This is a genomic window from Streptomyces mutabilis (assembly GCF_046628145.1).
GTDB classification, from domain to species: domain Bacteria; phylum Actinomycetota; class Actinomycetes; order Streptomycetales; family Streptomycetaceae; genus Streptomyces; species Streptomyces mutabilis.
Genome location: NZ_CP176875.1, coordinates 57672 through 113673, shown reverse-complemented (window position 1 = coordinate 113673; position 56002 = coordinate 57672). Strand labels below are relative to the sequence as shown.

Below are 56002 nucleotides of genomic sequence, written 5' to 3'. Positions count from 1 at the left end.
CGATCGGGCTGTCCGCGCGGGCGCGGCGTGGATCGCCCGCCGGCCGTGCTGGGCGCCGCCCGGACGGCGCGGGCACCGCGCGCGGTGAGCAGCGCACGGAAGTCCAGCAGGGTCCGCTCGTGCGCCGCTCGCGTCCCGCTCACCGCCTGCCGCACCCCGCATGTGCCGCCCCGCCCGGATGAGCTGGGCTTTCCGTGCCCGCCCCCGCTCGTGCGCGGCGGCGGGAGCCGGTGGGGCGGGCCGGGACGGGGCGGTGTCAGGGGTTCGTCAGCCCCGTGTCAGGAGGCGTTGCCAGGGTCCGTGCGGGGCCCTGCCCCGGCCCGACAGCCCGCCGTGTCCACGAGGAGTCGCGGTATGACCCATCAGACCGTGCGTGTGCATCACGACAGCAGCTCGGAGCGACTGCTCGCCCTGAAGGACGCGCTGGGCGAGGCACCCGTGGAGCGGGTGCGCCTGGCCGACCTGACGGCCTCGTTCACCCCGCGTTCCGGCGGGGTGGACGGCGAGTGGGCGCTGGCCCTGGCACACCTGGAGAGCGAGCTGCCGCCGATCGTCGTGCACCGCCCCACCCTGTCCGTCATCGACGGGCTGCACCGGCTGCGGGCCGCGCGCCTGAAGGGCCGTACGCACATCGCGGCGCGCTTCTTCGACGGGTCCCGGCAGGACGCGGCCCTGCTGGCGGTCGCGATGAACGTGGCCCAGGGCCGGCCGCTGTCCCAGAGCGACCGGGCGGCCGCCGCCGAGCGCATCGTCGCCGCGCGGCCCCAGTGGTCGGACCGCGCCATCGCCGTGGTGGCGGGGCTGTCCGCGAAGAAGGTGTCGGAGCTGCGGGCACGCATGGAAGGACTGCCGCGCTGCGAGCGCCGGGTCGGCCTCGACGGGCGGGCCCGGCCGCTGAGCACCGTGCAGGGGCGGGAACTGGCCGGGGAGCTGCTGCGGGCCGACCCCACCGCGTCGCTGCGGACGATCGCGCGGCGCGCGGGGATCTCCCCGGCGACCGTCGCCGACGTACGCGACCGGCTGCTGCGGGGTGACGATCCGGTGCCGCCGCGCCAGCGCGGCCTGGCGGCGGGCGGGCGCGGCGCGCGGGAGGGGCGGGAACCGGGCGGCCGGGACCGGGAGGAGGAGACTCGGTCGGCCGAGGAGCTGATCACCCTCTTCGAGGCGCTGCGGCGGGACCCGTCCCTGCGGCTGAACGAGATGGGCCGCAGCACGCTGCGGATGCTGGAGGCGTGTGCGCTGCTCGCCCGCGACCGGGGACGCATCATCGCCAATCTGCCGCCGCACTGCACCGGGCAGCTGGCGGAGCTGATGCGCGGCTACGCGGACCTGTGCCAGGAGTTCGCCGAGGAACTGGGCGACAGCGCGGTCCGGCCGGGCCCGGCCCGCTGAGGCCGGCCGCCCGCCCGGGGGCTCCGCCGGACGTCCCGGGCCCTTGGGCGGACGTCGGGCCCTTGGGCGGACGACCGGAGCCCGGACCCTGGACGACCGAACCCAGACGACCGGAGCCCGGCCCCGCCTCAGCGGTGACCGAGCCTGAAACCCACTCCCCGTACCGTCACGACCCAGCCGCTGTCGCCGAGTTTGCCGCGCAGGCTGCTGACGTGGGTGTCCACCGTGCGCCGCGACCAGGAGTCCCCCCAGACCTGCTTGAGCAGCTGCTTGCGCGGGACGACCGCGTCGGGGTGCGAGGCCAGCAGGCACAGCAGGTCGAACTCCTTGCGGGTCAGGGCGACCTCGGTCCCGTCCACGCTGACCCGGCGGGAGTTGACGTCGATGCGCAGCGAGCCGTGGCGGATCTCCTCCACGGCGGCCGGCTGCCACTGGGCGCGGCGCATCACGGCCTCGATCCGGGCCATCAGCTCGCGCGTGCCGTAGGGCTTGGTGACGTAGTCGTCGGCGCCGGCCTGGAGACCGAGGACGCAGTCCAGTTCGGACTGGCGGGCGGTGACGATGATGACGGGGACGCGGCTGACCGAACGGATGGCCCGGCACACCTCCAGCCCGTCCAGGTCGGGCAGTTCCAGCGCGAGCAGCACCAGATCCGCGTCCGCGTGCCGCTGAAGGGCCGCGCTGCCCTGGGTGACGCCGACGGGCTCGTGGCCGTGCCGGCGCAGCTGGTCGGCCAGCGGGTCGCCGCGGTCGGGGTCCACGACCAGGACGCGCCACGCCGGGGCCGCCACGGCCGGTGCGGACACGGGCGGTCCCTGGGCCGGCCGGGCCGGCCGCGGGGCGGGTGTCCGCGGCTCCGGCAGCACTTGTGCCGTCATCGTCTGACTCATGCCTTCCCCCAAGGGTCCTGCACGGCCGATGCGCGCTGCCGCGTGAGGCAGCCGGACACGGCCCGCCCCGCGCAGGCGGTCACCGGGCCGTGCCCCCGCCTCCGACCCTACGGACCGGCGGTCGAGTCCCGCTGAAGCGCGAGGCTCGACCGCGTGGAGCGGCGGTGCCGCCCGCGGCGCCGCTACGGGTTGAGCACCCACGCCGAGTTGTGCGGGGTGAAGCCGATGTGCGGGTAGTACTCCGTCGCGGCGGGCGCCGACAGCAGCACGATCTTCGCCGTCGGGGCCTCCTTGCGGGTGGCGTCGATCAGGGCGCGGCCGATGCCGGAGCGCTGGTACCCGTCCGACACCGCGATGTCGGACAGGTAGGTGACGTAGGAGAAGTCGGACACGCTGCGGGCGATGCCGATGAGCGTGCCGTCGGTGTCACGGGCGGCCAGGACGAGGTTGGCGTTGCGCACCATCGCGGCCATCCGCTCCCGGTCGTCGGCCGGACGCCGCTGCCCCAGGCCCGACGAGCGGTACACCTCCAGCACCTCGTCCAGATCCAGGGCGGCGCCTTCCACCCGCTCAATCGTCCAGTTCACGGAGCTTCTCCAATCGGCTGCGCAGTACGTCGTGGTGGGTGAGGAAGCGCTCGGGTCCGAGCGGGGGCAGGTCGATGCCCTCCTGGGCGAGAGTGGCGGCGAAGTGCTCGCCGGTGGCGATCGTGCGGTTCGCCGCGGCCTGCACCGAGCGGTAGGCCCGCTCGCGTTCGGTGCCCTCGCCCAGCAGCTCGGCGAGGACCGACGAACTGTAGACCAGGCCGTCGGTGGCGTCGATGTGGGCGCGCATCCGCTCCGGGTGCACGGTCAGCGACTCCACCAGCTCGGCCGCCTTCGTCGCCTGGAAGTGGCCCACGGACAGGCTGTCGGGCAGGATGACCCGCTCCACCGACTGGTGGGCGAGGTCCCTCTCGTGCCACAGCGCCACGTTCTCCAGGGCGGTGGTGGCGTAGCCGCGCAGCAACCGGGCCAGGCCGCACAGCCGCTCGCTGGTGGTGGGGTTGCGCTTGTGCGGCATGGCGCTGGAGCCCTGGTAGGCGCCGGCCCGGGGCTCCTCGACCTCGCGGACCTCGGTGCGCTGCAACAGCCGCAGCTCCAGGGCGATCTGCTCGATGCACGCGCCGAGCGCGGCGACGGCCTGCAGCAGCTGGGCGTGCCGGTCGCGGGCGACGACCTGGCTGGGCACCGGCTCGACGCCGAGGCCGAGCGACCGGCACACGTGCGCCTCGACGGCGGGGTCGATCAGCGCGTAGGTGCCGACCGAGCCGGAGATCGTACCGACGGCCACGGCGTCGCGGGCGGCGGCCAGCCGGGTCAGGGAGCGGTCGACGGCGAAGGCGTAACCGCCGAGCTTGTGGCCGAACGTGGTGGGCTCGGCGTGCACACCGTGGGTGCGGCCCACCATCACCGTGTCCCAGTGGGCGAGCGCCGTGCCGGTCAGGGCCCGCCGCAGCCGCCGTCCCGCCGCGACGAGCAGGTCGGTGGCGCGGGCCAGGGTGTGGCCGAGGGAGGTGTCGACCAGGTCGTAGCTGGTCATGCCGAGGTGCACCCAGCGCGCGGAGGACTCGGGGATGTTCTCGCAGTACGCGGCGAGGAAGGACAGCACCTCGTGGTCGCGTTCCTTCTCGAACTCGGCGACCCGGGCCGCGAGCGGGACCGGGGCGCGGCGCATGTCCGCGAGCGCTTCGGCGGGTACGTGTCCGAGCCGCACCTGGGCCTCGGTGGCGAGGATCTCGACCTCGGCCCAGGTGGCGTAGCGCGACTGGTCGGCGAAGAGGTCCGCCATCTCGGGCAGGGTGTAACGAGGGATCATCGTCGGCCTTCGTCCGGGGGCTGGTTGAGGGAAAGGACGGGGGACCCGGTGCGGTGGGAGGCGCGTCCACGGCCGCACCGGGCCCGGTTCCGGCGGCGCTCAGTACGCCCCGAAGTACTCGCGCTGCTCCCACTCGGTGACGCGGCCCGGCACGGGGGCGGCCTGCGCGCACCAGCCCTCGAAGCGGCGCAGCTCGCTCTCCTTGAGCTTGGCCAGGCAGGCGGCCAGCGGTGCGCCGAGCAGGTGCCCGGCGCGGCCGGCGGTGAAGGCCCCGAGCGCCTCCCGCAGGGACTGCGGCACCACCTGGCCGGGACCGTCTCCCGGGCCGTCCCCCGAGCCGGCGGCGGCGCCGGCCAGGCCGTCGAGGCCGGCGGACAGCTGGGCGGCGATGTTCAGGTACGGGTTGGCGCACGGCTCGCCCACGCGGTTCTCGATGTGGGTGCCCGCCCCGCTGCCGACCACCCGCAGCATCGCGGTGCGGTCCTCGACGCTGCAGCCGACGCGGGTGGGGGCGAGGGAGTGCTCGGCGGCCAGGCGCCGGTAGCCGTTGACGGTGGGCACGGACAGCATGCACAGCTCGCGCGCCCAGGACAGCAGGCCGTCGGCGTACGCCTTGCCCTGCGGGGACAGCCCGCCGGTGAGGCCCTCGGCGCCGAAGACGTTGCGGCCGGTGGCGTCCTCCACCACGGACTGGTTCAGGTGCCAGCCGCTGGGGTCGGCGGCGTCCAGCAGCGGCTGGGACATGAAGGAGGCGTGGTGACCGAGGCGGGCGCACAGCCGCTTGGTGTGGGTGCGGAACAGCAGCATCGCGTCGGCGGTGTCCAGGGCGGACATGGGGCTGAAGGTGGTCTCCACCTGGCCGGGACCCGACTCGTGCTCCATCGACCTCAGCGGCAGGCCCAGGGCGAGCAGGTCCAGGGCGAGGGGGTCGGTGACGGGGGCGACGGTGTCGTAGGCGGCGTCCAGGTTGAACTGGTAGCCGGCGTTGACGGCGGCCACGCGCGGCGCCCGGCCCTGGAGGCCGAAGCCGTTGCCCTGGTTGCCGGGCTCGTCGTCGAGGCGGCGGGTGAGGTACCACTCGACCTCCAGGCCGAGCACCGGGGAGAGCCCCTGCTCGGCGTAGCGGCGCAGCACCCGGCGCAGGACGGCGCGCGCGGACAGCGGGTGCGGGGTGCCGTCGCGCAGGTACTCGTCGCCGATCACCCAGGCGGTGCGCGGGCCGTCGCCGGGCAGCACCTGGAAGGTCAGCGGGTCGGGCACCAGGACGAAGTTGCCGGCGCCGGCGATCTCGTCGACGCCGATGCCGTGTTCGCCGAGGAAGTCGACGGCGACGGCGTGCCCGGTGTCGAACAGGAACGGGCCGGGACTGAAGTTCATGCCGTCGCGCAGCACACCGCGGAAGACCTGCGCGGTCAGCGTCTTGGAGCGGGCCAGACCGTGCGGGTCGGCGAAGGCGAGCCGCACGAAGTCGACGTCGTCGAGGGCGGCTTCGACGCGTTCGGCGGCGGCGAGCTGCCCGGCGTCCCACAGCCCGTGGTCGGTGACGAACGACGGGTGCCCGACGCCGCCCTCCGCGACGGGGGCGGACCATGACCTGGCATACATGGTTCAGAACGTCCTTTCACCGGTGGTGACGGGGATGGGGCCGGTCGCGGGCGGGTGCGGCAGCGGCGCCAGCATGGCCTCCAGGCGGCGGGCCACCGTCAGGACGAGGTCGTCGGCGCCGACCGGGCCGACCAGCTGCACACCGGCCGGGAGACCGGAGCGGGTCAGCCCGGCGGGCAGGGACACGGCCGGCTGCCCGGTCATGTTGTACGGGTAGGAGGCGGGCGCCCAGGCCAGCCACATCAGGTCGCGCGGGTCGGACGCCCAGTCGGGACCGATGGCGCCGGCCTCGAACGGCTCGATCGGCACGGTCGCCATGGCGAGCAGGTCGTAGCGGTCCATGACCGAGCGCAGGGTGGCGCGCAGGTTCTGGCGCACCTCCTCGGCCTGGATGACCCGCACCCCGCTGAGGGTGCGGCCGTGGCGGACGATCTCCAGGCGTCCCGGGTCGCAGAACGCCTCGTGCTCGGGCGGGGTGCCGGCCGCCTCGGTGGCGGCGAGGATGTCGACGACGGCCGGGTAGAGGTTCTGGCAGCGCACCTCGACGTCCTCGACCCGGTGCCCCTCGGCGACGAGCAGCTCCTTGCCCTGACCGGTGACCCGGCGGATCTCCGGGTCGGTTCCCTCGTACTCGATCCAGCCGATCCTCAGGGCGCGCAGATCGCGGGGGGAGTCCAGGGAACCGAGCCCGGAGTCGGGGTCGGTGGGGTGGGGGCCCGCGATGACCTGGCCGAGCAGCCCGGCATCGGCGACGCTCGCGGCGAGCGGCCCCTGGTGGGCGAGGCGGTCGGCGCCGTTGGGCCAGTAGGGCACCCTGCCGTACGACGGCTTGTAGCCGACGACGCCGCAGAACGCGGCCGGAATCCGGATGGAGCCGGACCCGTCGGTGCCGAGCGCCCCCTCGCACAGTCCCGCGGCGACCGCGGCACCGGCGCCGCCGGAGGAACCGCCGGCGGTCAGGCGGGGGTCGTAGGGGTTGCGGGTCGGCGGGGCGACGCGGCCGACGGTGGAGGCGCTCCAGCCGAACTCGGAGGTGGTGGTCTTGCCGACGACGACGGCGCCGGCCGCGCGCAGCCGGGCCACCGCGGGGGCGTCCTCGCGGGGGCGGTCGTTGGGCAGCAGCGAGCCGCGGGTGGTGGGCAGGTCGCGGGTCTGCAGCAGGTCCTTGACGGAGACCGTGACGCCCAGCAGCGGCTGGTCCCACCAGGCCTCGCGGCCGCGTTCGCGGATGCGCGCGTCGGCCCGCTCGGCGGCCCGCAGGACCTCGTCGCCCGCGACCGCGACGTAGGCGCCCACAGCGTCCTGCTCGCGGATGGCGGTCAGGACGGACCGGACGTGTTCGACGACGGTGATCTCCCCCCGGGAGAGGAGGTCCTTGATGTGGCTGATGCCGAGGGCGGTCATCGAACTCTCCTGTCCTTCAGCGGCGCTCGGGGAGCGGAACGGGGCGGGGTCCGCCGTGCGCGTCAGGACGACGCACGGCGGACCGGTCCGGTCTCGGTGGAGGCCGACGCGGGATCGCCGCCCGCGATGGCCGACCAGTGCCAGGGCGAGTCGAACGCGGTGACCTCGACCGGCGTGCCGGCCGCGGCCAGGGCGGCGGCCAGGCCCGTGGCCCGGCCCACCAGCGCGGAGACCCGGTGCACGGCGAGCAGGTCCTGCTCGTCGAAGGGGGTGCCCGCGCAACGCAGCAGCCGCAGGTCGATGAAGCCGTCGAAGACCCGCCCGGCCACCTCGACGGCCTGCGGGGAGCGGATGGAGAACCGCACCTTGTTGTTGACGTGGCCGTGGTGGTGCTGGTCGGAGTAGAACGCGACGTCGGGGATCGTCGGCGGCACGAAGTGGTCGCGGGCGGCCACCTCGTCGGTGCGGGGCAGGTTGCCCGCGATGAAGTGCCAGGAGTTGTACTGCATGCGCGAGGACATCGCCCAGGCGGCGTCGGCGAGGGCGGCCGCGGAGCCGCCGTAGTGCCGTGCGGCCGACGGGTCGGGGACCACGCAGCAGAAGAAGCGGGTGATGTCCCAGTCGCAGATCTCCGGCCAGCGCTCCTCGCGCAGCGCCTCGATCAGGGCGGGCAGCGACCGCATGCCGCGGCTCATCGTGAAGTCGGCCTCGAACACCTCGGTGACCGCGGCCACCGTCTCGTGCACGAGGTGTTCCAGCCCGGTGCCGAAGCCGCCGGCCGGGCCGGCGAGCCAGCCGGGGGCGGCGGCGAGGTCCTCGCCCAGCTCGTGCAGAGTGGCGCCGGACAGCGGCAGCCGCTCGGTGAGCCGGGCGACCATCGCGTCCTCCCGGGCGCGGGCCCGCTCGCCGGGGGCCTGCGCCACGCGTTCGATCTTGTGCATCAGCGCGCCGTGGATCTCGCGGTACAGCTGGGCTCCGCGTCCGGCCTCGGCGCGCCGGGTGCGCAGCGCCACGGCGAGGTCGTTCAGGGCCGCGACGGTGCGAGCGGCGGCGGGCGCGACCGGCGTGCCGCCGGGGACGCCGTTGTAGCCCCGCCTGATCCGCTCCAGCATGTGGGCGACGTGATCGACGGTCAGCTGGGTGTTGTTGGCCTCCTCGACGCGGCCGAAGCCGGCCGAGCGGATCAGCAGGGTCAGGCAGACGATCAGCTGGACGTCGTGGTCCGACCACAGTTCGAGGGGCAGGCCGCGCAGGCTGCTGAGCACGCAGTCCGGGTGGCCGGGCCACAGCGTCTTGCCGGTGAGGTTGTTGGCCTCGCGGAAGTTGGTGTACTGCCGCTCCTGCTGGTAGAGCACGAACGGCGCGTTGCGCAGCGCCGCTTCACTGACCTGCGCCAGCAGCTCGTCGCGGCCCTCGGGTCCCTGCTCGTCGAGCCAGCGCCGGCAGTCGGCCGTGCTCTCCGCCAGGCGGGCGGCGGCGGCTCGCATCCGCTCCCCGTAGGCGCGCAGGGCGCGCTTCGTCCAGGGCACCCGGCGCACGCCGCCGACCAGGTCGTCCTTGCGCAGCGGCCCCTGGGAGGGCACGCGCAGCACGATCCGGCCGGAGGCGGACAGGCCGATCTCCCCGAGGAACGCGGTCTCCTCGTCGTCCGGCCGCGCGTCGGGGGCGTCCCCGGCCGCGGTCGGGCCCGAGGTGCCCGGCGTGTCCGCAGTGCGCCAGGTCAGGCCGCACAGCGCGTGCAGCGCGGCCTCCTCGGGCGCGGTGAGCGCGCGCAGCTGGACGTCGGCGGGCACATGGCCGTCGAGGGTCAGCAGCACCTCGACGAAGGAGCGCAGGCCGTCCGCCTCCTCGGCGCGCTGCCAGGTCTGCCGCAGCAGGCCGGGGAACCCCGCCTCGGGGTCGAACTCGCGGTCCGGCTTGACGGTGCCCGCGGGAATGCCCAGGCGGCTGGGACGCCGGCTGATCCGCTTGCGCGCGTTGATCTGGCGGCGTGATTCGCCCCGCTCGGTCAGCCCGCTCATTTCGTGTCCTCGGCGGTCAGCTCGATGTGGTTCCACATCGTCTCGTCGGTCGGTGTCCAGTCCTCGTCGACGTAGATGCAGTCGACGGGGCACTCCAGGACGCACGCCGGGCAGCCCGAGCACAGCTCGGGGATGATCACGACGTCGAGGCCGCGGTCGAAGATGGCCCCGAACTCCGCGGGGCAGCTGCGCAGACAGGTGTCACAGGTGATGCACTCGGACTTCTCGATGCGGCGCGGCGGTTTCTTCCAGTTGTCGGGGCGGGTGCGTCGGGCGATCCGCTCGGCCCGCCCGGACAGCGCAGCCGACGAGGCGATCTTTTTCACGGGCAGGGACCCCTCTGGTGAGTCTTCCGGCGCAGCCGGAAACCGGACGCATCCGATGTTCGGGGCACCTCCTCGACCGGGCCCGGAGCCCGGGTGGGGGACCGGTCGAACCACGGGCTCAGGTCCGCGCGGCGGCCGGCGCGGGCGCGGCCGGCCGGCGGGCCCCGCCGCCCGCGCCGGCCAGGTCCAGCAGCAGTTGCTTGACCTCGGTGGCCGCCATCCGGCCGGGCAGGGCGCCGGGGGCGGAGCACAGCACCACCGGGCCGTCGCCGTCGCCCGCCGGGAGGCGGCCGTGGCTGCCGCGGACGGGTGCGGGGTCCAGGGGCACCACGGCCATGCGGTAACGCATGCCGAGTCTCTTGCGGGCCAGGGCGGTGGCCGCCCGGGCCTTCACATAGGGGTCGTGGGGGTCCATGAACAGCTCGGCGGGGTCGTAGCCGGGTTTGCGGTGGATCTCGACGAGCTGCGCGAAGTCGGGCGCGCGGTCGTCGTCGAGCCAGTAGTAGTACGTGAACCAGGCGTCGGGTTCCGCGACGGCGACGAGTTCGCCGGCGCGGGGGTGGTCGAGGCGGTGGGCCTTCTTGCCCTCGTCGTCGAGGAGTTGTCCGATCCCGGGGAGTCCGTCGAGGGCGGCTCGGGTGGCGTCCAGGTCCTCGGGGCGCCGGACGTACACGTGGGCGATCTGGTGGTCGGCGACCGCGAAGGCGCGGGAGGCCATCGGGTCGAGGTACTCCATGCCGTCCTGGGTGTGCACCTCGAGCAGGCCGGCACGGCGCAGGGCGCGGTTGACGTCCACGGGCCGGCTGACGGGGGTGATGCCGTACTCGGACAGCGCGACCACCGTGCGGCCTTGCGCGCGGGCCTCCCGGAGCAGCGGGGCCAGTGCCGTGTCGAGGTCGGCGGCCGCGCGCGCCGAGCGGGGGTCGTCGGGGCCGAAGCGCTGCAGGTCGTAGTCCAGGTGCGGCAGGTAGGCGAGCGTCAGGTGCGGGTCGCGGGAGGTCATCACGTACCGGGTGGCGTCGATGATCCACCGGGAGGAGGCCAGGCCCGCGCCCGGGCCCCAGTAGCTGAACAGCGGGAAGGTGCCCAGGCGTTCGGTCAGCTCGTCGTGCAGGGCCGGGGGCCGGGTGTAGCAGTCGGGCTCCTTGCGGCCGTCGGCGCGGTAGACGGGGCGGGGGGTGACCGTGTAGTCGGTGTCGGCGCCCATGGCGTACCACCAGCAGACGTTGGCGACGGTGTAGCCGGGGTGGGCGCGGCGGGCGGCGTCCCAGACCCGTTCGCCCTCGATCAGCCGGTGGCTCTGCCGCCACAGCAGGACCTCGCCGAGATCGCGGAAGTACCAGCCGTTGCCGACGATGCCGTGCTCGGCGGGGGAGCGGCCGGTGAGGAAGGTGGCCTGCACCGAGCAGGTGACCGCGGGCAGCACGGTGTCCAGCGGGGCGCTCGAACCCCGCTCGCCCAGCGCGGCCAGGTGCGGCATGTGGGCGAGCAGCTTCGGGGTCAGGCCGACGACGTCCAGCACGAGCAGGGGCACGGGCCCTTCGGGGCGGGTCATGGCAGTTCCTTCAGGCCGAGGTCGGTCAGCAGGTCGCGGGCGAGGGACAGTTCGGCGGCGATGCCGTCGGCGAGCCCGTCAGCGTCGCGGGGGCGCGCGTCGGGCGGCAGCACCTGCCAGGTGTACGTCTCCACCTCCAGGTGCCGGGTCAGCGGCCGGTCGCCGCCCACCAGGACGGACAGCGCGCGGCGCAGCACGGGCAGCGTGGAGGTCAGGGGCGGGGCGGGTGCCGCGTGCAGCGGCACGTGGAAGTGGGAGCGCCAGGGGCTGCCGGCGGGCAGCCGGGCGCCGGTCAGGGCGGGAGCGAGGTCGTCGGTGCCGCGCAGGCCGGCGGCGGTGAGGGTGCGGGTCTGGTGCAGGAAGCGCGGCTCGGCGAACGCGGCCAGGGCCTCCCGTGTCCCGGGGCGGTCCGGGTGCTCGGCGTGCAGGGCCGCGGACACCTGGGCCTTGACCACGCCGACGCCGGCCGCGGTCAGCGCGGGCAGGGCGGTCTCCGGCTCCTCGAAGGAGGTGGCCAGGTGGCAGGTGTCGACACAGACGCCGATCCGGTCGTGGCCGACGGCGGTGAGCGGGCCGATCGCGTCGGCGCAGGTCTCCACCACGCAGCCGGGCTCGGGCTCCAGGGCGACGCGGACGGAGCGGCCGGTCGTGCGGGCCAGCTCGTCGAGACGGCCGGCCAGTTCGGTCAGGGCCGCTCGGGCACGGGCCGCGCGCCGGGCGTCGTACGCGGTCCGCCAGGCCAGCGGCAGAGTGGAGACGCTGCCCTCGGTGACGTCGTCGGGCAGCAGGGCGGCCAGGATCCGGGCGAGCGCGAGGGTGTGGGCGTAGCGGCGCGGGTCCGCCCAGTCCGGCCGGTACACCCGGTACTTGACCTCGCCGGCGCCGAACCCCTCGTACGGGAAGCCGTTGAGGGTGACGACCTCCAGCCCGTGCCGGTCGAGGGTGTCGCGCAGGGTGCGCAGGGCGCGCGGGTCGGTGTCCAGGGTGCGGGCGGCACCGGCGGCCAGCCACAGGCCGACGCCGAGCCGGTCCACGCCCAGGCGGCGGCGGACCGGCGCGCAGTGGGCGCCCAGCTGCGCGAGGACGCCGTCGAGGTCCTCGGCGGGGTGCACGTTGGTGCAGTACGCGAGGTGGACGACGCTGCCGTCCGGGTGGCGGAAGCGCACCGGGTCACCGCCCTGCGGGCACGGGGTGCGCCGGGGCGCCGCGCAGGATCGAGTTGCCCTCGTGGGTGGGGCCGGTGGCGGCGACGTCGAGGTCGAGGCGGCCGCTGAGGGAGTAGAAGGCGACCGGGTTGCGCCACAGCACGAGGTCCACCTCGTCCTCGGTGAATCCCGCGGCGAGCATGGCGTCGCCGACCTTGCGGGTCTTCAGCGGGTCGCTCCTGCCCCAGTCGGCGGCCGAGTTGACCAGCACCCGCTCGGGGCCGAACTCCTTCAGCACGGCGACCATGCGCTGCTCGTCCATCTTGGTGTCCGGGTAGACGGAGAAGCCCAGCCAGCAGCCGGCCTCCCGGGCCGCGGCGACGGTGGTCTCGTTGAGGTGGTCCAGCAGCACCCGCCCGGCCGGCAGGGCGGACTCCCGAACGACGTCCAGCGTGCGGTGCAGTCCCGCGAGCTTGTCGCGGTGCGGGGTGTGCACCAGGGCGGGCAGGCCGTGGTCGGCGGCGAGCTGGAGCTGGGCGGCCACGGCGGTGTCCTCGGCGGGGGTCATCGAGTCGTAGCCGATCTCGCCGACGGCCACGACGCGGTCCTTGACGAGATAGCGGGGCAGTTCGTCGAGGACGGGGGCGCACCGCGGGTCGTTCGCCTCCTTGGGGTTGAGGGCGATCGTGCAGTGGTGGGCGATGCCGTACTGGGCGGCGCGGAACGGCTCCCAGCCGAGCAGCGTGTCGAAGTAGTCGAGGAAGGAGGCGGCCGAGGTGCGGGGCTGGCCGAGCCAGAACGCGGGCTCCACCACCGCCCGGACCCCCGCGGCGTGCATGGCCTCGTAGTCGTCGGTGGTCCGGGACGTCATGTGGATGTGCGGGTCGAAGATGCGCATTACCGTTCCTCCTCGGTCAGGGCGAGCATGTGGCGCAGGTCCTCGGGGACCTCTCGCGCGGCGGCGGTGCGTTCGTCCGCGAACGCGCGCAGCATCCGGGCCAGCTCCCCGTCCCCGCGGGCCCGTTCGGCCAGGGCGAAGACGCGGACCACCGGCACCCCGGTGAACAGGCACTTGAGCACCGCGTGCCGCCAGGCGTGGGCGTCCAGGTACCGGGCGGCGCAGGGGCCGACGGCGGCCGCCAGCAGGCCGGTGTCGTTGGTGCGCAGGGCGTCCTCGACCAGCGGCGTGCCGTGCGCCGGCGCGAGGTCCAGCCGCGGCAGGGCCAGCAGTACGGCGCGGCGCTCGACGGTCGTGCCCTGCCGGTACAGCCGGGTCACGGTGGCGGCGTCCGGACGGGCGGCGGCCAGCAGCTCCACCCGGGCGGTGTCGCCGAGGGCACGGCAGCGGCGGCCGGCCTCCGCGAAGCGCAGCTCCCAGTCCCGGTCCCCGGCCGCGGCCGCGGCGCAGGCCCGGGCGAGCCAGTCGCGCGCGTCCTGTTCGGCGCCGGGGGCGGGCCGGGGGACGGCGGGGTCCTTCTCGGCGTGGACGGTGGTCATCCGGTGCCTCCGTTTCGCAGGAACCGCAGGGAGCGCGCGGCGAGTTCGGGGCCGGCGTGCGAGTGGCGGGGCAGTTCGACCACGGTCAGTCCCCGGTAGCCGGCGGCGGTCAGCGCGGCCAGGACGGGCGGGAAGTCGATCTCGCCCTCGCCGAACGGCAGGTGCTCGTGGACACCCCGGCGCATGTCCTCGATCTGCACGTGCTTCAGCCAGGGCGCGGCCTCGCGCACGCAGTCGGCGGGCGGCAGGGGCTCCAGGCACTGGCAGTGGCCGATGTCGAGGGTCAGGCCGAGCGGGGGCGGGTCGCCCAGGTCGGCCCGCAGCCGGTGGAAGCCGGCCAGGTCGCCCAGCAGATGGCCGGGTTCGGGTTCGACCGCGAGCGGGACCCCGGTCGTCTCCGCGACGTCGAGGACCGGTTCGAGGGTGTCCGCCAGCCGCTTCCAGGCGGTGTCCGGGTCGGTCCCGGCCGGCGTCACGCCGCTGAAGCAGTGCACGGCGTGCGCGCCGAGGTCGGCGGCGACGCGCAGGGCGCGGATCAGCAGCCGCACGCGCAGCCCGCGGGCGTCCGCGTCCTCGTCCAGCAGGGTGGGCGCGTGCTTGCGGCGCGAGTCGAGGACGTAGCGGCCGCCGGTCTCCACCGTGACCTGCATTCCGAGCCGGTCCAGGCGGCGCGCGAGGCGGGCGGTGCGCGTGGCCAGGTCCGCCGCCAGCGGGTCGAGGTGCATGTGGTCGAGGGTCAGTCCGACCCCGTCGTAGCCGAGGTCGGCGAGCAGGGCGAGCGCGTCGTCCAGGCGCAGGTCGGTCAGCCCGTTGGTGCCGTAGCCCAGGTTCAGCCGGCTCATGTGGTGCTCACCTTCCGCGCCAGCCGGGCCGCGACCGGGGCCAGCGCCGCGGTCAGCAGCCCGGCCACGGGCGCCCCGGCGCGGGCCGTGAGCGCCGCCTGCAGACAGACGGTGGCCCTGATCCCGGCGCCGACCGCCCGCTGGACGAGCACGGGTGACGGGTTGAGGGCGGCGTGCGCCAGCGGCGGGGCGGCCGTGGCGAGGTAGCCGAGCGCCAGGGCGGTGCGTACGGCGTGCCGGTCCGCGGCCGGGCGGCGCGCGACGGGCAGCAGGCTCGCGGTCACGGCCGCGGTGGCCGCGAGCGCCGTGAGCGGGGCCGCCGGCGAGCCGCCCTCGGTCTCGCGGCGGGAGGCCAGGGTGACGGCACAGGTGTGGCCGGCCAGGGTGGCCGCCGGGACGAGTGCCGGGCGCAGCGGGCGGCCGGTGGCGGCCGCCCCCAACAGCAGGTCCAGTCCGCGCGCGGCGGCCATCGCCGCGGGACCGGCCGGGGTGTGCTTCAGCTTCAGGTCGTACGCCCACACCGTGGCCGCCAGCGGTACGGCGACGGCCAGGGGCCGCCGGCCGGCGCGGGCGGCCAGGGCCAGGCCCGCCGCCGTCAGCGTGCCCGCCGCCGCCAGCGCGGCACGCGGCCGGACGCGGCCCGAGGGCAGCGGGCGGTGCGGGCGCTGCACGGCGTCCTCCTCGTGGTCCGCCCAGTCGTTGAGGGCCATGCCCGCCTCGTACAGGCACACCGAGGCGCCCACCGCGAGGGCGGTCGTCCGCCCGGGCCGCGCCCCGGCGGCCGCGGCGCCGGCCAGCGCGTCGCCGGGCACCGTGAACACCGCGGGCACCCGCAGCAGTTCGGCCCAGGCACGGGCGGTGGCGGCGACGGGGACCGCGGGGCCGCCGGTGCGGCCGCCGGCGACGGACGGGGAGGCGGGGGGCGCCGTGGGGGCGGGCCGGTGGAGGCGGGATCGCAGCCGCCGGACCGCGCCGGTGGAGGTGATGCTCACCGGTGCTCCCCCAGCCGGTCGGCGAAGGCCAGCAGGGCGGCGTACTGCTGGGCCAGGGACGTGCTGTCGCCGTCGGGGTCCTTGAAGTAGAAGCCGAGTTCGGGCCGGGGCCCGGACAGGCCCACCTCGTGGGCGCGGGCCAGCAGCCGCGCCAGGTCCAGCACGAGCGGCGCGGCGAGCGCGGAGTCGCAGCCCTGCCAGATCGTCTGCAGCACCATGCGGGTGCCGAGGAAACCCTCGAAGGCGACGTGGTCCCACGCCGTCTTCCAGTCCCCGAGCGCCGGTACGTCGTCGATGTGCACGTCGCCCTCGGGCCGCGCGCCCAGGTTGTCGACCAGCACCCGCTCCTTGCCGGCGTTCTTCGCGGCGGCGGCCGCCGGGTCGGCGAGCGCGGCCCCGTCGCCGCCGCCGAGCAGGTTCGTACCCGACCAGGCCCGCACCTGGAGGGCCCGCTGGCGGAACATGGGCGCCAGCACCGCCCGCAGCAGGGTCTGGCCGGTCTTGCCGTCCCGGCCCGCGCACGGCAGGCCCGCGAGGGCGGCCGCGTCCGCCAGCCGCGGGTGGTTCATCCCGGCCGAGGGGGTGAAGTTGACGTAGGAGCAGCCGGCGCGCAGGGCCGCCGCCGCGTACAGGGAGCTGGCCGGCCACTCGCCGGGGCCGGGGACGGGCTCGGTGGAGGCGACGTTCACCACGACGGTACGGACGGCGCCGGTGGTGCGCGCGAACTCCCGCAGGTCCGCGGCGAACGCGTCGATCAGCTCCTCGGTGCCGCGCTCGTCGCCGGCCTGCGGTCCGCCGGGCCGCACGCGGCTGTCGGCGGCGGCCAGGTCGCCGTGCACGGCACCGGGCAGCCAGTGCGGCAGCACGCCCTGCGCGGCGAGCTGTTCGGCCCGTTTGGGCAGCGGACCGCTGCCGGTGTCGTGGCCGCCGAAGACCAGGGAGGACAGCTCGGGCAGACCGCTGCGGGCGAACGCGGGCGTCTCGGTGACCAGGCCGGTGGGCGCGAGCAGCCCTCCCGCGAGGGCCGCGCAGCCGGCGACGGTCGTCGTGGCGACCGAGCCCCGGGCACCGACCAGCCACACGCCGGTCGGTGGTGCTGCGGCGGGGGTGTGGGCGTGAACGGACACGGGCGGCCTCCTTGGGCGTCGGATGGGGTCCGCGCAAGCGGATGCCCGGCCAGAATGCCGATCCGTGCGGTCGGCGGCCGTCCCCCTCCGGCCGCTGTCGAGCGGCGGCCGAGCGGTTCCCCACCGGAGGCCCGGCCACCGCCCGACCACCTGGTGCGCGCGCCCCCGGGCACGGCGACGGCCCCGCCGGCGGGGGAACCCGGCGGGGCCGCGAATGGGGACGGCAGCCTCGGAAGGCGGCGCGGTGAGCCTGTGTCAGGCCCGCCCGGCCTCAGTACCAGACGCGTACCAGCTGGCCGTTCGTGCCGACGGAGTGGTTGGTGATGTACACGCAGCCGAAGATGTCGACGCCGAGACCGGAGGGCTGCCGCAGCCGGTCGCCGGTCGGGATGGTGGTGACCTTCTTCGTGCTCAGGTCGATCTCGGACAGCGAGCCCGGCGTCGGCGCCCCGGCCAGCGAGGAGGAGCTGTAGGACAGGGCGAGCAGGTCGCCCTTCCAGTCGAAGGCGATGTCCACGATGTTGGTCAGCCCGGAGACGAGGACCTGCGGCTGCTGGCCCGGCGGCACCTTCCAGATGCGCGAGCCGCCGACCTGCCCGCCACCCATGTCGGCTATGTAGAGCGTGCCGTCGGAGCTCTTGACGATGCCGGTGGGCACCGACTCGGCGGTGCCGTTCTTCGGCAGCACGTACTTGGTGGAGGTGGTGCCGTCGCCCGGACCGGCGACCACGTCGTTCGAGCCGGCGTCGGTGGCCAGGAAGCCCGCGCCGTCCCGCACGAACCGCCACGGGTTGCCGTTGATGTCCCCGCCGTCGGGGTTCAGGGTGGCCTCGTGGGTGACCATGTCGCCGAGGACCTTGTTGTCGCCGGTGCGGAAGACGGTGCCCAGCGTCTTGGCGGAGGCGCCGAGGGAGGAGCGCAGTTCGGGGGTGCCGGGGCCGCCGAAGGCCGACAGCACGGTGTAGCCACTGCCGGCGGTGGTGCCGGCCACGGCCTGGGACGGGCCACTGGCGTTGACGGTGGTGGGGTCGGCCGCGCCGACGGCGACGGAGGGCAGCCCGGTCACCACACGGCTCATGCTGCCGCCGAACGGCACCTTGACGATGGCGCCGGTGGCGCCCAGGCAGCGGGTGCCCGCGGCGCAGCCCGGCAGGCCCTCGCCGGACTCGGCCACCAGCACCGAACCGTCGGACTGCGCGGTGATGCCGCGCGGGTTCTTCAGACCGGAGGCGACGACCGTCAGCGTGGCGGAGGGCTTTTCCTCGGCCCCGGCCTCGGCAGGGACGGCGGCCGTCGTGGCCGTCAGCATCACCGCCGCAGCGGCGGCCGTCGGCAGGACCTTCTTCCAGGAGGCGCGTGAATTCGACATGTCTCTCCTTCGCTGCATGCTTCCCCCGATTTTTCGGAGAGCCGGATGCGAAACCTGCGCCACCATAGGGGAGTCGACGGGGGCGTTTGACCGCTTATTTGCCGCACTTAAACAGAATTAATCCGGGCGCGATCTGAATTCGAGCAGCCCTCCAGTGATTCCCGAAAATTATTCCTACCGTTGACAACCGGGTCCCTTGCCCGTTCGGCGGCTGGGACGGAATGAGCACCTACTGCACGGGAGGAATCGCATGCCGGAACTGCCGCCCCCTTCAGTGGTCCGCGACCTGGAAAAACAGCGGGCGGAACTCCAGAAGCAGGTCAGGGAGATGGCGCCGCCGCCCTTCGCCCTGCTCGAACTGATCATGGGCTCGATGATCACGCAGGCCCTGCGGGCGACCGCCGAGCTGCGTGTGGCCGAGGCGCTGGCGGACGGTCCGCTCGGCCCGGAGGAGCTCGCCGGACGCGTCGGCGCGAACCCGGACGCCCTGGGCCGGGTGCTGCGGCTGCTGGCCTCCCAGGGCGTCTTCGCCGGCCACCCGGACGGCACGTACGGGCTGACCCCGATGGGGGAGGCACTGCGCGCCGACCACCCGATGACGATGCGGGACATCGCGCTGCTGATGGGGCACCCGACCCACTGGGAGGACTGGAGCGCCTTCCTGGAGACGGTGGTCACCGGCGAGCCGAGTCTGCCGAAGCTGCGCGGCATGAGCGCGTTCGAGTACCTGGAGAGCAACCCGGAGTACGGCGCGGTCTTCATCAACGGCATGGGCAACATGTCCGCCACCGAGACCGAACCGGTGGCCGCCGCCTACGACTTCTCCGCCTTCGGCACCGTGCTGGACTTCTGCGGCGGGCAGGGCGGGCTGCTGGCGGGCATCCTGCGCGGATCGCCGCAGACCCGCGGCATCCTGTTCGACCCACGCGTCGAGGCCAACGGGGCCGCCGGGTTCCTCGCCCGGCAGGGGGTCGCCGACCGCTGTACGACCGTGGCCGGTGACATGTTCGGCCCGGTGCCCACCGGCGCCGACGCCTACGTCCTCAAGCACATCGTGCACGACTGGCCCGAGGAGGAGGTGCTGAAGATCCTGCGGAACGTGCGGGCGGCCGTGCGGCCGGGCGGCAAGCTGCTGCTGGTCGAGATGGTCGTGCCGGAGCAGGGCGACGAGCCGCACTCGGGGAAGCTGGTCGACCTGTGGCTGATGCTGCTCGTCGGCGGCCGGGAGCGCACGGCCGGCCAGTACGCCGACCTCCTGTCCCGCGCCGGCTTCCGGCTGGAGCGCGTGGTGGAGACGGCGGCCGCGGTGTCGGTCGTCGAGGCCGTGCCGGTCTGATCGCCCCACCGGGCCCACCGGGCCCACCGGACCCGCCGAGGCCCCGGCCGCCCCCGCAAGGGGAGCGGCCGGGGCCTCGGTCGTGGTTCTGGGCGCGGACCGCGCGTTCGGCCTCGCCGGTGGGCGGGGGCGGGGTCGGCGGGGGGGCGGTTCCCCCCTTCGAACCGGGCGGGAAGTGCCCCTGGGGCCGGTTGGGGGGGGGAAGAGCGTGCGCCGAACGGCCGGGCTGCCGGAGGGCCAGGCGCGCGGGGAAGGGGCACCCGCGGATGCCGTGGCCGTCCGGAGGAGGACGGTACGGGGCAGGCGCGCACCGGCGGCACCGGCCGCCCGGGTCCGGGGGCCGGTGCGCGGGGGATGCGGACAAGGGGCCGGCCGCCCGGAGGCCGGTGCGGGGAGGGGTGCACCGCAGGGCCGGGCGGCCGGAGGGGGGTTGAGGGTCAGCGGGCCGCCGGGCCGAACCAGCGTTCCAGGGCGGGGGCGAGGCCGTCGGCCGCAGAGGTGCCGGCCCAGGCCACGTAGCCGTCGGGGCGGACCAGGACGGCCGTCGCGCCGGCCAGGGCCTCGGTCCCGGCGGCGTCCGCGGCGGCCACGGTCGCCACGTCCACGCGGCCCTGCCAGCCCGCCGCCGCGTCCCGTGCCGCGGCGTCGTCGGCCAGGTCCAGGAGCACGCCCCGCCCGGCGTGCAGCAGTTCGGCGATCCGGGTCTCGCCGCCCTCGCCCACCAGCGTCCGCGGCGGCATCCTGCGGCCCACGAGCGGATGGCCGTCGGTCTCCTGCGCGCCGAGGTCGTAGCGGATGTCGAGGTGGCTGACGATGCCCGCGAGGTGCTTCTTCACGTCGTCGTACCGCAGCAGTTCGGCGAACAGCTCGCGCAGCGGGTCCGCCTGCTCGCCGCCGAGGAAGATGGTGCCCTGGGCGCGGGTGTTCATCAGCAGCCGCCGGCCCACCGGGTGCCGTTCGGCGTGGTAGCTGTCGAGCAGCGCCTCGGGAGCCGCCCCGCGCGTGACCAGGGCCAGCTTCCAGCCGAGGTTGACCGCGTCCTGCACACCGGTGCTCAGTCCCTGCCCGCCGGCCGGGAGGTGGATGTGGGCGGCGTCGCCGGCCAGGAAGACCCGGCCGCGCCGGTACTCGGAGGTCTGGCGGGTGGCGTCGGTGAAGGAGCTGACCCACTTCGCGCCGCCGTGGTGGATGTCCTCCCCGGTGATGTGCTCCCAGGCGTCGGCGACCTCCTCGAAGGGAACGGTCGTGTCGCGGTCGCTGACCGGGGTGCCGTGCGGGCAGGCGATGAGCCGGTTCACGCCGTCACCCAGCGGACCGACCATGACCATGCCCTTGGGCAGCCGCTCACCGAGGTAGCGCGGGCGCAGGTCGCAGCCGACGACGTCGGCGACGTACATCTTGCGGCTGGCCGGGATGCCGGGGAAGTCGAAGCCGGCCGCCTTGCGGATACGGCTGCGCGAGCCGTCGCAGCCCACCAGGTACGAGGCGCGCAGCCGCCGCGGGCCCTCGGGCGTGTCCAGGGCGATCTCGACGGCGTCGCCGTCCAGGAAGCCGTCGGCCAGCTCGGCGAACTCCCAGCCCCGCCGGATGTCCGCGCCGAGTTCGGCGGCCCACTTCTCCAGGACCTCCTCGGTCTTCCACTGCACCACGCCGCGGGCGCCGAAGTGGGAGTCGGGGAGCACGGAGTAGTCGAACTGCACGCCCCCGAAGTGCCCGACCGGCATGGTCTCCAGGCTGCCCCAGCGGGGCAGCAGTCCGCGCTGGTCGAACGTCTCCATCGTGCGGGCGGTGAAGCCCAGGCCGCGCGACTGCATGGTGGGTTCGGTCAGCTTCTCGACCACGATGACGCGTGCTCCGCCGAGGGCGAGTTCCCCGGCGAGCATCAGGCCGGTCGGCCCCGCGCCCACGACGACGACATCGGTGTCCACCGCTGTCCCTTCCATGGTGTTCCCTTTCTGCAGAATCGTCCTTGCGCTTGCGGTGGGGGGAGGGGCCGTTGCGGCCTACCGGTCGGCGGGCGGGCCGAACCAGCGGACCAGGGCTGCCCGCAGCCCTTCGTCGCGCATGTCCTCGCCCACCCAGGCGACATGGCCGTCCGGGCGCAGCAGCACACGGTCGGCGCCGTGCAGGGGGCCGGGGTCCTGAGGGAGGACCGCCACCGCGCTCACCCGGCCCGCCCAGCCGTCGGGCGGCCCGGCCGGATCACCGCCGCGCAGGTCCAGCAGGACGCCTCTGCCGGTGCGCAGCAGCTGGGCGGGGTGGAGCCGGCGCCGGCCGGCGTGCAGCACGGTGTGCGGCATCCGGGCGCCGAGCAGCGGGTGCGCGGGGCCGCCGACGTCGTAGCGCACGTCCAGGCCGCTGATCATGCCCGCGAGGTGGGCCCGCACGCCCTCCTGGCCGATCAGTTCGCCGAGCACCGCGCGCAGGGGTTCCACGGTGCGGTCGCCGAGCAGCATCTGGGCCTGGGCCCGGATGTTGGCCAGCACCCGCCGGCCGACCGCGTGCCGTTCGGTGTGGTAGGTGTCCAGCAGCTCGTCGCCGGCCTCGCCGCCCAGGCACAGGGCCAGCTTCCAGCCGAGGTTGAAGGCGTCCTGGATGCCGAGGTTGAGGGCCTGCCCGCCGATCGGCATCTGCTGGTGGGCGGCGTCGCCCGCGAACAGGACCCGGCCGTGCCGGTACCGGGTGAGCTGGCGGGAGGCGTCGCCGAAGGCGTTGACCCACAGCGGGGTCCCGCCGCTGATGTCCTCGCCGGTGACCCGCTTCCAGACGGTGGCGATCTCCTCGAACGAGGCGTCGGCGGTGCGCTCGCGGGCGGACGAGCCGAACTCGTGCACCATCACCCGGGTCACGCCGTCGGGGCGGCGCGCGGCGATGGCCAGGCCCCGTTCCAGGCGCTCGAAGCGCCGGTTGGGCACGTCGATGCCGTCGACGTCGGCGCGCAGCAGTTCCCGGCCGGCGTCCTGGCCGGGGAAACCGGCGCCGAGCAGGCGGCGCACGGTGCTGTTCTCGCCGTCGCAGGCCACCAGGTAGTGGCAGCGCAGGCGCAGCACGCCGTCCCGGCCGACGGCCTCGGCCTCGACCCGGTCCCCCACCTCGCCGACGGCGACCAGTTCGTGCCCGCACTTCAGCTCGGCGCCCAGCGCCAGCGCCCATTCCTCGAGGACCGCCTCGGTCTTGGTCTGCTGCACCTTCCACTGCCCCGGGTGGGTGCTGGGCAGGGTGAGGTCCAGCGGGACGCCCCCGAAGTGGCCGCGGGGCTCGGCGGGCGGGGACCCGAAGTCGGGCAGCAGCCCCCGGCTGTCGAGGATCTCCATGGTGCGCGCGTGCAGGGTGGAGGCCCGTGACTCGTGGTTGGGGGCGTGCCGCTTCTCCAGGAGCACCACGTCGACGCCGGCGCGGGCCAGTTCACCGGCGAGCATCAGCCCGACGGGACCGGCCCCGACGACGACCACGTCGGCCGCAAGGCGGTCCGCTGCCACGGTCAGGCCTTCTTCTGCTCGGCGTAGGCCTTGGCGTGGGCCAGCGTGGCGCTGCTGTTGGTGGACAGCGCCGTGTGCACGTACGCGCGGGCGTCGGCGACGGTGGCGTCGGCGCCGAGGACGCGTGCGATGTTGTCGGTGTTGAGGGTGACGGTGTGCTGGGAGGAGGCGCTGGTGCCCTCCTCGGTCTCGACGAACGTCCACTCGCCGGTGTGCAGGGTCATCAGCGCGGGCAGCGTGACCTGCTTGTAGGCGATCTTGTGGTGCGGGAAGACGACGCGGTACGACTTGGTGGTGTGCACCGAGCCGTCCTTGGCGCGGGTGTCCATCTCCAGCTCCTGAAGGCCCGGCGTGTCCTCGCCGAGGCGTACGACGGCCACGTGCGGCAGCCGCTCGGCCCACCGGTCGGCCTCGTTGATGAAGTCGAAGACGTCCTTGGCGCTGCCGTCGATCCGCACGGTGTCGGTGAAGGAGAAGGTCAGCTCCTCGGTGTCGGCGGCGTGCACGCGCTCGACGTTCTCCTTGAGCGCCGCCAGCTCGGAGGTGCTGTTCTTGTCCACGGCCCGCTCGATCCACAGCAGGTCGTGCGGGTCGTCGCCGACGGCGCTGTAGTCGTGCAGCAGCCGCACCCGGGAGGCGGCCTCGCCGAGCGGCTCGATGATCCAGGTGCCGCCCATGTGCTTGACGGGCGGCGCCGGGATCTCCTGGCGGAAGGTGATGGTCAGCGCGTCGGCGTCCAGGGTCCGGCGCGAGGTCCAGTCCTTGGGAGTGCCGTTGGCGGTGGCCCAGATCCGGATGCGCTCCTCGTCGCCCTGCTCCTCGAGCCGGTCGACGTGGATGGTGGGCGGGAAGATCCGCGGCCAGTTGGTCACGTCCGCGAGCAGCTCGTAGACCGCGGCGGCCGGGGCGTCGATGGTGATCTCGTGCTCGACCTCACGCGTCGTCATGAGGTTCTCCTCGGAGGGTGTCGGTGGGGCGGAGGTCAGAAGTTGCCCAGACCGCCGCAGACGTTGAGGGCCTGCGAGGTGATGGAGGCGGCGGTGTCGGAGGCCAGGTAGCCGACGAGGCCCGCGACCTCCTCGGGCGTGGAGTAGCGGCCGAGCGGGATCTTGGCCTGGAACTTCTCGAGGATGGCGTCCTCGGAGGTGTCGTAGGCGTTCGCGTAGCCCTGGCGCACGCGCTGGGCCATCGGGGTCTCGACGTAGCCGGGGCAGACCGCGTTGACGGTGATGCCGGTGGGAGCCAGCTCGTTGCCGAGGGCCTTGGTGAAGCCGACGACGCCGTGCTTGGAGGCCGAGTAGGGCGCTCCGAGGACGACGCCCTGCTTGCCGGCCGTGGAGGCGATGTTGATGATGCGGCCGCGGTCCTTGTGCCGCATGCCGCCGGCGTTGAGGACCGCCCGGGTCATCCGGAAGACGCTGGTGAGGTTGGTCTCCACCACGTCCTCCCACAGCTCGTCGGTGAGGTCGGCGGTCACGCCGCCGCCGGACCGGCCCGCGTTGTTGACCAGTACGTCGACGGTGCCGAAGCGGTCGACGGCGGCCCGCACGAAGGCGTCGACGGAGGCGGTGTCCCGCACGTCGAGGACCGTGCCGTCCACCTCCAGGCCCTCGGCCTGGAGGTCCTTGACGGTGGCGGCGACGTTGTCGGCGTTGCGCGCGCCGATGAAGACGCGGTGGCCGGCGGAGGCCAGCAGGCGGGCCGAGGCCAGGCCGATGCCGCTGGTGGCACCGGTGACGAGGGCGACCCTCGCGGTGCTGTTGTCGCTCATGTCGGGCGTCCTCCTTCAGGCGGCCTGGGCCGGCGCGAGCTGCGCGTTGACGACGTCGATGAAGGAGCGCGGCGTGTTGGCCTCGCTGACGGCCTCCTCGTCCAGGGAGATGCCGTACTCGCGCTCGATGAGGCCGCCGGCCTCCAGCAGCGCGAGCGACTCGTAGCCGATGACCTCGAACTCGGTGTCGAGGATGTCGCCGTCCAGGTCGACGCCCTCGGCCACCCCGGCGGCCTCCCGCAGGGTGCGCTTGAGGTCCTCCAGGGTGAACAGCTTGGTGGCCATGCTGGGTCCTTTCGTCTGTGGTTCGGGGTGTGCGGTGACGGGGTGCGCTACACGGCGGCGCGCACGACCATCGCGGAGTTGAAACCGCCGCTGCCGCGGGCCAGGACGAGCGCGGTGCGCACGGGCGCCGGGCGGGGATCGGTGAGAACCAGGTCGAGCGGGTAGTCCGGGCACGGCTCGGTGTGCACGGTCGGGGGGATCACCCCGTCGCGGATCGACAGGAAGGCCGCCGCGAGGTCCAGCGGAGCGGCGCCCGAGTACAGGCGCCCGGTCATGGTCTTCGGCACCGTCACCGGCACCCCGCGGTCCCCGAAGACGGCGCTGAGCGCCTGCGCCTCGACGAGGTCGCCGGCCGGGTCGCCGGCGCCGTCGGCGAAGACCACGTCGACGTCGGCGGCGTCCGCCCCGGCGTCGGCGAGGGCGACCTCGACGGCCTTGCGCAGGCCCGGCTCGCGTCCGCTGCCCGGGCGGGGGTCGATCGTGGCGCCGTAGCCGGCGATCTCGCCGTAGACGCGGGCACCGCGGGCCCGGGCCGCCTCGGCGTCCTCGGCGATGAGGATGGCGCCGCCCTCGCCGGGCACGTAGCCGCGCGCGTCCCGGTCGAAGGGCAGGTAGGCGCGGGTCGGTTCGTCGCTGGTGGACAGCTTGCCGGTGGTCAGCTGGGCGACCCAGCCCCAGGGGCAGATCGAGGCGTCGAGCGCGCCGGTGACGATCAGGGCGGTGCCCTTGCGGATCTGCCGGCGGGCCTGCGCGACGGCGTCCAGGCCGCCCGCGCCCTCGCTGACGACGACTCCGGAGGGGCCCTTCATGCCGTTGCGGATGGAGATCTGGCCGCTGTTGACGGCGTAGAACCAGGCGAAGGACTGGTAGGCGGAGACGTACTGGCTGCCGCGGCTCCACAGGTTCTGCAGCTCGCCCTGGCCGAACTCGAAGCCGCCGGCGGCGGACGCCGTGATGACGCCCATGTCGAACTCCGGCAGTTGCCCGGGGTCGGCGCCGGCGTCCTTGAGGGCCCAGTCGGCGGCGACCAGCGCCAGCCGGGTGACCCGGTCGGTCTGCGGCAGCAGACGGCTGCTCAGGTGGTCCTCGGCGACGAAGCCGGGCACCTCGCCGGCCAGCCGGGCCGGATAGGCGGACGGGTCGAAGCGGGTGATGCGGCCGATGCCGTGCTTGCCGCCCAGCGTCGCCGACCAGTAGTCCTGCGTGCCCAGGCCGTTGGGTGCCGCGACGCCCAGGCCGGTCACCACCACCGAGGCGGTCATACGAGGCTCCTTTCCGCGCTGGTGAGCACCATGGCGCTCTGGAAACCGCCGAAGCCGCTGCCGACGGTCAGGACGGTGTCGACGAGCTGGTCACGGGCGACGACGGGCACGTAGTCGAGGTCGCACTCCGGGTCCGGGGTGTGCAGATTGGCCGTGGGCGGGACCACGTCGTACTCCATGGCCAGCGCGGACGCGGCGATCTCGATGGAACCGATGGCCCCGAGGGAGTGCCCGACCATCGACTTGATGGAGCTGACCGGGGTGCGGTAGGCGTGCTCGCCCAGGCTCCGCTTGAACGCGGCGGTCTCGTGCCGGTCGTTCTGCTTGGTGCCGGACCCGTGGGCGTTGATGTAGTCGACCGACTCCGGGTTCAGCCGGGCCTCGTCCATGGCCCGCTCGATCGCCTCGGCCATCTCCACGCCGTCGGGCCGCAGGCCCGTCATGTGGTAGGCGTTGGAGCGGGTGGCGTACCCGGCGATCTCGGCGTAGACGTGCGCGCCGCGCTTGCGGGCGCTCTCCAGCTCCTCCAGGACGAAGAAGGCGGTGCCCTCCCCGAGGACGAACCCGTTGCGGGTGGCGTCGAAGGGGCGGGAGGCGCACTGCGGTTCGTCGTGGCGGGGGGTGGTCGCCTTGATCGCGTCGAAGCAGGCCATGGTGATCGGCGAGATCGGCGCGTCGGAGGAACCGGCGATCACCACGTCCGCCGAGCCCTCGCGGACCAGCTCCACCGCGTAGCCGACGGAGTCGATGCCGGAGGTGCAGCCGGTGGAGACCACGGTGCTCGGGCCCTCGGCGCCGACCGCCCAGGCGACCTCCGCGGCGAACGAGCTGGGCACCATGTGCCCGTACAGGTGCGGGACGGCGTAGGTGTGGTCCACGACGTCGAGGCGGCCGCCGTCGCTGACGACGCGGTACTCGTCGTCCAGGCCCATCGTCGCGCCGACCGCGCTGCCCACGGTGACCCCGACGCGGTGCGGGTCGACGGCCCCCAGGTCGATGCCGCTGTCGGCGACGGCGCCGCGCGAGGCGACGACCGCGAACTGGGCGGCCCGGTCCAGCCGGCGCACCTCCTGGGGCGTCAGGCCGTGCTCGTAGGGGTCGAAGTCGGCCTCGGCGGCCACCTTCGAGCGGAACGGGGCGGGGTCGAAGAACGTGATGCCCCGGGTGGCGGTACGGCCGTTGCTCAGCAGGTCCCAGAACCTGTCCCGGCCGACACCGCCGGGAGCGATGACCTCGATCCCGGTGATGACAACGCGTCGCCGGTTCACGCGGACGCCTCCCAGGTGTAGAACCGGGTGGCCATGGCGTCGGCCGGCGAGCGCCAGGTCTTTGGGTCGTAGGCCTCGATGAAGGGCTTGAGGTCCTCGCTGATCCCGACGAAGCGCGGGTCGGTCTTGGCGGCCTCGATCAGCTGGCCGCCGTTGTCCTCGTCGAAGTCCTGGAGGTGGAAGTACAGGCCCCGGTAGGAGAACAGCTGGCGGCGCCGCGTTCCCATGCGGTGGGGCATGTCGGTCGCGTCGAAGTCGGCGAACAGCCGCGCCACGTCGTTGCTCGAGGCCTCGGCCATCCGGGCGACAATCAACGTGCTGTGCATAGAGGTTCAGCTCCTCGGCGTTGCATGGGAGATTTCGCGTAGTGGGCGGGGCGGCCGGGGGACCGGTGGGGGAGGCCCCCCTGTGTGCCGACGGTGCGGCCCGGCGGTAGGGCCCGGCCCGCACGGCGCCTGAGGCCGGCCTGAGCCGCGTTCACGGGCGGCCGGTGGGGTGCGGCGGACGCCCGGCCCCGCGAAAGGACCGGGCGTCGGGGTGAGGCGGGGCGTGCCGGCGGGCGGCACGCCGGTTCACTCGTCGCCGGCGGCGCGGGTGAGGACGACCTGGTAGGTGTTGACGTCGACCTCGGTGGTGACCGCGGTGATGCGGGCGTGGGCCTTGCTGCGGCCCTCCGGCCACTTCTCCTGCGGCAGGTCCCGGTGGGCGTCGTAGGCCTCCTTGCTCTCCCACTGCGAGTAGGAGACGACGAAGGAGCCCTCCAGGCCGCGGGCGCGCAGGCCCTTGAGGACGATGTGGCCGCGGAAGCCGGGGGCGTCGACGATGCCCGCCTGGCCGGGGCCGAGGGCGTCGATCAGCTCGTCCTGGTCGCCCTGCGCGACCTTGTGGACGGCGATGACGGTGTAGTTGCCGCGGTTGGGGCAGATCGTCACCTCGCTGCCCGGGCCGTCGGAGGTCAGGGTGTAGGCGATCTCGTTCTGCAGCAGCCGGATGGAGGTGGTGATCTCACCGAAGACCGGCAGGGTGCGGTGCTTGAACTCCTCGCCCTGGTAGCGCTTCTCGAGGTCCTCGCCGCTGCGCCACTGGATGAAGTTGGCGGTGCCGGGGCTGTCGACGCCGGCGTGCACGGTGCTGGACATCCAGCCCTCGTACGTCGCCGCGTTGACGATCTTCGTCATCTCCTGGATGAGCGAGTCCTGCTTCTCGGGCGCGTCGGTGGTGAACAGGTTGAGCACGGTGAGGTGGTTGTCCTCGACGGAGACGGTGGGCATGGGTTTCCTTCGCTTCCTGTGACGGTACGGACGGGGGCCGGCTGAACGGTTTCAGGCGGCGGGGCCGAACCAGCGGGTGAGGGCCTCGGCCAGGCCGTCGGCGCCGGCCCCGGTGGGCGCGACCCAGGCGACGTAGCCGTCGGGGCGGACGAGGATGCCGTCGACGGGCACCTCGCAGTCGAAGTCGGCGGCCACCAGGTCGACCCGGTCGGCCCAGCCCGCCGCCGCCGTGCGCAGCCCGTGGTCGCCGCCGAGTTCGAGCAGCACCGGGCGGCCGGTGTGCTGGAGCGTGAAGCTGGAGACCTTCTCGCCGTCGACGACCAGCTCGCGCTCCGGAAGGCGCCGGCCGAGCAGCGGGTGGTCGCCCTCGCCGACGTCGTGGCGGATGTCCAGGCCGGTGACCATGCCCGCCAGCAGGCGGCGCACGGACTCGTGGTTCTCCACGAGCTCGCCGAACACCTCACGCAGCGGGGCGATGTCGTCGCCGCCGAGGTAGAGGGTGCGCTGGGCCAGGGTGTTGGTCAGGATGCGGGCGCCGACCGGGTGCCGCTCGCCGTGGTAGGTGTCGAGCAGGCCCTCGGGGGCCCGGCCCTTGACCTCCAGCGCCAGCTTCCAGCCCAGGTTCACGGCGTCCTGGACGCCCGCGCTCATGCCCTGGGCCCCGATCGGCAGGTGGATGTGGGCGGCGTCGCCGGCCAGCAGGACCCGGCCCTTGCGGTAGGTGACGGCCTGCCGGCTGACGTCGGTGGTGGAGCTGACCCACAGCGGGGTGGCGCCGCTGATGTCCTCGCCGGAGAGCCGCTCGAAGGTCGCGGCGACCTCCTCGAAGGTGATCGGTTCCCGGCTGGTGCGCAGCGGCTCGGTGCGGTCGAAGTAGATGACGCGGCTGCGGTCCGGGCCGAGCGGCATCACCATGACCATGCCGTCCGCCACCCGCTCGCCGCTGAACCGCGGGCGCAGCTGGATGCCGGCCACGTCCGCGAAGCGGAGCTCGATGGTCGGCTCGGTGCCGGGGAAGTCGATCCCCGCGAGGGTGCGCACGGTGCTGCGGGCGCCGTCGCAGCCCACCACGTAGCGGGCGCGCAGCCGGACGTCGCCGTCCGGGGTGCGGGCGTGGACGGTCACCGCGTCCTCGGCCGTGTCCAGGCCGGTGACCTCGGCCCCGCGGCGCACCTCGGCGCCCAGCTCCCGCGCCCAGTCGCCGAGGACGGCCTCGGTGCGGGCCTGCGGGATGCCGCGGGCGCCGTACGATCCTCCCTCGATCACGCGGTAGTCGAGGCCCACGCCGCCGAAGTGGCCGACGGGAATGACGCCGACCTCACCGAAGCGGGCCATGAGGCCCCGCTGGGCGAATTCCTCGATGGTGCGTGCGGAAAATCCCAGAGCCCTGGACTGTCGCATGGGCTCGCTCAGTTTGTCGAGCACGGTGACCGAGACTCCATTGAGCCTCAATTCACCCGCGAGCATAAGTCCGGTGGGTCCGGCTCCCACCACGATGACGTCAGCGTCGAAGTCGTTCATTTGGCCCTCTTCCCACTGGTGTTCGGCCAGTATTACGAGGGCTGCGGACGGCCGTAAATAGCGTTCGGTACAGGACTTCTACAATGAATGCCAGAGAAACCTGGGGAATGTCAGATCTTTGTCAGGAAGGTTGCCGGGCCGAGGGCGGACGGTGGAATTATCAGGTATGACCTACACCCGCAGCATCGATGAATCTGCAACCAATTCGGCGGAGTCCCCGGAGGAGTCCCGCGCCTCGGTGGCGGCGCTGCTGAACCGCTACCTCGTCTCGCTCGACGACACCGACGACAGGCTCGACGACGCCTGGGCGGACGGACTGTTCACCGAGGACGCGGTCGTCGCCTTCCCGATGAGCCGGCACCAGGGACGCGCCGGCATGGCCGAGTACCACCGCACGGCGCTGTCGGCGTTCGCTGCCACGCAGCACCTGGGTTCCGCCCCGGTGGTGGTGCTGGACGGCGACCGGGCCACCCTGCGGGCCAACCTGATCTCCACGCACGTGCACCACGCGCGGCACACTCCTCCGCTGGGTGAGCTGGCCCCGCTGTTCGCCACCGGTACGTTCGTCACGGGCCGGGCCCGGCGCACCGGCGGGGGCTGGCGGCTGTCGGAGCTGGCCTTCCGGCTGCTGTGGGCGGACGGCTCCCCCGCACCGGCCGCGTGAGGTCCGGGCGGACGGGCCGGCGCCGCCGACGGCCGCCCGGGCCGCCCAGTTCCTGCCGGTCCCGCGGCACCCGCCCGGTACGGGCCGGGAGCCGCGGGGCGCTCACGTGTTGAGGCTGAGCACCCGGTCCACGGCGATCTCGATGACCACCCGGCCGGGCGGGTTGGGCGGCGTGGACCAGTACCGCCGGGCGTACAGCTTCGCCCCCCGCACCACCCGCTCCGGGTCGCGCACGACGGTGCCGGTGCCCTCCAGGGTGGCCCAGGCGAACCCGTCCACCTGGCACAGGGCCACCCGGCTGCCGGGCGCGGCCAGCAGATTGCGGGCCTTGCGGGACGAGGCGACGGTCATCACCCGCGCGAGACCGCTGGACGACTCCCACGTGAACCGCACCGGCGCCACGTGCGGCGACCCGTCGGGCCGGATCGTGGTGAGGGCGGCGACGTGCTGCGTGTCGGTGAGGAACGCCTCCAGGGAGGCGGACACCGCCACGGCGGCCGGGCGCTGCTCGGGCAGAGGCATCGTCTTTCGTCCTTATGTCCTCGGGAACGTCGATCTCGAACTTCGACCGGGAACGTCGAGAGAGCACGGGGGGCCGTCGGCGGAGAGGGCCGAGGGGAACAGCGGGAAGGCGGCCCGTGTCCCCGGCGGGTCAGTCGATGCCGCGGACGATCGTGTCCTCGTCGTCGTCCGCACCGGCCAGCCGCAGCGGCGGCGCGCAGATCACCGGCGCCGGCCCGGATTCGGCCGCGCCGGCCTGTGGGATTCCCGTCTCGCCGTCGTACATGGGCGCCTCCTTCATGGGCACCTCCTTCGCGTCGATCACCCCAGGGTGTCAACGTTCCCTCGCGGTTCTCTCGCGGTTCCCTCGACGGTGGGCGGTCCGTCCGTCGAATGCGGCCGGAGCCATTCGGCGGGTCCCTCGCGGCGCCGTGCCGGAGCCATGCGCGGTGCCCGGTCCGCGCCGAGGACGGCCAGCACGTCGGCGACGGTGGCGTTCCGCGCGGTGCCGGGCAGATGGCGCAGCAGGCGGGTGCAGTGGGCCACGAGCAGGGCCGCGTCGGCGTCGGAGAGCCGGGCCCGGTCGTACAGGGCGGCCAGGGCCAGCGAGCCGTCGGCGAGGTGGTGGGCGAGCAGGGCGACGGGGAGGACGGTGTGCGCGCCGCCGGCCCGCTGCCGCTCGAAGCTGATGCCGGCGGCCGCCAGCCCGGCCCGCAGCTCGGCCGGCGGGCGGGGGACCGCCTCGACGGTCACCAGGCTCTCCAGCAGCCTGCCGGTCCGGGCGCCCGCCCACTGCTGCACCTGCCCGGCGGAGGTCCACTCGTAGGCGGCCATGTCCAGGGCCCGGTCGCGCAGCGTGGCCAGCAGGTGCGCCAGCCGGTGGGCGGGATCGACCTCGACGGTCATGGGCAGGCAGGTGCGCATCGGCCCCACCAGCCGCTCGACGGCGTCCAGGGGGATGCCGCGCCCCGAGGCGGTGACGCCGAAGCCGACCGTCACCGGCCCGCCGGTCCCGGCCACCCGGTACAGCAGCAGTGCCCACACCGCGTGCAGGACGCTGGAGCCGGACACCGCCCGGGTGCCGGCCCAGCGGTGCAGCCGTCCGGCCTCGGCGGCGCTCAGGCGGGCCTCGGCCCGGCCGCAGCCGCTCTGCCGGGTCGCGGGGCCGGGCAGGGCGGGCAGCAGCACGGGGCGCCCCGACGGCAGTGACCGGGTGAAGAAGTCCCGGGCCGCTGCCGGGTCCTGGCGTTCCAGCCAGCGGGCCCGGTCCCGGATGTCGGGCCTGCGTTCCCCGCCGGGCAGCACGCCGCCGGCCAGGTAGGCGCGACCGAACTCGTCCATCAGCACGAACGCGCTCCAGGCGTCCAGCAGCGCGTGATGGAAGGTGAGCAGCACCCGCGTGGCCGGTGGTCCGTCCGTCCGGGCGGAGCCGTCGTCGGGCAGGTCGAGGAGGGTCAGGCGCAGCGGGGCCGGCCGGCGCAGGTCGAAGCCGCGCAGCCGGTCGTGTTCGAGCAGGTCGTCCCAGTCGACGCTGCCCGCACGGTGGCGTACGACGTCGGCGCGCGCGTGATCGTGCAGCACGATGTGGGGGCCGGGCGGCAGGACGCGGGGGTCGGGCTGCCAGTCGACGGCGGTGCGCAGCACCGCTTCCCGGTCCATGACGGACTGCCAGGCGCAGGTGAAGCGTTCGGTGTCCAGCGGGCCGCGCCAGTCCCAGGTCACCTGCTCGACGTGCCGGCCGGTGTGCCGGTGCGCCAGGGAGTCGAGCAGTACGTCGTACTGCTGCCACGTCACCGGTACGGTCGGTCGCTGCTGCGCACGCCCGGAGGCGGTGCCGGCCGCTCGGCGGTCGGGCCACCGCCGGCGGCGTGGGCGGCTCGGCCTCGCCATCGGCGCCTCCTGTCGCATCCGCGTGCCTGCTGCCGTACGGGCCGCAGTTCACCGCGGTCCCGGGGGCGCCCGCCCGACGGACGCGCTGCTCCCGGGCACATCGTTCAGGAGTGCACCGTCATCGGCCTGACACCGGCCTGACGCGGCTTCACGTCCGCCACAGAACCGCCGCAGGCGTCGCCCCCGTCCGCCTCAGGGGAGCGGGTCGGGCGTGCCCTGGGTCATCGCGGACAGGAACCCCTTGTCGAGCATGGTCTGCACGGACATGTCACCCGCCGTGCTGAGCCCCGCGTCGTGGCAGGCCACGCTGAGCAGATAGCGGTCCAGCACCGAATGCGTGGCGAACCCCCACTCGCCGCGCGTGGCGGCGCTTCCGTCGGGGGCCTGCAGCCGGCCCCCGCGGCTGAAGCCGAACTCCTTGAAGCTGAGCCGCAGTCCCTGGCCGAGCGCCTTGCTGTACGCCTCCTTCAGCGTCCACAGCCGCAGCAGGTACGGGGCCCGCTCGGCCTCGGGCAGAGCGGCGACCTCGTCGGCCTCGGCGGGCGTCAGGATGCGGGCCTGCAACAGGTCCAGCCGTACGAACCGGTCGGCGAACTCCACGTCCACCCCGATCCGTCCGGTACGGCTGAGCCCCACGGCCATCACGTCGCCGGTGTGGGACAGGCTCACCTCGATCTGGTCGAAGCCGCGCAGATAGGGCCGGCCGCCCAGCCGGTAGCCCAGGTCGAGGTACTCGGGGGGAGTCTTCAGGGCGGCGGCGGCCGTGTACTTGATCAGCAGCCGGGCGGCGGCGAACCGGTGGCGTACGGCGGCGTCGGGGGTACGGCGGTAGCGGTTCCAGTCGGCCCCCAGCAGCTCCCGCAGGCGGGGCTCGGTCAGCACGCTGGGCAGCCACTCGGTCCACGTCGTGTACACCAGCGCGTTGCCGAGCTGCGCCAGGTTCTCCCGAACGCCGTGCCAGGGACCGGCCGGTCGCGGCACGTGGAGGGGCAGGGCACATCTGACCGGTTTCATCGTCCTCTCCCGTCGTGTCGTTGCGGGGCGCGCCCGCGGACGATGCCCCGGGCGGGCACGCCCGGTGCGGCGGGCGGGTGCGCCCGGGGTCGCCGGCCGGGTGCGTCGGGCGGGACGCGACGGCACACCGCGCGGGCCTCAGCCGGCCAGCCGCGTCGCGTACAGGTCGAGGCTGAGTCCCGTACGGCACCGCTCCAGCACCTCGGCCAGCACCGAGGACTCCGCCTCGGCGGGCACGTCCGGAACCTGGGCGCCGAGTCTCCTGGCCAGGCGGCCGAGCGCGACCACCGCCCAGGCCGGGCCCGCGAGGAAGCCGTCGCCCGCGGAGGCCCGGCCCTCCCACACCCCCAGGCACGCCGCGGCGGCCAGCACCAGCGCGTAGCGGTCGGCCAGGACGCAGGCCTGCGGGTCGAAGGCGGTGCCGTCCGCGCCGGGCAGCGCCGCGCACCGGGCGCGCAGCACCCGCAGCTCGTCGACGAAGGTCCGCGCGAGTCGGGCGAGGGCGGTGCGCAGCGGATCGCGCCCGCCCGTGCCGTCCAGCCGTCCGGCGACCGCGACGAGCGTCGCCGACAGCAGGTCGTCGGTGCCGGAGTGGGCGAGCCGGCGGTGGTCGAAGACGGGCAGCGGCGCGCCGGGGTCGAACAGCTCCGCGGGCGGCTCCGCGCTGCGGAACCAGACGGTGCGGGCCAGCGTGGACAGCTGGGGCACGATCACCGCCTGGCACAGGGCCGTACCGGAGTGCCCGAGGCCCGCCACGGGCAGGTCGCGGGCGAGCTTCTGGAAACCCCCGTAGTGGGGCCCGCGGTCGTATCCGCGGGCGCCGAGCACGGCGGCCATCTCGTCCAGGTCCTCCCGCAGCAGGTCCGGCATCGTGTACTTCACGGCCGCCGCCGGCACGTACGCGTCCCGCGGCGCCAGGCTGAGGGCGCGCAGGCCGGTCACGGCCATGGCGTCGCAGGCGAGCAGGTCGGCGAAGACCCCGGTGATCGCCTTGTGCCGGCGCCGCGCGGGCTGACCGCCGGGCCGGTTCTCGGTGGCCGCGCGCACGGCCTGCCGCAGGACGCCGTCCACGCAGGCGACGACCGTGCCGGGCACCAGGCAGTGGCTGATCTGGAAGCTGCGCAGGGCCAGGGAGACACCCTCGCCCACCGAGCCGACGACGGCCGAGGCGGGCAGGGCGACGTCGGTGAGTTCGATGCCGCAGAAGCGGGCGCCGCGCATCCCGGAGGTCTCCACGCGCCGGGACCGGCGCACCCGTCCCGAGACGGGCGGTTCGGGGCCGAGCAGCAGCACCGAGTGGCTGCCGGGGCCGTCCTGGGCGTCGGTGCGCGCGTACGTGACGAACACGTCGGTGCGGTCGGCGTTGATGACCGCGTCCTTGCGGCCGTTGAGCACGAAGCCGCCGTCCGGGGTGCGGGTGGCGGCCAGTTCGTTGCGCAGGATGGCGTTGGCGTGCGCGATCTGCCGGTGCACGATCGAGACCCGGCCGCCGCCCAGCAGCACCCGGGCGACGGCGCGTCGCTGGTCGTCGTCGCCCGCGGTCCACACCGACGACGCAGCGAACAGCGAGGTGATGCCGAAGCCGTAGCCGAGGGCGAGGTCGCGACGGAAGACGGGGCGCAGCACCCGGGCGAGCCGTTCCAGGTCGGTGAGGCGGCCGCCCAGGTCGTGCGGGACGAACTCGGCGCCCAGGCCGGCCTCGGCGAGCAGTGCCTCGGTGGCCTCGGGCACCGCGCGGGCGTCGTCGGCGCGCAGCAGCGCCAGTTGCCCGTGCGGGTTGCCGGGGTCGAAGGGATCGCCCAGCGCCGCCTCCAGGAAGGCGGCCTGCTCCGGTTCCCCGCCCGTGACGTGGGGGGCCTGCGTCGGTACGGCTTCGGCCGCCGTCCCCCGGGCGGCGGTCACAGGACCCGTACCGCGCTGGTGGCGTGGTGCGCGGCGCGGTCGAGGACGATCCGGGAGGCCCGGCCCAGTTCCTCGCGCAGGTGGCGGCGGGCGTCCTCGACGGTGGCCGCGGGCCCCAGGACCCTCTCGACGGCGTCCTCGCGCAGCAGCACGGTGTGCCGGGCGGTGACGTCCAGGCCGGAGGCGTCGGGCTCGACGGACCACTCGCCGGTGTGCGCGGCCATCAGCGGGGCGGTGCGGGTCTGCTTGTAGACGATCCGGCCGGCGCCGGGGAAGCACATGCGCACCGACTCGGTGTCGTGGGCGGTGCCGTCCCCGGTGGCGCTGCCCATGGCCATGACCTGGACGCCGGGGCTGTCCTCCGTCAGGCGCATGCTGTGCACGTGCGGCAGCCGGTCGGGCCAGTCGCCGGCCCGGTAGAGGAAGTCGAAGACGAGCTCGGGGGGCGCCTTGAGGCGGACGGTGTCCTCGAAGGACAGCACCAGGGCGTCCAGCCGGTCCCACCGTTCGGCGAGCCAGGCCAGCCGGTCCAGCTGGGCACGGCTGTTGGCGTGGGTGATCCGTTCCAGCCGGGCCACGTCCTCCGGGTCGTCGCCGGTGACGGTGAAGGCGTGCTCCAGGCTCACCCGGCAGCGGTCGCCGAGCGAGGTGACCGTCCAGACGCCGCGCATCGACTCCACCGGGGCGGCGGTGACGTCCTGGCGGAACTCCACACGGCGCCGCCCGACGTCCAGCCGGCGGCTGGAGACCCAGGAGGCGATCTCGTCGCCCGCGGCGGCCCACATGCGCAGCCGCTCATGGCTGCCGTCGAAGTCCAGCTGCTCGACGTGCAGGCAGGGCTGGAAGAACAGCGGCCAGTGAGAGGCATCGGCGATCAGCCCGTACAGCACGCCGGCCGGGGCCGATGCGGTCACCTCACACACCGCGCGGTGCACTCGCGAATCCGGCATCCTCACACCCCTTGTCGTCCGAAGCGGCTCCCGCGGCGGTCGGCGTCGCCGGGCCGGCCCGGCGGGTGCCGCCGTCCGCTGCGGCCGCGGCGGTCTGCGCCAGGCGCCGGCTGCCCGCCGACCGTGGCGCCGATGCTGTCCGGAACCGCTCGGGACCCGGCCCAGGGCGGCTCGGGTTCCGCTCGAACGCGTCGGCGCGGCAGGGGCGCGCGCGGCGCCGTCGGTGCCGGTGGGCCGTCCTTCGGGGCGGTTTCGCCCGCCAAGGCGCCGGCCGGGCGCTCGACGCGTGCCCGAGCCGCGCTCCGCCGCCGCCCGGCACCGCCTCGACCCCGGCGGCGCACGGTGGCCGCCGCACCCGGCGGAAGGGGAAACGACCATGAGGTGGCGAGACGCGTACTTCCCGTACCCCTGCCTACGCAGTGTGTGGAACAGCCTGGCCGCCTCCGGCGTGCTGCACCCGCTGGGGGACACCGCCCCCGGCCTCCCGGCGTACGACGACGCTCCGCCCGCGCGACAGGCCCGGCGGCCGGGCCCGACCGCGCCGGAGCGGCGCCCGGCACGCGAAGCACGGCAGGGCTCCGGCACCAGCACGGCCTGATCCCCGCCCCGGCACCACAGCGGTGCGGGCCCCGGGCCTTCCGGCCCCGGTCACAGTCCCGCCACGTCGCGGGCGGTGAGCGGGTCGAGGCGGTCGGCCCGGTTCCGGCACCACAGCGGTGCGGGCCCCGGGCCTTCCGGCCCCGGTCACAGTCCCGCCACGTCGCGGGCGGTGAGCCGGTCGAGGCGGTCGGCCAGGTCCCGCTGTTCGCGGGCGAGTCGCTCCAGCCGGTGCCGCAGCCAGGCGATCTCGTCGTGCAGCGGCCCCACGGGCCGGGCCGTCTCCCCGGTACCGGGACCCGGCTGCCCGCCGACCGCGGACAGCGGCCGGACGGCGGATCCGGACGCCGCGGGCGGCCCGGGAAGCCCGTGGTGCAGGATCGCCTCCATCCGGCCGCGCAGCACCGGGCCCGGTTCGATGCCCAGGTCGTGGACGAGCCGGCGGCGGACCCGCTCGTACGTGCCGAGCGCCTCGGCCTGCCGGCCGCTGCGGTACAGCGCGGTCATCAGCAGTTCGTAGAACCGCTCCCGCAGCGGGTGGGTGGTCGTCAGCTCCTCCAGCTCGCCGGTGATCTCCTGGGCCAGGCCCGCCCGCAGGCAGGTGTCGTACAGCGTCTCCAGGGCGACCAGCCGGTTCTCCTCCAGCAGGGCGGCCTCCGTCGAGCAGATGGTGCCGCGGCCGCAGCCCTCCAGGGCGGGGCCGCGCCACAGTGCGAGCCCTTCGCGCAGTACCTCCACCGCTCGGCCCGGGTCGGTGGCCGCCAGGGCGCGCCCCTCGGCGACCAGGCGGTGGAAGCGCTGGGCGTCGGTGGGGGCGCGGAGGCGCAGCACGTAGCCCAGGGGGCGGGTCACCAGCCACTCGTGGTGGGGTTCGCCCGAACCGGGCAGCGGCTGGGGCAGCAGACGGCGCAGCCGGGCCACATGGGCCTGCAGAGCGTTGGCGGCCCGGGCCGGCGGACGTTCGGCCCACAGCTCGTCGACGAGCCGTTCCGCGGGCACGACCTGCCCGGCCCTCACCACCAGCGCGCCCAGCAGGGCCCGCTGTTTGGCGCCCGTGGGCACGACCGACACGTCCACGCCGTCGTCGTAGATCTGGACCGGGCCAAGAATCCTGAACTCCATCTCGTCCTCACCGGGAATTTCGACGAGACCGCTTCCCCGGCGCACGGTAGTGTCCAGTAATTCGGAATGCCGCGTTCACCAGCATTCGGCAGGTCCGCGCGGACGGTGCCTCAAGGGTTTCTCGAGGGCTTTTCAGGCTGCCCGGCCCGTCGGCTCCGAGAACTCCACCCGGCAGGGGCGCCGATAATAGGCGCTGAGTACGCCCAGCAGCTGGGCATCGGGCAGTTCCGGCAGGAAGGTGCCCCGGTCCGGCCCCTGCCGGCCGGCTTTCCCGCTCGGTTCCCCACAGGCCGCCGACGCCCTCAGCCGGACCAGCAGCCCACGGGTGACCGGGTCCGCGCCGGCCGGGGGGACCGTACGCGCCGATTCTGTCTCCATGGCCGGAAACTAGCAGCGCCCGCCGTCCGGCGGGAGTCTTTTCCCCGTTCTTCAATGGTGGGCGGGTGTTTTGTCAGCCCCGTGTCAGCTGCCCGTCAGAGCCGTGATCAGAAGGCGGCTCAAGACATACTCGAACGAATCTGGGGTGCCGGTCTGCAATGGTTATGGCCTGCCTAGTGATCGGCCCGTGTAAATGACCCAGGAAACCGCGAAGCGACAGTATCTGAGGACTCGATCAGCACTCGGTCCGACGGCCGCCATCTCGGCACGGAGGTAATCATGAACATAAAAGTCCTGGGTGCGTTGAATGCCGAAGTCAACGGAATATCGATCGTGCCGACCGCGGGAAAACCCCGCCAGGTCCTGGCACTGCTCGCCCTGTACCCCGGCCGGGTCGTGCCGGTGCCCACCCTCATGGAGGAGATCTGGGGCACGGACCTGCCGCAGAGCTCCCTGACCACGCTCCAGACCTACATCCTCCAGCTGCGCCGCATGCTGGGCACCGCCATGGGACCGGACGTGCCGGGCACGGCCAAGGACGTGCTCGCCACCCGCTACGGCGGCTATCTGCTCCAGATCCCTTCCGAGACGGTCGACGTCTTCCGCTACGAGCGTCTGGTCGCCGAGGGACGGCAGGCCTTCGAGGACGGCGAGGACGCCCGCGCGGCCTCCCAGCTGCGCGAGGCGCTCGACCTGTGGGAGGGGCCCGCGCTGGTCGACGTACGCGTGGGTCCGGTGCTGGAGATCGAGGTGCTGCGGCTGGAACAGAGCCGCCTGGTCGCCCAGGAGCGCCGGATCGACGCCGATCTGCGGCTGGGCCGGCACGTCGAGCTGATCGCCGAGCTCACCGACCTGATCGCCCGTCACCCCCAGCACGAGGGGCTGCACTCCCAGGCGATGGTGGCGCTGTACCGCTCCGGCCGGCAGGCCGCCGCGCTGGACGTCTACCGCCGGCTGCGGCAGCGGCTGATCGACGAGCTGGGCGTCGAGCCCTCGCCGCAGTTGCAGCGGATGCACCAGGCGATGCTGGCGGTCGACCCGCGGCTGGACATCGTCGCGGGTCCCCGCCGCACGTCGACGTTCGACCTGTACGCCGCCTAGGTGCGCTGCCCGCGGAGCGCGGGTGGCGGCCCCCGGCGACGGGGCGCCGCACACGCCGGGTCGAGCGCCGCCCGAGCAGGGGTTGCTTAGCTCGTGTCACCCGGTGTGCGGCACGGCCGCCATCCGGCACCAAGGGCGGCGCTTCGAGCAGGACGTGCCAGGAGGAGGGGCGAGTGATGGCTTTCCGCACGGAGGTCGAGGAGGCGGGCGGAAGACCGGTCAGGCTGCACTGCCTGGCCCACGCGGGAGCGGGCGTGGCCAGTTACCGGCGTTGGCCGGCGGCGGTCGGACCGGCCGTCGACGTGGTGGCCCTGCCGCTGCCCGGCCGCGACAGCCGCCGCCGCGAGTCCCGGGTCACCGACCGCGCCGGGCTGCTGGCCGACCTGCTGCCGACCCTGCTGAAGGCCGCCGGGGAGGGCCCGTACGCGCTGTACGGGCACAGCCTGGGCGCGCTCGTCGCCTACACCCTCACCCGGGCGCTGGACGACGCCGGCGCTCCCGCACCGCTGTTCCTCGCGCTGGGCGCCTGTCTGCCGCCGCACGTGGCGACCGCCCTGGTGGGCGCGGCCGACCTGCCCGACGAGGAACTGCTGCCGCTGCTGGGAGACCTCGGTTCGCTGCCGCAGGGCGTCACCGCCTCGCCCGGCGGGCTGTGGCGGCGCAGCGTGCTGCCCGTGCTCCGCGACGACCTGCGGCTGGCCCGGTCCCTGCGCGAGGCGGCGCTGGACCCGATCGCCGGCGGGCCCGTCAGGTGCCCGGTGCTGGTCTTCGCGGGCAGCGACGACCCGCTGGCGGCGCCCGACTCCGTGCAGCACTGGCAGCGGTGGGCCAGCGGGCCGATCGTGCGGCACACCGTCACCGGGGACCACTTCTTCGCCGGGTCCGCGCAGGTGCCGCGGCTCGTCGGGCGGGCGTGCCGGGACCTGGTGGGCGCCGGAGCACGGGACAGCGGCCGATGAGACGCGTAGTGATCACCGGAGTCGGGGTCGTCGCACCGGGGGCGGTGGGCACCGGTCCCTTCTGGTCCCTGCTGACCTCCGGCCGTACCGCCACCCGCCGGATCACCCTGTTCGACGCCTCGACCCACCGCTCGCGCATCGCGGCCGAGGTCGACTTCGACGCCGCCGCGCACGGCTTCACCCCGGCCGACGGCGAACGCCTGGACCGGGCGGCGCAGTTCGCGCTCGTCAGCGCCCGCGAGGCGCTCGCCGACAGCGGACTGGGCGGGGCGGGTGATCCGCTGCGCCGCGGGGTGAGCCTGGGCAGCGCCATCGGCTGCACCACGGGGCTGGCCACTCAGTACGCCCTGCTCAGCGACTGCGGCAAGACCTGGGCGGTGGACCACACCCGGGCCGCGGACTGCCTCTACGACTACTTCGTGCCCTCGTCGCTCGTGGCCGAGGTGGCCAGGGACTGCGGAGCGCAGGGCCCGGTGGGTCTGGTGTCCAGCGGCTGCACCTCGGGCCTGGACGCGGTCGGGCACGGCTGGGAACTGGTCCGGGAGGGCAGTGCCGACGTGGTGGTCGCCGGTGGCACGGAGGCGCCGATCTCGCCGATCACCATGGCCTGCTTCGACCGCATCCGGCTCACCAGCCCGCGCAACGACGACCCGTGGACCGCCAGCCGGCCCTACGACCGCACCCGCGACGGCTTCGTGCTCGGCGAGGGCGCGGCCGTGGTGGTCCTGGAGGAGTTCGAGCACGCGCGCCGGCGCGGCGCCCGCGCCTACGCCGAGCTGTCCGGCTTCGCCGCCCTGAGCAGCGCGCACCACATGACGGGGCTGCGGCCGGACGGTCAGGAGATGGCCGGGGCAATCCGGGCCGCGCTGGACGAGGCCCGGCTGAACCCGGTCGACGTCGACTACATCAACGCCCACGGCGCGGGCACCCGGCACAACGACCGGCACGAGACGCACGCGTTCAAGGCGAGCCTGGGCGAGCACGCCCGCCGGGTCCCGGTCAGTTCCATCAAGTCGATGATCGGGCACGCGCTCGGCGCGGCCGGCGCCCTGGACCTGGTGGCCAGCTGCCTGGCCATCCAGCACGACACGGTGCCGCCGACGGCCAACCTGCACGAGCCCGACCCGTCCTGCGACCTCGACTACACCCCGCTGGTCGCCCGGGAGCAGCGCACCAGCACGGTGCTGAGCGTGGCCAGCGGGTTCGGCGGGTTCCACAGTGCCACGGTGCTCACCCGGCCGCGGCTGAGGGAGGCGGCGTGAGCGCCCCCGCGGAACCGGCACGGCAGGCCGTGATCACCGGTATCGGGGTCGCGGCGCCCAACGGCCTGGGCACGGAAGCCTGGTGGCAGGCGCTGCTGGAGGGCCGCAGCGGCATCCGGCCCCTCACCCGTTTCGACGCCTCCGGCTATCCGGTGCGCATCGGCGGTGAACTGACCGGCTTCGTCGACGAGGAGCACGTCCAGAGCAGGCTGCTGCCCGCGACCGACCGGGTCACGCGCATCGCCCTCGCCGTCGCCGGGGAGGCACTGGCGGACGCGGCCGTGGACCCGGCCGCGCTGCCGGAACACGGGGCGGGCGTGATCACCGCGAGTTCGGCGGGCGGCGCGGAGTTCGGGCAGCGCGGGCTCGCGGCACTGTGGTGCAAGGGCCCGCGGTACGTCAGCGCCTACCAGTCCGCCGCCTGGTTCCACGCCGCGGGCACCGCGCAGATCTCCATCCGGCACGGGTTGCGCGGTACGGGCTCGGCCGTCGTCAGCGAGCAGGCGGGCGGCCTCGACGCCCTGGCCCGCGCGCGGCGGCGGCTGCGCGCCGGGGCGAGCCTGATGGTCGCCGGCGGGGTCGACTCGACGCTGTGCCCGTGGGGCTGGGCCGCACACCTGGCGGACGGCCGGATGAGCCGGACCGCCGACCCGGCCCGTGCCTACCGGCCGTTCGACGCGGCCGCCGACGGACATGTGGTGGGTGAGGGCGGGGCGCTGCTGGTCCTGGAGGACGCCGGGTCGGCCGCCCGGCGCGGGGCGCGCGGTTACGGGATCGTCGCCGGCTGCGCGGCGACCTTCGACGGCCCGGACCGGCCCCGCCTGCGGGAGGCCGCCGAACTCGCCCTGCGCGACGCCGGGGCCGCCCCTGACGAGGTCGACGTGGTCTTCGCGGACGCGGCGGCGGACCCGGTGGCGGACCGCCAGGAGAGCACGGCCCTGCGCACCCTGTTCGGCCCCCGCGGCGTCCCGGTGACGGCCCCCAAGTCCATGACCGGCCGACTGGGCGCGGGCGGCGCCTCCCTGGACGTGGCGGCGGCCCTGCTGACCCTGCGCCACCGGCTGGTCCCCCCGACCACGGCGACCTCCCGCCCGGCCCCCGAACACGCCCTGGACCTGGTCACCGGAGCCCCCCGCTCCGTGCCCCGCCTGCGCACGGCCCTGGTGCTGGCCCGAGGGCGAGGCGGCTTCAACTCGGCCCTGGTGCTGCGGGCGGTGCCGTGACCCCCGCCGCCCACCCGCGCCGCGGGGAGGGTGGGCCGCTGCCGGACCGTCGCCCGTCGCGGCACCGCGTACGCACGCCGCGGCACCGCGTAGGCCCGGCGCCGTCGCGGTGTGCGCGACGGCGCCGGGCCGTGGGGGAGGCCGTGCGGGCGGCGTGCCGCGCGGTCAGTTCGTGCGGGCGACGAGCCGGCGGCCGGTGGCACCGGGGGAGGCCGGGGTCGTGGCCGTGGCCGGGGCCGGGGTCGTCGGGGCGTCGGGGCGGGCCACGAGTATCGAGCGCTGGAGCCGGCTGAGGGCGGCGGAGGGCTCCAGGCCCAGCTCGGAGACGAGCGTGGTGCGCAGCCGCTGGTAGACGTCGAGCGCCTCGCCGCGCCGCCCCGACCGGTGCAGCGCCAGCATGAACTGCCCGTGCAGGCTCTCGTGCATCCGGTACTGGTTGACCAGCACGGTCAGTTCCGGCAGCAGCTCACGGTGGCGCCCCAGCCGCAGATCGGCCTCGATGCGCTGGTCGAGAACGCACAGCCGGGCCTCCTCCAGCCGCTTGACCTCCATGTCGATGCGGCTGCCGGCCTGGATGTCGGTGAGCGCCGGCCCCGCCCACAGCGACAGCGCCTCGGCCAGGCGGCGGGCGGCCCCGGGGTAGTCCTCGGCGTCCATGGCCCGGTAACCGGCGCCCGCCTGGCGCTCGAACTCGCGGAAGTCGATGCTCCCGGAGCGGGTGTCCAGGCGGTAGCCGCCGGGGACGGTGGCGAGGATGTCCTTGGGGCTGCACCGTTCGTTCTCGCCCTGGGCGAGCGCCTCGGCGAGCAGCTCCCGCAGTTGCAGCACGTACGTCTGGAGCGTGGTGCGCGCGCTGCGGGGCGGTCTGCTGCCCCACAGTTCCTCCACCAGCGAGGTCACGGGGACCACCTGGTCGGCCTGGAGGGCCAGCAGGGCCAGGACCTGCCTGGGCTTGGGCGCCGTCGGCACGATCGACACCCCGTTCTCGCGCACCGACAGCGCGCCCAGCACTTCGATGTCCATATTGTCCCCCACGAGTTCAGGCCGGAGACCGGCCCTCGGCCTACGCGCTGCCGCTGCGGTCCGGTGCCCTGCTTGTCATCCAACCCCTTGATAAAAAAACGGCGCGGTCGGTTTGTCAACACAGAACGGCCACACGATGCCTTGAGTGGCGATATCCGGCCAGCTGTTCCTCGAACGTGAGTCCGCTTGACCTGAGCCTGAACAGGAAGAATCTCCGGGTCGTCCCCGAGTTCCGCTCGAGCGGGGCGTTGAGCACCGAAAACATGAAGCCACCGAACGGCTGGATCCGGACAGCCGGGAACGTGGGCGACCGCCGCTTCCCTGCGTGCGTCCGCCAGGACGGGGCGCCCGGTGTCCACTTCCGGACATGCGGGCGCCGGGAAACCGGCCATTGGGGCAAGATGAAAAATACCGGATGGTCGAGTGAATTCTTCTGGGAGGCTGCTAGCGTCGGCCCGCGGAGCGGAAGGACCCCTCGGGCCGGACCCGGGCGGCCACGGCGTCGGACGCCAGCGTGGGCAGCAGCAGCCGCCAGAACTCCGTGACCGTGCCCGGGGCCAGCCACGCCCTGTCCCTGACCCCGAGGACCTCGAACCCCACCGTCGCCGCCACCACGGCGGAGACCACCCGTCCCACCGTCACGCCCTCGCGCAGCTCACCGCTCTCCTCGCAGCGCCGCGCCTGCCGCTCGACCCGGTCGCGCCAGGACATCCGCAGATCGGTGTGCGGCTCCCGGGCCGCCTCGCCGCTCAGCTCGAACCCCGCGCGCAGCACCACGTCGTCGCGCAGGGCCTCGGCGAGCCGGTGCGTGGCGTCGACGAGGTGCTGGAGCCGGCTGGTCCCGAGGTGGCCGGTGTCGGGCGCGACGGTCCGCAGCACCGTCGCGGCCGCCTCCTCGACGGCGTCCGCCAGCGCCGCCTTGCTGGCGAAGTGGAAGTGCAGTGCGCCGCTGCTCACCCCGGCCCGTGAACTGATCCGGGTGAGCGAGGCGACCGTGAAACCGTCCTGGTCGAACGACTCGGCCGCCGCCCGGATCAGGGCTTCACGTGTGCGCACCGCACGTTCCTGCTTGGCCATTGACTGCTCCGTTACTGAGGTGGGTTGCCGTGCTTGCGCGAAGGCACGTCGGCCTGCTTGGAGCGGAGCATCGTCAGGGAACTGATGAGCACCTCGCGGGTCTCGGCGGGGTCGATGACGTCGTCGACGAGGCCGCGCTCGGCCGCGTAGTACGGGTGCATCAGCTCGGCCTTGTACTCCTTGACCATGCGTTCCCGCGTGGCGCCCGGGTCGTCGGCCTCGGCGATCTGGCGGCGGAAGATGACGTTGGCCGCGCCCTCGGCGCCCATCACGGCGATCTCGTTGGTGGGCCAGGCGTAGGTGAGGTCGGCGCCGATGGACTGGGAGTCCATGACGATGTAGGCGCCGCCGTACGCCTTGCGCAGGATCAGGGAGATGCGCGGGACGGTGGCGTTGCAGTAGGCGTAAAGGAGCTTGGCGCCGTGGCGGATGATGCCGCCGTGCTCCTGGTCGACGCCGGGCAGGAAGCCGGGGACGTCGAGGAGGGTGAGGATCGGGATGTTGAAGGCGTCGCACATCTGGACGAAGCGGGCGGCCTTCTCCGACGCCTCGATGTCCAGGACGCCGGCCAGGGCCTGCGGCTGGTTGGCGACGATGCCGACGACCTGGCCGCCGAGGCGGGCCAGGGCGCAGATGATGTTGCGGGCCCAGCGCTCGTGGACCTCCAGGTACTCGCCGTCGTCGACGATCTCCTCGATGACCTTGGTCATGTCGTACGGCCGGTTGCCGTCCGCCGGGACCAGGTCCAGCAGGACGTCGGACCGCCTGCTCTGGGGGTCGGTGCACGGCACGCAGGGCGGGAAGGCGCGGTTGTTCTGCGGGAGGAGGGAGAGGAGGTAGCGGACCTCGGCGAGGCAGGTCTCCTCGTCGTCGTACGCGAAGTGCGCGACGCCGCTCGTCTCGGCGTGCACGTCCGCGCCGCCGAGCCCGTTCTGGGTGATCTCCTCACCGGTGACGGCCTTGACCACGTCGGGCCCGGTGATGAACATCTGCGAGGTGTCGCGGACCATGAACACGAAGTCCGTGAGGGCCGGGCTGTAGGCCGCGCCGCCCGCGCACGGGCCGAGCATCACGCTGATCTGCGGGATGACCCCGGACGCCTTGGTGTTGCGCTGGAAGATCCCGCCGTACCCGGCCAGCGCGGAGACGCCCTCCTGGATACGGGCACCCGCACCGTCGTTGAGCGAGACCAGCGGGGCACCGGCCGCGATGGCCATGTCCATGATCTTGTGGATCTTCGTCGCGTGGGCCTCGCCCAGCGCACCGCCGAAGATCCGGAAATCATGCGCGTAGACGAAGACCGTACGGCCCTCCACCGTGCCCCAGCCGGTGATCACACCGTCCGTGTACGGCTTCTTGGCCTCCAGGCCGAACCCGGTCGCCCGGTGCCGGCGCAACTGCTCGACCTCCCGGAACGACCCCGGGTCCAGAAGCAGCTCGATACGCTCCCGCGCCGTCAGCTTCCCCTTGGCGTGCTGCGCCGCCGTCGCCTTCTCGCTCGGTCCGGCCAGAGCCTCCGCCCGCACCAACCCCAGCTCGGCCACACGCTCGCGCGTGGTCGCCGGCTCCGCGGAGACCCGAGGATCGTCATTGATGACCGTCACTGGACAACTCCCTCCTCGCGGTGCGGCCGGCGGTGTCCTTCAACAGACAACAAACCGTTACGACGGTTTGTTAGTGGCGCGCACACGAATGTACCAGGGCGAGAACTCCCTGGATCTACTGCCAGTTGTAGGGGGAGCGGTACGCCTCGAGGGCCCGTTCAGGGCTCCACAGCGGGAACTCGGGCGTCTGCTCGGGGTCGGTGTCCGGGCCCGGCGCGGCCAGCAGCGAGACCAGCACGACGGTGACCGCGGCCAGCTCTTCCGGCGTGGCCCGGCCCCGCTCCACTCGAAGTACGGCGTCCGTGCTGCTCATCCGGGCGGCTCCCCCCTCGTCGGAACTCCCGCAACCGTCGGCCACCCCGCTCAAGAGCCGCTCTCGGCCCGGTCGAGGCACGTCGGCCGACCGCCGCACCCCGGGCCGGGTGGCACCGCTCCGGCCCGGAGCGGTGCCACCCGGCCCGGGGAACGCGGTGACCTGCGCCGACGCCTGAGAACCACGGCCGGGCAGGAGAGGGCGGCCGGGGCGGTTCGAGCCGGGCCGAGCGGACCTCCTCCCTCCGTCCGGCACCGCTCGAGAGGCCCGTGCTGAAGTCGGCGCAGCCGCGCGCGCCCCCGCCCTCCCCGGCGCGGCTCGCCGGCGGGAGGGCGGGGGCGCGCGCCACCGTCACCCCTCACGGTGGCTCCGTCGAGCAGGGGCGCGCTCCTCGATGAGGGGGGGAGGCGCCCCGGTCCACGGGCGGGTGATGCCGACCCGTTCGGGAGCCCACCGGGGTTCTTGTCAGGCACCACGCCGTACGGGCACCACGCCGTACGGGCACGACGGCACGGTTGCGGGTGGGCGGCGGAGCACCGGGTACGAGCCGCTCGGCGCGGCGGACGTCAGCCCCCGAGCAGCACCGGCAGCGAGCGGTACCCGTGGAGCATGAAGGTGGGCATCGGCTGGAGGTCGGCCGGCGCGCAGGCCAGGGCCAGGTCCGGGAACCGCCCGAAGAGTTCGGCGAGGGCGACACCGGCCTCGATCTCGGCGAGCGGCGCCCCGAGGCACCGGTGCGTGCCGTGCCCGAAGCCGAGGTGGCCGCCGCGCCGCTCCCGCAGCAGGTCGAAGCGGGCGGCGTCCGGCCCGTGCCGCTCCGGCTCCAGACCTCCTCCGTGGAACGCGACGATGATGGGATCGCCCTGCTTGATCAGCACTCCGTCCAGGTCGATGTCCTCGACGGCGTACCGCAGGGGTGCGAACGCCGGGGGCGTGTGCACGCGCATGGTCTCGTCGATGACGTCGCTCCAGCCGGCACGGCCGGCGCGTACGTGCTCCAGCTGCTCGGGCTGCGTCAGCAGCGCGGCGACGGCGTTGGTGATCAGGACGGAGGTGGTGTCCTGACCCGCGGCGATCATCATGAAGAGGGTGCCGAGAAGTTCGTCCTCGGAGAGGCGGTCCCCCTCGTCCCGCGCCTCGATCAGCGAGGTGGTCAGATCGTCACCGGGCTCCTCGCGCTTGGCCATGACGAGCTCCGTGAGCAGCTCGTAGGCACGCAGGCGCGCGGCGGCCACCTCCTCGGCGGCGAGGGTGCTGCAGAACACCGTGTGCAGGGCGGCGCTCAGTTCGTCGGTGGCGGCGCCCCGGGGCACTCCGTACAGCTCGCAGATGACCCTGAGCGGCAGCAGGTCGGCGTAGGAGACGCGCAGGTCGACCGGGGTTCCGGCCGGTACGCGGGCCAGGTCGTCGATGAGTTCCGCCGCGATCCGCGCGACCTTGGGCCGCTGGTCGTGCGACCGTCTCGCGGTGAAGGCCCCGGCGATCAGCCGGCGCAGCCGGGCATGGTCCTCCCCGTAGGAGAAGAGCATGTTCTCGTTGGCCGCCCACGGGTACAGCGGCCATTCCTGGGTGATCTCGCCGGCGATGAACGCGGGCCAGTGCTTGCGGGCGTCACGGGAGACGCGGCGGTCCGTGAGCAGCCGCTCGACGTGCTCCTGTGCCACCACCGCCCAGGCGAGGACTCCGCCCGGCAGTTCCACCTGTACCGCGGGTCCCTGGCCCCGCAGCATCGTCGCTTCCGCGGCGAGGTCTCGCCCCGCCACGTCCAGGGTGTGAGGACAGGCTGTCGGTGTCATCGGAACTCCCCCCAAATGGGCTGTGCCCAGTGTGTGTTTCGACGTGTCCGTACGCGCCCGGCCCCGCACCGCGTGGTCCCGGCCGGCCGGTGCCTGCCCGGCGGGGGCCTCGGCCTCGTCAGTCGACGCGCAGTGCTTCGGCCTCCTGACGCAGTTTCATGGCCTGCTCATACACGCGGGCGCCGCGGTCCGGCGCCATGTCGAGCTGGATGAGCACGGCCGGTACCGCGATGCTCGACATCAGATGCCGCTCGACGGAGGCCACGCGTTCCGCGAGGTCGGCATGCCCCGTCATGATCTTCGACAGGATCTGGGCCCCGGTGAAGGCCGCCACGAACACCCGCGCGGTGTCCTGGACGTCGACGTGGGGCAGGACCTCGCCGTTCGTCTTGGCCCGGTCCAGCAGCGCGACATTGTGGTCGATCCAGCCGGCCATCGGAATCCTCCGGTCCAGACCGTCCTGCGGGGACCCCTGCTCGACGGTCAGCCTGATGCTGCCGCGCACCAGTGGATCCCCCAGCGTGAGCATGTGGGAGAGCAGGAAGGTGGCGTCCAGGCCCTCCTGGAGGGCCAGCTCCTGCGGGGCAGGTTGCGGCATGGAGCCGAGCTGGTCGGCCAGGACCTCCTGGGCCAGCTCCTCCTTGGAGGAGAAGTGGAAGTACAGCGCTCCCTTGGTGACGTTGGCCCGCTGGTGGATCTCCGAGATCGTCGCCGCCTCGTACCCGACCTCGGCGAAGACCGCGGCGGCGGCGACCAGGATCGAATGGCGTGTCCTGACCGCGCGTTCTTGCAACGCCACGGATCACCTCCGCTTGCGGGACGAGTACTCAAAAGAAACCGGCAGGTTCGTATCCTCCCATCGACTCAAGGGAGGATCAAGCGACCTGCGCGGCGAGTGAAATGCACGGATATGGCCTCTTCTCCAGATGCTGACCTGCCAAAGAAACCCCACAGGCGGTTTCTGTTCACTCCGGCTCCTCCTCATGACGGCTGCATATACCGGTCCTCTCCCTACCTGAATCGGGCATTCCGCTACCGGGGCGATGCTGAACAAGTGGAGAACTTGTACAAACGCAGTCACTCTTTGCTCACTGATGGCTTGTAAGAAAACCGGTAGGTCAGTATCTTCTTGCCCCGCCGCACGGCATCTCTTCTGGATCTGCGACTAGGGGGAGAGGACCATGGTCCTTCTGACAGTCCAGCCCGAGAACCACTCCGCAGCGTCAGGCGTCAGGCTCGTGCTCCCGGAGCAGCGCCGCCCGGAGGGCCCGCGCCTCGGGGAGCCGGCGCCGAGCCGCTTGGCACCACCCGCTCCCACGCCCGCCCAGGAGCTGGCCCGCCTGCTCTTCGACCAGGACGGCGAGCGCCACCGCGTGCACGCCCCCTGGCGCCGGCTCATCGCCGACGAAACGTTCCGTCATCGGGCGGGTCTCTCACCCGCCGAGCAGGTGGCCCAGTCCTACGAACGCCTCCGGCTGGTCAACGACACCGTGGGCGACGCCGAGCGGCTGGCACGCGATCCGCACCTGCTGACCAGCCTGCACGAGTGGGCCGCGATCGTGGACGGCGGCGGGGGCCTGTGCACGGTGGCCAGCATCCACTACAACCTGTTCCTGGGCAGCCTCCTGGACCACGGCGACGACGGCCGCCGCGACCTGACACCGTTCACGTCCCTGCGGCGCACCGGAACGTTTCTGTGCACCGAGCTGGAGCACGGCAACGACAGTTTCGCGCTGCAGACCACCGCCGAGTTCGACCCGGACGCGGGGGAGTTCGTCCTGCACACCCCGCACCCCGGCGCCCAGAAGTTCATGCCCAACACCAGCACCACGGGCGGGCCGAAGTCCGCCGTGGTCGCCGCCCGCCTCATCGCCGACGGCCGGGACCAGGGGGTCTTCCTCTTCCTCACCCCGCTCAGCGACGAACGGGGGCTGCTGCCGGGCGTCAGGGTCCGCCGGCTGCCCGTCCGCCCCGGCGCGCCCGTCGACCACTGCCTGACCGCCTTCGACCGGGTGCGCCTGCCCCGGGAGGCGCTGCTGGAGGCGGAGCACGGCCGGTTCGACGACAGCGGCGCCTTCACCAGCACGTTGGGCAACCATCGCAAGCGGTTCCTGTGCTCGATCCAGCGGGTCACCGTGGGCAAGTTGTGCATGAGTGCGGCGGCGGTCGGGGCTTCGCGGGCCGCGTTGTCCGTTGCTGTCCGATACGGGGAGCGCCGTCAGGTGAGTGGTCCGCGGGTGGGTGACCGTATCCCTGTCAATTCTTATCGCACCCATCACGGCAGGCTGTTGAAGGCCTTGTCCACGGCGTACGGCATGACGTTCCTGCACCGGGCGGTCACCGCCCGCTGGGCCCGGCACACAGATGCCGACCGGGCGGACGTGGAGCGCGAAGCGGCCGTCGCCAAGGGCTGGATCACCTGGCAGGCCCGCGGTATCGCGGCCGAGTGCCGTGAACGGTGCGGGGCCCAGGGGCTGTTCGCGGTCAACGGCCTGGCCGGCTTTCCCGACTACATCGAGGGGACGATCACTGCCGAGGGGGACAACCTGGTGATCTGGGCGAAGGCGGCCGCTGAGCTGGTCTTCGACGGGGACACCGGCGGCCGGGAGGCTCCGACCGCCCCGGCCGGAGACGCCGACCAGCTGGACGACGTCCGTTTCCTGCGCCACCTGCTGGCCCGCGCGGAGGGCATATGGCAGACCCGGGCCCGTGCGTCGCTGCGCCGGGGTCCCTCGAAGGACCCGGTAGGCCGCTGGAACAACGCCTCCTCGGCCGCCCTGGAGATGGTGTCGGTGCACGCCGCGGTGCGCGCGGCCGATGCCTACCTCGACGCGGTGGACCGGGCCGCGCAGTCCGGGGCCCGCGAGCTGCTGGACGGCCTGTGCCGGCTGTTCCTGCTCACCCAGCTCGGCCCGTACACCGGTGACCTGCTCGCGGACGGCCACATGAGCATCGAGCAGGTCCACGCCCTGCCCCTGGTCCTGGACGGGGTGGTGGCCGGCCTCGCGCCGCACATGATGACGCTGGTCGACGCCTTCGACCTGCCGGAGGCGTACCTGGCCGGGGTGCCCATCGCCAACGGCGACAGCCTCCCTCTCGCCGACTGCGCGGGCACGGTCGGCTAGGGCCTGTCCGGCGGATCAGGTCGCACGAGGGACTCGGCGCCTTATCGACGCAAGTGAGCGGGGGCTGGTGCGTGCAGCTGCAAGGCGGAGTAGGGCGTCGACGCGGAGCGTCGACAACCGAAGACAACGCCGCAGATGTGCGTACCAGCCCCCGCGTCTGCGGCATGGTCCGCCGGACAGGCCCTGGACCCCTTTCGTCCGGACCCGCCGGTCGCCGGTCCGGGTGCGCCGTCGGTGACGCGCGGTGGGCGCGGACCGAGCCGTGGCTCCCGGACCGGACACCGAGGCGGGGAGGCCGCCGAGACCATGGCCCGCGGCAGCGTCGCCCCCCTGGACCGGCGAGAGGGAGTATCACGGTCGCGGGCGCGCCGAGGGAGGGCGCGGCACCCGGGCCGTGCCGAGCGACCGCGTCAGTGGGCGCCGCCCTCGCAGATCGTGCCCGAGGAGTTCCACAGGCAGGTGCGCAGCCAGACGTTGCGGACCTTGACCGTGGCGTGCTTGCCGTAGTTCCACGTCTCGCTGCCCTTGCCGCCGCTGGTCCTGGCCAGGGTCCGTTGGGTGTGCACCCACTGCGACCCGTTCCAGTAGTCGTACATCACCTGCGCCAGCGCGCCGTAGCCGTCGCCGGCGGTGTCGCGCGCGTAGCCGTAGACCGAGGCGTTGCCGCTGGAGTTCCAGGAGATCTCGATGTAGCTCCGGGCGCCCTTCCAGTCGGAGGAGGTGTACCGGAAGCTGCCGTAGCTCTTCCACGGGCTCTCCCAGTGGCCCGCGGCCGAGGCCTGGGGGGCGAACCCCACCACCATGGCCGCCGTCGCCGTGAAGGTTCCGCAGATGGTGGACATGCGTCCGAGGCGCATTCGATTCCCCGTTCTCTCCTGCCCCGCAAGGGGCTCTGAAGTGAGCCCTCATGTTGGCGTGCGCATGCCCTGCCGGTCGTCATGCCGGTGGTTGAGCCGGGGTAAACCTGTGGGGTACCGCGGAAGTACTACCGGTCGCCGCGGAGCGCCGTGGACTCCGCCGGTGACAACTCCGCCCGAGGGCGTAGAGGTTGCCCCGGGTACGTCCCGGGTGGCGCGTCCGGGGTCCACGGCCTGTACCCCGGACGATGAGGGCCCACCCCCAGGGGACGAACGTGGCTTTCCGGGCATTTCCAGGTGGTGGCGCATGGGGCGCCATCTGGCGAACGGTGGCGAATAGTCGGATGGCGTCCCTGGCGCAAGCATGGCGAATACGCTGCTGCCTGGCGGTAGAAGATCCACGCCGTCCCAGGCCCCTTCGCGTCCCGAACTCGAATCGACGGACGACGGAAAGGGCACGCCTGTGGGCGGTCAGGATAAGAAGCCGTGGTGGCGAAGGACCCCGAGCTGGCTCCTCAGCGCGGCGTCGCTCTGTGTGAACAGTGCTCGACTGGCCCTCGAGCTGTTCAAGAGCGGACCGCACTGACACGGACCCTGCCCAGGGATCCTTCACTCCCGGGGGCGCGCTTCGGCGCGCCCCCTCCTGTATCTCACCTTTACGCATCCGGAGATGCGCTACGGCGAACGGTCCCCAATGTATCCGCGTGGACAGAACCAGTCAGCGTCTTCGGTCAGAGTTCCCTCAGCCGAGATGACTTTTACATCACCGGCGTCCCCGTAGCGGCTGGTCGGTGGACATCCGTGTTCCGCAGTCCTTGTCAGTGCCTCGGAGTGTGGTGCGCGGCAGCGGCCGGACAGCCGGACGGAGATCGTGCGGGATTTCCTCTCCGTGACGCGTGACGCGTGACGCCCGTCGGCCGCACCATCGCCGTCGTCGTCGGCAGCTCGCGCCCTCATCCAGATAACAGCAAGAAGCAAGGAAGACCTCAGCGGGGCCGAGGGCCCCGCCTCCGGGCCGCCCGGGGGTCGTACAAGGACCGTACCGGGCCTGCACGGACCGTTCTGGTCCGACACGGACCGAGGCGAGACCTGCAGGCGGCCCAGGGAGGGGGCTGCCCGGGCTTCTTACTGTTATCCAGCACAGCAGGACTGGATTCCGTACCCTGACGGCATGCCGAACCCGCGCACCTCCGACGCTCTCGCCGCCATCGGCACCTTCATCGAGGCTCAGCAGGACGCGGGGTACGCCGACCGGACCGTACGCTTGCGCGGCACGCTCCTCACCGAGTACCTGGAGCACGTCCTGGACGAGGAGAAGACCGGAGCCCTCACCGCGCAAGAGCTCGTACAGCCCGAACGCGCGGACTCCTGGCTCGAAGCCGCAGACGCCGGCGAGACCCGCCGCCGCAACACCCTCACCGGCCCCAACGCCGCCGCGGCCCCCGACTCCCAGCGCGCCCGCATCCAGACGTACAACACCTTCGTCGACCACCTCGGCCTGCCCGAACTGCAACGCCCCTACCCGCAGTCCGGCCACGGCGACCGCCTCGAACCCGAGCAGGCCCACCAACTGCTGCGCACCCTCGCCGTACAACGCCCCACCGGCGCCAACGCCGCCACCGCCATCCGCACCGCCGCCGTAGCCGCCCTCGTCTCCGCCACCGGCCACACCGTCCCCCAACTCCACAAGCTCGACGTCACCGACATCGACCTGGAACGCCGCCCCGTCCCCGTCGTGACCGTCGCCGACTCCGACCACCCCCTCGACAAGCACACCGTGCAGATCCTGCGCCGCTGGCTCGACGTCCGCGCCGGCATCACCGAGGCCCTGGAAGGCAGCGACCCCGGCTACCTGTGGATCCCGACGAAGCCCGGCCGCGAACGCGCCGGCGTCCGACCGCCGAAACCCGGCCTGACCCGGGCCGCCGTACGCACCCTGCACGCCGCACACCGCAACCTCGTCCTGCAGGTCGTCGGCGTACCCCTGCGCCCGTACGCCCTCCTCCCGCGCCCCTGACAGCGGCCGTTCACCCGCCCGGACTTCCCGAGGACGGAGGCGGCGTGAAGGCGCTCGCGCAAAGGACCGCTCGCGCGAGGCGTGCAGTGGAGTGGCCGCCCCGGTCTGGACGCACGTCCCGGCCGGACGCTGTTACTTCAGGTCGGCGAGGAGGCCGTCCAGGGCCTCTACAAGGGCTGCCGCATTGGCCGGACCGAACCAGGCGGTGCGGATGCGCTCGTTGTTCCCATTCGGTGTCTCGTGGTCGGCGGCGAGTCGGTGCAGGGGGCGGGTCTCGTCGCTCAGGGAGCGGCCGACGTTCTGGAAGAGGCCGCGCACATACCGGTCGGCGGCGTCGGGGGCGATGCCGTGGCCGGTGGCCCACGAGGTGAGCGTGGCGAGGTAGGCGTAGTGGGCGGTGAGCGTCCCGGTC

Annotated in this window: 50 protein-coding genes (1 of these 50 running past the window's edge); 10 read left to right on the top strand and 40 right to left on the bottom strand. The window is 73.8% G+C overall.

What is annotated here, in order from left to right; translation table 11 throughout:
* Positions 1-354 precede the first annotated feature (354 nt).
* Positions 355-1392, top strand: coding sequence for a ParB/RepB/Spo0J family partition protein (locus tag ACLIN4_RS36595; protein ID WP_290014320.1), 1038 nt, complete (start codon positions 355-357; stop codon positions 1390-1392).
* A gap of 128 nt (positions 1393-1520) precedes the next feature.
* Here the strand turns inward: ACLIN4_RS36595 and ACLIN4_RS36590 are convergent, their stop codons facing one another.
* The 15 genes from ACLIN4_RS36590 to ACLIN4_RS36520 form a co-directional block, all read right to left on the bottom strand.
* Complete coding sequence (locus ACLIN4_RS36590) at positions 1521-2282, bottom strand: response regulator transcription factor (protein WP_107478498.1); 762 nt, start codon at positions 2280-2282, stop codon at positions 1521-1523.
* Between the two features lie 182 nt (positions 2283-2464).
* Positions 2465-2869 carry a GNAT family N-acetyltransferase gene (locus ACLIN4_RS36585; RefSeq protein WP_107478497.1) on the bottom strand — a complete coding sequence of 135 codons (405 nt, stop codon included), beginning with the start codon at positions 2867-2869 and terminating at the stop codon, positions 2465-2467.
* Positions 2853-4112, bottom strand: a complete 1260-nt coding sequence (gene purB, locus ACLIN4_RS36580) for an adenylosuccinate lyase (protein ID WP_411576837.1) — start codon at positions 4110-4112, stop codon at positions 2853-2855. Before purB ends, ACLIN4_RS36585 begins: the two co-directional genes overlap by 17 nt.
* A 126-nt stretch (positions 4113-4238) precedes the next feature.
* Entirely contained in the window at positions 4239-5744 is a 1506-nt protein-coding gene (locus ACLIN4_RS36575; protein WP_369181389.1) for a glutamine synthetase, read from the bottom strand.
* Positions 5745-5747: 3 nt separating this feature from the next.
* Positions 5748-7148 carry an amidase gene (locus ACLIN4_RS36570; RefSeq protein ID WP_381943979.1) on the bottom strand — a complete coding sequence of 467 codons (1401 nt, stop codon included), beginning with the start codon at positions 7146-7148 and terminating at the stop codon, positions 5748-5750.
* 62 nt (positions 7149-7210) lie between these two features.
* Positions 7211-9169 (bottom strand): hypothetical protein, encoded by a 1959-nt coding sequence (locus tag ACLIN4_RS36565; RefSeq protein ID WP_411576825.1) that lies wholly within the window; start codon positions 9167-9169, stop codon positions 7211-7213.
* Positions 9166-9495 (bottom strand): 4Fe-4S dicluster-binding protein, encoded by a 330-nt coding sequence (locus tag ACLIN4_RS36560; RefSeq protein ID WP_218835342.1) that lies wholly within the window; start codon positions 9493-9495, stop codon positions 9166-9168. Before ACLIN4_RS36560 ends, ACLIN4_RS36565 begins: the two co-directional genes overlap by 4 nt.
* A 118-nt stretch (positions 9496-9613) precedes the next feature.
* Positions 9614-11050 carry a nucleotide pyrophosphatase/phosphodiesterase family protein gene (locus tag ACLIN4_RS36555; RefSeq protein WP_411576824.1) on the bottom strand — a complete coding sequence of 479 codons (1437 nt, stop codon included), beginning with the start codon at positions 11048-11050 and terminating at the stop codon, positions 9614-9616.
* Positions 11047-12216 carry a metabolite traffic protein EboE gene (gene eboE / locus ACLIN4_RS36550; protein ID WP_289911745.1) on the bottom strand — a complete coding sequence of 390 codons (1170 nt, stop codon included), beginning with the start codon at positions 12214-12216 and terminating at the stop codon, positions 11047-11049. Before eboE ends, ACLIN4_RS36555 begins: the two co-directional genes overlap by 4 nt.
* 4 nt (positions 12217-12220) lie before the next feature.
* Positions 12221-13093: a TatD family hydrolase gene (locus ACLIN4_RS36545; protein WP_411576823.1), complete on the bottom strand. Its 873-nt coding sequence runs from the start codon at positions 13091-13093 to the stop codon at positions 12221-12223.
* Positions 13093-13692: an EboA domain-containing protein gene (locus ACLIN4_RS36540; RefSeq protein WP_411576822.1), complete on the bottom strand. Its 600-nt coding sequence runs from the start codon at positions 13690-13692 to the stop codon at positions 13093-13095. Before ACLIN4_RS36540 ends, ACLIN4_RS36545 begins: the two co-directional genes overlap by 1 nt.
* The gene (locus tag ACLIN4_RS36535; protein WP_107479106.1) at positions 13689-14534 is read right to left on the bottom strand and encodes a sugar phosphate isomerase/epimerase family protein; all 846 of its coding nucleotides are present in this window, start codon (positions 14532-14534) and stop codon (positions 13689-13691) included. Before ACLIN4_RS36535 ends, ACLIN4_RS36540 begins: the two co-directional genes overlap by 4 nt.
* On the bottom strand, positions 14531-15526 hold the full coding sequence (locus tag ACLIN4_RS36530; RefSeq protein WP_373429131.1) for an SCO3242 family prenyltransferase: 996 nt from the start codon (positions 15524-15526) through the stop codon (positions 14531-14533). Before ACLIN4_RS36530 ends, ACLIN4_RS36535 begins: the two co-directional genes overlap by 4 nt.
* Entirely contained in the window at positions 15523-16653 is a 1131-nt protein-coding gene (locus ACLIN4_RS36525) for an inositol-3-phosphate synthase (RefSeq protein WP_381943989.1), read from the bottom strand. The genes ACLIN4_RS36530 and ACLIN4_RS36525 overlap by 4 nt, the downstream gene beginning before the upstream one ends.
* 271 nt (positions 16654-16924) lie before the next feature.
* A complete protein-coding gene (locus ACLIN4_RS36520) occupies positions 16925-18022 on the bottom strand; it encodes a ScyD/ScyE family protein (protein WP_179342554.1) in 1098 nt (365 codons plus the stop codon).
* Between the two features lie 364 nt (positions 18023-18386).
* On the opposite strand from ACLIN4_RS36520, the gene ACLIN4_RS36515 reads away from it, so the two are divergent.
* Positions 18387-19358, top strand: coding sequence for a methyltransferase (locus ACLIN4_RS36515; RefSeq protein WP_411576838.1), 972 nt, complete (start codon positions 18387-18389; stop codon positions 19356-19358).
* Positions 19359-19795: 437 nt separating this feature from the next.
* Here ACLIN4_RS36515 and ACLIN4_RS36510 read toward each other — a convergent pair whose 3' ends face one another.
* The 10 genes from ACLIN4_RS36510 to ACLIN4_RS36465 all read right to left on the bottom strand — a co-directional run bounded on the left by ACLIN4_RS36510 (position 19796) and on the right by ACLIN4_RS36465 (position 30215).
* A complete protein-coding gene (locus ACLIN4_RS36510) occupies positions 19796-21301 on the bottom strand; it encodes an FAD-dependent monooxygenase (RefSeq protein ID WP_411576821.1) in 1506 nt (501 codons plus the stop codon).
* Positions 21302-21361: 60 nt separating this feature from the next.
* Positions 21362-22837 carry an FAD-dependent oxidoreductase gene (locus ACLIN4_RS36505; protein WP_382023295.1) on the bottom strand — a complete coding sequence of 492 codons (1476 nt, stop codon included), beginning with the start codon at positions 22835-22837 and terminating at the stop codon, positions 21362-21364.
* Positions 22838-22839: 2 nt separating this feature from the next.
* Complete coding sequence (locus ACLIN4_RS36500) at positions 22840-23784, bottom strand: aromatase/cyclase (protein WP_289911735.1); 945 nt, start codon at positions 23782-23784, stop codon at positions 22840-22842.
* 35 nt (positions 23785-23819) lie between these two features.
* On the bottom strand, positions 23820-24608 hold the full coding sequence (fabG, locus tag ACLIN4_RS36495) for a 3-oxoacyl-ACP reductase FabG (protein ID WP_107478678.1): 789 nt from the start codon (positions 24606-24608) through the stop codon (positions 23820-23822).
* Between the two features lie 15 nt (positions 24609-24623).
* A complete protein-coding gene (locus ACLIN4_RS36490; protein ID WP_100044758.1) occupies positions 24624-24893 on the bottom strand; it encodes an acyl carrier protein in 270 nt (89 codons plus the stop codon).
* Positions 24894-24940: 47 nt separating this feature from the next.
* Positions 24941-26155: a ketosynthase chain-length factor gene (locus ACLIN4_RS36485; RefSeq protein ID WP_100044757.1), complete on the bottom strand. Its 1215-nt coding sequence runs from the start codon at positions 26153-26155 to the stop codon at positions 24941-24943.
* Positions 26152-27423: a beta-ketoacyl-[acyl-carrier-protein] synthase family protein gene (locus ACLIN4_RS36480; protein WP_100044756.1), complete on the bottom strand. Its 1272-nt coding sequence runs from the start codon at positions 27421-27423 to the stop codon at positions 26152-26154. Before ACLIN4_RS36480 ends, ACLIN4_RS36485 begins: the two co-directional genes overlap by 4 nt.
* Positions 27420-27749 carry a TcmI family type II polyketide cyclase gene (locus ACLIN4_RS36475; protein WP_100044755.1) on the bottom strand — a complete coding sequence of 110 codons (330 nt, stop codon included), beginning with the start codon at positions 27747-27749 and terminating at the stop codon, positions 27420-27422. Before ACLIN4_RS36475 ends, ACLIN4_RS36480 begins: the two co-directional genes overlap by 4 nt.
* Before the next feature lie 246 nt (positions 27750-27995).
* Positions 27996-28694 carry an antibiotic biosynthesis monooxygenase family protein gene (locus ACLIN4_RS36470; RefSeq protein ID WP_100044754.1) on the bottom strand — a complete coding sequence of 233 codons (699 nt, stop codon included), beginning with the start codon at positions 28692-28694 and terminating at the stop codon, positions 27996-27998.
* Positions 28695-28745: 51 nt separating this feature from the next.
* Positions 28746-30215, bottom strand: coding sequence for an FAD-dependent monooxygenase (locus ACLIN4_RS36465; RefSeq protein WP_107478676.1), 1470 nt, complete (start codon positions 30213-30215; stop codon positions 28746-28748).
* Positions 30216-30381: 166 nt separating this feature from the next.
* Between ACLIN4_RS36465 and ACLIN4_RS36460 the strand changes: the two genes are divergently transcribed.
* On the top strand, positions 30382-30879 hold the full coding sequence (locus ACLIN4_RS36460) for a nuclear transport factor 2 family protein (protein WP_289911725.1): 498 nt from the start codon (positions 30382-30384) through the stop codon (positions 30877-30879).
* Between the two features lie 102 nt (positions 30880-30981).
* Here the strand turns inward: ACLIN4_RS36460 and ACLIN4_RS36455 are convergent, their stop codons facing one another.
* The 6 genes from ACLIN4_RS36455 to ACLIN4_RS36430 all read right to left on the bottom strand — a co-directional run bounded on the left by ACLIN4_RS36455 (position 30982) and on the right by ACLIN4_RS36430 (position 37100).
* Positions 30982-31401 carry a pyridoxamine 5'-phosphate oxidase family protein gene (locus ACLIN4_RS36455; protein WP_107478675.1) on the bottom strand — a complete coding sequence of 140 codons (420 nt, stop codon included), beginning with the start codon at positions 31399-31401 and terminating at the stop codon, positions 30982-30984.
* A 130-nt stretch (positions 31402-31531) separates the two neighbouring features.
* Positions 31532-31681, bottom strand: a complete 150-nt coding sequence (locus ACLIN4_RS36450) for a hypothetical protein (RefSeq protein ID WP_179350205.1) — start codon at positions 31679-31681, stop codon at positions 31532-31534.
* 20 nt (positions 31682-31701) lie between these two features.
* Positions 31702-33174 carry a condensation domain-containing protein gene (locus ACLIN4_RS36445; RefSeq protein ID WP_179342552.1) on the bottom strand — a complete coding sequence of 491 codons (1473 nt, stop codon included), beginning with the start codon at positions 33172-33174 and terminating at the stop codon, positions 31702-31704.
* A 288-nt stretch (positions 33175-33462) separates the two neighbouring features.
* Positions 33463-34284: a 4'-phosphopantetheinyl transferase family protein gene (locus ACLIN4_RS36440; protein WP_100044750.1), complete on the bottom strand. Its 822-nt coding sequence runs from the start codon at positions 34282-34284 to the stop codon at positions 33463-33465.
* Between the two features lie 138 nt (positions 34285-34422).
* Positions 34423-36186 (bottom strand): acyl-CoA dehydrogenase family protein, encoded by a 1764-nt coding sequence (locus ACLIN4_RS36435; protein WP_411576820.1) that lies wholly within the window; start codon positions 36184-36186, stop codon positions 34423-34425.
* Entirely contained in the window at positions 36183-37100 is a 918-nt protein-coding gene (locus tag ACLIN4_RS36430) for an aromatase/cyclase (RefSeq protein ID WP_307653639.1), read from the bottom strand. Before ACLIN4_RS36430 ends, ACLIN4_RS36435 begins: the two co-directional genes overlap by 4 nt.
* Positions 37101-37512: 412 nt before the next feature.
* On the opposite strand from ACLIN4_RS36430, the gene ACLIN4_RS36425 reads away from it, so the two are divergent.
* On the top strand, positions 37513-37734 hold the full coding sequence (locus tag ACLIN4_RS36425) for a hypothetical protein (protein ID WP_411576819.1): 222 nt from the start codon (positions 37513-37515) through the stop codon (positions 37732-37734).
* Between the two features lie 146 nt (positions 37735-37880).
* Here the strand turns inward: ACLIN4_RS36425 and ACLIN4_RS36420 are convergent, their stop codons facing one another.
* Positions 37881-38900 (bottom strand): AfsR/SARP family transcriptional regulator, encoded by a 1020-nt coding sequence (locus ACLIN4_RS36420; protein WP_307653640.1) that lies wholly within the window; start codon positions 38898-38900, stop codon positions 37881-37883.
* Positions 38901-39512: 612 nt separating this feature from the next.
* Between ACLIN4_RS36420 and ACLIN4_RS36415 the strand changes: the two genes are divergently transcribed.
* From ACLIN4_RS36415 to ACLIN4_RS36400, 4 genes are all read left to right on the top strand, one after another.
* Positions 39513-40334, top strand: a complete 822-nt coding sequence (locus tag ACLIN4_RS36415; RefSeq protein ID WP_100044747.1) for an AfsR/SARP family transcriptional regulator — start codon at positions 39513-39515, stop codon at positions 40332-40334.
* Positions 40335-40510: 176 nt separating this feature from the next.
* A complete protein-coding gene (locus ACLIN4_RS36410; protein WP_107480364.1) occupies positions 40511-41293 on the top strand; it encodes a thioesterase II family protein in 783 nt (260 codons plus the stop codon).
* The gene (locus ACLIN4_RS36405; RefSeq protein ID WP_307653641.1) at positions 41290-42555 is read left to right on the top strand and encodes a beta-ketoacyl-[acyl-carrier-protein] synthase family protein; all 1266 of its coding nucleotides are present in this window, start codon (positions 41290-41292) and stop codon (positions 42553-42555) included. The genes ACLIN4_RS36410 and ACLIN4_RS36405 overlap by 4 nt, the downstream gene beginning before the upstream one ends.
* Positions 42552-43778, top strand: coding sequence for a ketosynthase chain-length factor (locus ACLIN4_RS36400; RefSeq protein ID WP_107480366.1), 1227 nt, complete (start codon positions 42552-42554; stop codon positions 43776-43778). Before ACLIN4_RS36405 ends, ACLIN4_RS36400 begins: the two co-directional genes overlap by 4 nt.
* 165 nt (positions 43779-43943) lie before the next feature.
* On the opposite strand, the gene ACLIN4_RS36395 is transcribed toward ACLIN4_RS36400, so the two are convergent.
* From ACLIN4_RS36395 to ACLIN4_RS36370, 6 genes are all read right to left on the bottom strand, one after another.
* Positions 43944-44801, bottom strand: coding sequence for an AfsR/SARP family transcriptional regulator (locus tag ACLIN4_RS36395; protein ID WP_309057832.1), 858 nt, complete (start codon positions 44799-44801; stop codon positions 43944-43946).
* 444 nt (positions 44802-45245) lie between these two features.
* On the bottom strand, positions 45246-45857 hold the full coding sequence (locus ACLIN4_RS36390) for a ScbR family autoregulator-binding transcription factor (protein WP_309057833.1): 612 nt from the start codon (positions 45855-45857) through the stop codon (positions 45246-45248).
* Between the two features lie 32 nt (positions 45858-45889).
* Positions 45890-47482, bottom strand: a complete 1593-nt coding sequence (locus tag ACLIN4_RS36385) for an acyl-CoA carboxylase subunit beta (protein WP_411576836.1) — start codon at positions 47480-47482, stop codon at positions 45890-45892.
* A 115-nt stretch (positions 47483-47597) separates the two neighbouring features.
* Positions 47598-47795 (bottom strand): acyl-CoA carboxylase subunit epsilon, encoded by a 198-nt coding sequence (locus tag ACLIN4_RS36380; protein WP_100049828.1) that lies wholly within the window; start codon positions 47793-47795, stop codon positions 47598-47600.
* A gap of 566 nt (positions 47796-48361) precedes the next feature.
* A complete protein-coding gene (locus ACLIN4_RS36375; RefSeq protein WP_289911844.1) occupies positions 48362-49591 on the bottom strand; it encodes a cytochrome P450 family protein in 1230 nt (409 codons plus the stop codon).
* A gap of 118 nt (positions 49592-49709) precedes the next feature.
* Positions 49710-50390 carry a ScbR family autoregulator-binding transcription factor gene (locus tag ACLIN4_RS36370; protein WP_107477318.1) on the bottom strand — a complete coding sequence of 227 codons (681 nt, stop codon included), beginning with the start codon at positions 50388-50390 and terminating at the stop codon, positions 49710-49712.
* 382 nt (positions 50391-50772) lie between these two features.
* Between ACLIN4_RS36370 and ACLIN4_RS36365 the strand changes: the two genes are divergently transcribed.
* Entirely contained in the window at positions 50773-52716 is a 1944-nt protein-coding gene (locus ACLIN4_RS36365) for an acyl-CoA dehydrogenase (protein ID WP_381943941.1), read from the top strand.
* 410 nt (positions 52717-53126) lie between these two features.
* Here ACLIN4_RS36365 and ACLIN4_RS36360 read toward each other — a convergent pair whose 3' ends face one another.
* On the bottom strand, positions 53127-53558 hold the full coding sequence (locus tag ACLIN4_RS36360) for a hypothetical protein (protein ID WP_143657517.1): 432 nt from the start codon (positions 53556-53558) through the stop codon (positions 53127-53129).
* A 1186-nt stretch (positions 53559-54744) separates the two neighbouring features.
* Here ACLIN4_RS36360 and ACLIN4_RS36355 point away from each other — a divergent pair.
* Positions 54745-55590 carry a hypothetical protein gene (locus ACLIN4_RS36355; protein ID WP_107477321.1) on the top strand — a complete coding sequence of 282 codons (846 nt, stop codon included), beginning with the start codon at positions 54745-54747 and terminating at the stop codon, positions 55588-55590.
* Positions 55591-55722: 132 nt separating this feature from the next.
* Here ACLIN4_RS36355 and ACLIN4_RS36350 read toward each other — a convergent pair whose 3' ends face one another.
* Positions 55723-56002, bottom strand: partial view of an NAD(P)-binding domain-containing protein gene (locus ACLIN4_RS36350; protein ID WP_290014773.1) — the 3' end only. 485 nt of this gene lie beyond the right edge of the window; only the last 280 of its 765 coding nucleotides appear in the window; the start codon falls outside the window, past its right edge — the gene reads right to left on this strand; it ends in the stop codon at positions 55723-55725.

What these genes read in the sequence shown, in the direction of transcription:
- ACLIN4_RS36595 (WP_290014320.1), top strand. Translation starts at nt 355, where the DNA reads ATGACCCATCAGACCGTGCGTGTGCATCACGACAGCAGCTCGGAGCGA.
- ACLIN4_RS36590 (WP_107478498.1), bottom strand. Translation starts at nt 2,282, where the DNA reads ATGAGTCAGACGATGACGGCACAAGTGCTGCCGGAGCCGCGGACACCC.
- purB (WP_411576837.1), bottom strand. Translation starts at nt 4,112, where the DNA reads ATGGCGGACCTCTTCGCCGACCAGTCGCGCTACGCCACCTGGGCCGAG.
- ACLIN4_RS36575 (WP_369181389.1), bottom strand. Translation starts at nt 5,744, where the DNA reads ATGTATGCCAGGTCATGGTCCGCCCCCGTCGCGGAGGGCGGCGTCGGG.
- ACLIN4_RS36570 (WP_381943979.1), bottom strand. Translation starts at nt 7,148, where the DNA reads ATGACCGCCCTCGGCATCAGCCACATCAAGGACCTCCTCTCCCGGGGG.
- ACLIN4_RS36565 (WP_411576825.1), bottom strand. Translation starts at nt 9,169, where the DNA reads ATGAGCGGGCTGACCGAGCGGGGCGAATCACGCCGCCAGATCAACGCG.
- ACLIN4_RS36555 (WP_411576824.1), bottom strand. Translation starts at nt 11,050, where the DNA reads ATGACCCGCCCCGAAGGGCCCGTGCCCCTGCTCGTGCTGGACGTCGTC.
- ACLIN4_RS36545 (WP_411576823.1), bottom strand. Translation starts at nt 13,093, where the DNA reads ATGCGCATCTTCGACCCGCACATCCACATGACGTCCCGGACCACCGAC.
- ACLIN4_RS36540 (WP_411576822.1), bottom strand. Translation starts at nt 13,692, where the DNA reads ATGACCACCGTCCACGCCGAGAAGGACCCCGCCGTCCCCCGGCCCGCC.
- ACLIN4_RS36535 (WP_107479106.1), bottom strand. Translation starts at nt 14,534, where the DNA reads ATGAGCCGGCTGAACCTGGGCTACGGCACCAACGGGCTGACCGACCTG.
- ACLIN4_RS36520 (WP_179342554.1), bottom strand. Translation starts at nt 18,022, where the DNA reads ATGTCGAATTCACGCGCCTCCTGGAAGAAGGTCCTGCCGACGGCCGCC.
- ACLIN4_RS36515 (WP_411576838.1), top strand. Translation starts at nt 18,387, where the DNA reads ATGGGCTCGATGATCACGCAGGCCCTGCGGGCGACCGCCGAGCTGCGT.
- ACLIN4_RS36510 (WP_411576821.1), bottom strand. Translation starts at nt 21,301, where the DNA reads ATGGAAGGGACAGCGGTGGACACCGATGTCGTCGTCGTGGGCGCGGGG.
- ACLIN4_RS36500 (WP_289911735.1), bottom strand. Translation starts at nt 23,784, where the DNA reads ATGACGACGCGTGAGGTCGAGCACGAGATCACCATCGACGCCCCGGCC.
- fabG (WP_107478678.1), bottom strand. Translation starts at nt 24,608, where the DNA reads ATGAGCGACAACAGCACCGCGAGGGTCGCCCTCGTCACCGGTGCCACC.
- ACLIN4_RS36490 (WP_100044758.1), bottom strand. Translation starts at nt 24,893, where the DNA reads ATGGCCACCAAGCTGTTCACCCTGGAGGACCTCAAGCGCACCCTGCGG.
- ACLIN4_RS36485 (WP_100044757.1), bottom strand. Translation starts at nt 26,155, where the DNA reads ATGACCGCCTCGGTGGTGGTGACCGGCCTGGGCGTCGCGGCACCCAAC.
- ACLIN4_RS36475 (WP_100044755.1), bottom strand. Translation starts at nt 27,749, where the DNA reads ATGCACAGCACGTTGATTGTCGCCCGGATGGCCGAGGCCTCGAGCAAC.
- ACLIN4_RS36470 (WP_100044754.1), bottom strand. Translation starts at nt 28,694, where the DNA reads ATGCCCACCGTCTCCGTCGAGGACAACCACCTCACCGTGCTCAACCTG.
- ACLIN4_RS36465 (WP_107478676.1), bottom strand. Translation starts at nt 30,215, where the DNA reads ATGAACGACTTCGACGCTGACGTCATCGTGGTGGGAGCCGGACCCACC.
- ACLIN4_RS36460 (WP_289911725.1), top strand. Translation starts at nt 30,382, where the DNA reads ATGACCTACACCCGCAGCATCGATGAATCTGCAACCAATTCGGCGGAG.
- ACLIN4_RS36455 (WP_107478675.1), bottom strand. Translation starts at nt 31,401, where the DNA reads ATGCCTCTGCCCGAGCAGCGCCCGGCCGCCGTGGCGGTGTCCGCCTCC.
- ACLIN4_RS36450 (WP_179350205.1), bottom strand. Translation starts at nt 31,681, where the DNA reads ATGAAGGAGGCGCCCATGTACGACGGCGAGACGGGAATCCCACAGGCC.
- ACLIN4_RS36440 (WP_100044750.1), bottom strand. Translation starts at nt 34,284, where the DNA reads ATGAAACCGGTCAGATGTGCCCTGCCCCTCCACGTGCCGCGACCGGCC.
- ACLIN4_RS36425 (WP_411576819.1), top strand. Translation starts at nt 37,513, where the DNA reads ATGAGGTGGCGAGACGCGTACTTCCCGTACCCCTGCCTACGCAGTGTG.
- ACLIN4_RS36415 (WP_100044747.1), top strand. Translation starts at nt 39,513, where the DNA reads ATGAACATAAAAGTCCTGGGTGCGTTGAATGCCGAAGTCAACGGAATA.
- ACLIN4_RS36410 (WP_107480364.1), top strand. Translation starts at nt 40,511, where the DNA reads ATGGCTTTCCGCACGGAGGTCGAGGAGGCGGGCGGAAGACCGGTCAGG.
- ACLIN4_RS36405 (WP_307653641.1), top strand. Translation starts at nt 41,290, where the DNA reads ATGAGACGCGTAGTGATCACCGGAGTCGGGGTCGTCGCACCGGGGGCG.
- ACLIN4_RS36395 (WP_309057832.1), bottom strand. Translation starts at nt 44,801, where the DNA reads ATGGACATCGAAGTGCTGGGCGCGCTGTCGGTGCGCGAGAACGGGGTG.
- ACLIN4_RS36380 (WP_100049828.1), bottom strand. Translation starts at nt 47,795, where the DNA reads ATGAGCAGCACGGACGCCGTACTTCGAGTGGAGCGGGGCCGGGCCACG.
- ACLIN4_RS36375 (WP_289911844.1), bottom strand. Translation starts at nt 49,591, where the DNA reads ATGACACCGACAGCCTGTCCTCACACCCTGGACGTGGCGGGGCGAGAC.
- ACLIN4_RS36365 (WP_381943941.1), top strand. Translation starts at nt 50,773, where the DNA reads ATGGTCCTTCTGACAGTCCAGCCCGAGAACCACTCCGCAGCGTCAGGC.
- ACLIN4_RS36360 (WP_143657517.1), bottom strand. Translation starts at nt 53,558, where the DNA reads ATGTCCACCATCTGCGGAACCTTCACGGCGACGGCGGCCATGGTGGTG.
- ACLIN4_RS36355 (WP_107477321.1), top strand. Translation starts at nt 54,745, where the DNA reads ATGCCGAACCCGCGCACCTCCGACGCTCTCGCCGCCATCGGCACCTTC.